Origin of the sequence: Pseudomonas lalucatii (assembly GCF_018398425.1) — a bacterium.
GTDB classification, from domain to species: domain Bacteria; phylum Pseudomonadota; class Gammaproteobacteria; order Pseudomonadales; family Pseudomonadaceae; genus Aquipseudomonas; species Aquipseudomonas lalucatii.
This window is the reverse complement of the sequence record NZ_JADPMV010000002.1, coordinates 1276338-1328249: the sequence shown is the minus strand read 5'-3', so window position 1 is coordinate 1328249 and position 51912 is coordinate 1276338. Positions and strand designations below refer to the sequence as shown.

67 protein-coding genes, 1 pseudogene and 2 riboswitches (1 of these 70 cut by a window edge) are annotated in these 51912 nt (G+C 66.4%); of the genes and pseudogenes, 52 read left to right on the top strand and 16 right to left on the bottom strand.

All coding sequences use genetic code 11. The annotated features are described in order from the left end of the window. The 28 genes from rplD to katG form a co-directional block, all read left to right on the top strand. On the top strand, positions 1–191 hold the final stretch of the coding sequence (gene rplD, locus I0D00_RS19755; RefSeq protein WP_213641496.1) for a 50S ribosomal protein L4. 412 nt of this gene lie to the left of the window's left edge; only the last 191 of its 603 coding nucleotides appear in the window; its start codon lies off the left edge, out of view; the stop codon is at positions 189–191. Next, a complete protein-coding gene (gene rplW / locus I0D00_RS19750; RefSeq protein WP_069901955.1) occupies positions 188–487 on the top strand; it encodes a 50S ribosomal protein L23 in 300 nt (99 codons plus the stop codon). The genes rplD and rplW overlap by 4 nt, the downstream gene beginning before the upstream one ends. Before the next feature lie 14 nt (positions 488–501). Continuing rightward, positions 502–1326 (top strand): 50S ribosomal protein L2, encoded by an 825-nt coding sequence (gene rplB / locus I0D00_RS19745; RefSeq protein ID WP_213641495.1) that lies wholly within the window; start codon positions 502–504, stop codon positions 1324–1326. A 16-nt stretch (positions 1327–1342) separates the two neighbouring features. Then, complete coding sequence (gene rpsS / locus I0D00_RS19740; protein ID WP_010486981.1) at positions 1343–1618, top strand: 30S ribosomal protein S19; 276 nt, start codon at positions 1343–1345, stop codon at positions 1616–1618. 13 nt (positions 1619–1631) lie between these two features. Next, on the top strand, positions 1632–1964 hold the full coding sequence (rplV, locus tag I0D00_RS19735; RefSeq protein WP_003103908.1) for a 50S ribosomal protein L22: 333 nt from the start codon (positions 1632–1634) through the stop codon (positions 1962–1964). Positions 1965–1977: 13 nt separating this feature from the next. Beyond that, positions 1978–2664 carry a 30S ribosomal protein S3 gene (gene rpsC / locus I0D00_RS19730; RefSeq protein ID WP_010486985.1) on the top strand — a complete coding sequence of 229 codons (687 nt, stop codon included), beginning with the start codon at positions 1978–1980 and terminating at the stop codon, positions 2662–2664. A gap of 12 nt (positions 2665–2676) precedes the next feature. Next, positions 2677–3090: a 50S ribosomal protein L16 gene (gene rplP / locus I0D00_RS19725; RefSeq protein WP_003243901.1), complete on the top strand. Its 414-nt coding sequence runs from the start codon at positions 2677–2679 to the stop codon at positions 3088–3090. Continuing rightward, entirely contained in the window at positions 3090–3281 is a 192-nt protein-coding gene (gene rpmC / locus I0D00_RS19720; protein ID WP_002555481.1) for a 50S ribosomal protein L29, read from the top strand. Before rplP ends, rpmC begins: the two co-directional genes overlap by 1 nt. A gap of 2 nt (positions 3282–3283) precedes the next feature. Then, positions 3284–3550, top strand: coding sequence for a 30S ribosomal protein S17 (rpsQ, locus tag I0D00_RS19715; RefSeq protein ID WP_031303185.1), 267 nt, complete (start codon positions 3284–3286; stop codon positions 3548–3550). 23 nt (positions 3551–3573) lie between these two features. After that, on the top strand, positions 3574–3942 hold the full coding sequence (rplN, locus tag I0D00_RS19710) for a 50S ribosomal protein L14 (RefSeq protein ID WP_003243907.1): 369 nt from the start codon (positions 3574–3576) through the stop codon (positions 3940–3942). A gap of 11 nt (positions 3943–3953) precedes the next feature. Further along, the gene (gene rplX, locus I0D00_RS19705; RefSeq protein ID WP_009397501.1) at positions 3954–4268 is read left to right on the top strand and encodes a 50S ribosomal protein L24; all 315 of its coding nucleotides are present in this window, start codon (positions 3954–3956) and stop codon (positions 4266–4268) included. A gap of 20 nt (positions 4269–4288) precedes the next feature. Then, positions 4289–4828: a 50S ribosomal protein L5 gene (rplE, locus tag I0D00_RS19700; RefSeq protein ID WP_013789764.1), complete on the top strand. Its 540-nt coding sequence runs from the start codon at positions 4289–4291 to the stop codon at positions 4826–4828. A gap of 13 nt (positions 4829–4841) precedes the next feature. Further along, positions 4842–5147, top strand: a complete 306-nt coding sequence (gene rpsN / locus I0D00_RS19695; protein WP_213641494.1) for a 30S ribosomal protein S14 — start codon at positions 4842–4844, stop codon at positions 5145–5147. Positions 5148–5330: 183 nt separating this feature from the next. Then, on the top strand, positions 5331–5723 hold the full coding sequence (gene rpsH / locus I0D00_RS19690; RefSeq protein WP_160347652.1) for a 30S ribosomal protein S8: 393 nt from the start codon (positions 5331–5333) through the stop codon (positions 5721–5723). A 12-nt stretch (positions 5724–5735) separates the two neighbouring features. Beyond that, complete coding sequence (gene rplF, locus I0D00_RS19685; protein WP_213641493.1) at positions 5736–6269, top strand: 50S ribosomal protein L6; 534 nt, start codon at positions 5736–5738, stop codon at positions 6267–6269. Between the two features lie 9 nt (positions 6270–6278). Beyond that, entirely contained in the window at positions 6279–6629 is a 351-nt protein-coding gene (rplR, locus tag I0D00_RS19680) for a 50S ribosomal protein L18 (protein ID WP_213641492.1), read from the top strand. A gap of 3 nt (positions 6630–6632) precedes the next feature. Next, positions 6633–7133, top strand: a complete 501-nt coding sequence (rpsE, locus tag I0D00_RS19675; protein WP_213641491.1) for a 30S ribosomal protein S5 — start codon at positions 6633–6635, stop codon at positions 7131–7133. 2 nt (positions 7134–7135) lie between these two features. Beyond that, on the top strand, positions 7136–7315 hold the full coding sequence (gene rpmD / locus I0D00_RS19670; RefSeq protein ID WP_213641490.1) for a 50S ribosomal protein L30: 180 nt from the start codon (positions 7136–7138) through the stop codon (positions 7313–7315). 3 nt (positions 7316–7318) lie between these two features. Then, complete coding sequence (gene rplO / locus I0D00_RS19665; protein WP_213641489.1) at positions 7319–7753, top strand: 50S ribosomal protein L15; 435 nt, start codon at positions 7319–7321, stop codon at positions 7751–7753. Beyond that, on the top strand, positions 7754–9082 hold the full coding sequence (gene secY / locus I0D00_RS19660) for a preprotein translocase subunit SecY (RefSeq protein ID WP_213641488.1): 1329 nt from the start codon (positions 7754–7756) through the stop codon (positions 9080–9082). It abuts the gene before it with no gap. Positions 9083–9110: 28 nt separating this feature from the next. Further along, positions 9111–9227, top strand: a complete 117-nt coding sequence (gene rpmJ / locus I0D00_RS19655; RefSeq protein ID WP_002555468.1) for a 50S ribosomal protein L36 — start codon at positions 9111–9113, stop codon at positions 9225–9227. Between the two features lie 133 nt (positions 9228–9360). After that, the gene (rpsM, locus tag I0D00_RS19650) at positions 9361–9717 is read left to right on the top strand and encodes a 30S ribosomal protein S13 (RefSeq protein ID WP_213641487.1); all 357 of its coding nucleotides are present in this window, start codon (positions 9361–9363) and stop codon (positions 9715–9717) included. Positions 9718–9747: 30 nt separating this feature from the next. Then, complete coding sequence (gene rpsK, locus I0D00_RS19645; RefSeq protein WP_013789773.1) at positions 9748–10137, top strand: 30S ribosomal protein S11; 390 nt, start codon at positions 9748–9750, stop codon at positions 10135–10137. A gap of 17 nt (positions 10138–10154) precedes the next feature. Next, a complete protein-coding gene (gene rpsD, locus I0D00_RS19640; RefSeq protein WP_213641486.1) occupies positions 10155–10775 on the top strand; it encodes a 30S ribosomal protein S4 in 621 nt (206 codons plus the stop codon). Positions 10776–10797: 22 nt separating this feature from the next. Further along, positions 10798–11799 (top strand): DNA-directed RNA polymerase subunit alpha, encoded by a 1002-nt coding sequence (locus I0D00_RS19635; RefSeq protein WP_213641485.1) that lies wholly within the window; start codon positions 10798–10800, stop codon positions 11797–11799. A gap of 42 nt (positions 11800–11841) precedes the next feature. After that, positions 11842–12228, top strand: coding sequence for a 50S ribosomal protein L17 (rplQ, locus tag I0D00_RS19630; RefSeq protein WP_213641484.1), 387 nt, complete (start codon positions 11842–11844; stop codon positions 12226–12228). A 210-nt stretch (positions 12229–12438) separates the two neighbouring features. Further along, entirely contained in the window at positions 12439–13755 is a 1317-nt protein-coding gene (locus tag I0D00_RS19625) for a Na+/H+ antiporter NhaC family protein (protein WP_246533314.1), read from the top strand. Positions 13756–14080: 325 nt separating this feature from the next. Then, a complete protein-coding gene (katG, locus tag I0D00_RS19620; protein WP_213641482.1) occupies positions 14081–16231 on the top strand; it encodes a catalase/peroxidase HPI in 2151 nt (716 codons plus the stop codon). A 70-nt stretch (positions 16232–16301) separates the two neighbouring features. Here katG and uvrA read toward each other — a convergent pair whose 3' ends face one another. After that, positions 16302–19157: an excinuclease ABC subunit UvrA gene (gene uvrA, locus I0D00_RS19615; protein ID WP_213641481.1), complete on the bottom strand. Its 2856-nt coding sequence runs from the start codon at positions 19155–19157 to the stop codon at positions 16302–16304. A 134-nt stretch (positions 19158–19291) separates the two neighbouring features. Between uvrA and I0D00_RS19610 the strand changes: the two genes are divergently transcribed. The 4 genes from I0D00_RS19610 to I0D00_RS19595 are packed head-to-tail and all read left to right on the top strand — an operon-like array spanning position 19292 to position 23027. Further along, positions 19292–20680, top strand: a complete 1389-nt coding sequence (locus I0D00_RS19610) for an MFS transporter (protein ID WP_213641480.1) — start codon at positions 19292–19294, stop codon at positions 20678–20680. A gap of 17 nt (positions 20681–20697) precedes the next feature. Beyond that, positions 20698–21189 carry a single-stranded DNA-binding protein gene (locus I0D00_RS19605; protein ID WP_213641479.1) on the top strand — a complete coding sequence of 164 codons (492 nt, stop codon included), beginning with the start codon at positions 20698–20700 and terminating at the stop codon, positions 21187–21189. A 22-nt stretch (positions 21190–21211) separates the two neighbouring features. Continuing rightward, positions 21212–22102, top strand: coding sequence for a sugar nucleotide-binding protein (locus I0D00_RS19600; RefSeq protein ID WP_213641478.1), 891 nt, complete (start codon positions 21212–21214; stop codon positions 22100–22102). Continuing rightward, positions 22095–23027 carry an NAD-dependent epimerase/dehydratase family protein gene (locus tag I0D00_RS19595; protein ID WP_213641477.1) on the top strand — a complete coding sequence of 311 codons (933 nt, stop codon included), beginning with the start codon at positions 22095–22097 and terminating at the stop codon, positions 23025–23027. Before I0D00_RS19600 ends, I0D00_RS19595 begins: the two co-directional genes overlap by 8 nt. Before the next feature lie 55 nt (positions 23028–23082). On the opposite strand, the gene I0D00_RS19590 is transcribed toward I0D00_RS19595, so the two are convergent. Beyond that, on the bottom strand, positions 23083–23769 hold the full coding sequence (locus I0D00_RS19590) for an OmpW/AlkL family protein (protein WP_213641476.1): 687 nt from the start codon (positions 23767–23769) through the stop codon (positions 23083–23085). Between the two features lie 190 nt (positions 23770–23959). On the opposite strand from I0D00_RS19590, the gene I0D00_RS19585 reads away from it, so the two are divergent. From I0D00_RS19585 to I0D00_RS19560, 6 genes and pseudogenes are all read left to right on the top strand, one after another. Beyond that, positions 23960–24730 (top strand): DUF3450 domain-containing protein, encoded by a 771-nt coding sequence (locus tag I0D00_RS19585; RefSeq protein ID WP_213641475.1) that lies wholly within the window; start codon positions 23960–23962, stop codon positions 24728–24730. Continuing rightward, positions 24727–26076: a MotA/TolQ/ExbB proton channel family protein gene (locus I0D00_RS19580; protein ID WP_213641474.1), complete on the top strand. Its 1350-nt coding sequence runs from the start codon at positions 24727–24729 to the stop codon at positions 26074–26076. The genes I0D00_RS19585 and I0D00_RS19580 overlap by 4 nt, the downstream gene beginning before the upstream one ends. Beyond that, complete coding sequence (locus tag I0D00_RS19575; RefSeq protein WP_338050453.1) at positions 26069–26617, top strand: MotA/TolQ/ExbB proton channel family protein; 549 nt, start codon at positions 26069–26071, stop codon at positions 26615–26617. Before I0D00_RS19580 ends, I0D00_RS19575 begins: the two co-directional genes overlap by 8 nt. 11 nt (positions 26618–26628) lie before the next feature. Then, positions 26629–27039: an ExbD/TolR family protein gene (locus I0D00_RS19570; RefSeq protein ID WP_213641473.1), complete on the top strand. Its 411-nt coding sequence runs from the start codon at positions 26629–26631 to the stop codon at positions 27037–27039. Further along, positions 27039–27723: pseudogene (locus I0D00_RS19565) on the top strand (energy transducer TonB). The gene I0D00_RS19570 and the pseudogene I0D00_RS19565 overlap by 1 nt, the downstream one beginning before the upstream one ends. 1 nt (position 27724) lies before the next feature. After that, complete coding sequence (locus I0D00_RS19560) at positions 27725–28822, top strand: tetratricopeptide repeat protein (protein WP_213641472.1); 1098 nt, start codon at positions 27725–27727, stop codon at positions 28820–28822. 50 nt (positions 28823–28872) lie between these two features. Here I0D00_RS19560 and I0D00_RS19555 read toward each other — a convergent pair whose 3' ends face one another. Genes I0D00_RS19555 through I0D00_RS19540 form a run of 4 tightly spaced genes read right to left on the bottom strand, consistent with a single transcriptional unit; the run spans position 28873 to position 32023 of the window. Next, positions 28873–29394, bottom strand: a complete 522-nt coding sequence (locus tag I0D00_RS19555; protein WP_213641471.1) for a DUF3299 domain-containing protein — start codon at positions 29392–29394, stop codon at positions 28873–28875. A 29-nt stretch (positions 29395–29423) separates the two neighbouring features. Then, entirely contained in the window at positions 29424–30689 is a 1266-nt protein-coding gene (locus I0D00_RS19550; protein WP_213641470.1) for an ABC transporter permease, read from the bottom strand. Between the two features lie 2 nt (positions 30690–30691). Next, a complete protein-coding gene (locus I0D00_RS19545) occupies positions 30692–31402 on the bottom strand; it encodes an ABC transporter ATP-binding protein (RefSeq protein ID WP_213641469.1) in 711 nt (236 codons plus the stop codon). A gap of 45 nt (positions 31403–31447) precedes the next feature. Beyond that, positions 31448–32023: a DUF2796 domain-containing protein gene (locus tag I0D00_RS19540; RefSeq protein WP_213641468.1), complete on the bottom strand. Its 576-nt coding sequence runs from the start codon at positions 32021–32023 to the stop codon at positions 31448–31450. 125 nt (positions 32024–32148) lie between these two features. Here I0D00_RS19540 and I0D00_RS19535 point away from each other — a divergent pair, with 125 nt between their 5' ends. After that, the gene (locus I0D00_RS19535) at positions 32149–32499 is read left to right on the top strand and encodes a hypothetical protein (RefSeq protein ID WP_213641467.1); all 351 of its coding nucleotides are present in this window, start codon (positions 32149–32151) and stop codon (positions 32497–32499) included. Here the strand turns inward: I0D00_RS19535 and I0D00_RS19530 are convergent. The 4 genes from I0D00_RS19530 to I0D00_RS19515 all read right to left on the bottom strand — a co-directional run bounded on the left by I0D00_RS19530 (position 32496) and on the right by I0D00_RS19515 (position 34813). Then, positions 32496–32933, bottom strand: coding sequence for an acyl-CoA thioesterase (locus I0D00_RS19530; protein WP_213641466.1), 438 nt, complete (start codon positions 32931–32933; stop codon positions 32496–32498). The two genes, I0D00_RS19535 and I0D00_RS19530, sit on opposite strands and share 4 nt — an antisense overlap. Position 32934: 1 nt before the next feature. Then, complete coding sequence (gene trxA / locus I0D00_RS19525) at positions 32935–33807, bottom strand: thioredoxin (RefSeq protein WP_213641465.1); 873 nt, start codon at positions 33805–33807, stop codon at positions 32935–32937. A 77-nt stretch (positions 33808–33884) separates the two neighbouring features. Continuing rightward, positions 33885–34541: a class I SAM-dependent methyltransferase gene (locus tag I0D00_RS19520; protein WP_213641464.1), complete on the bottom strand. Its 657-nt coding sequence runs from the start codon at positions 34539–34541 to the stop codon at positions 33885–33887. Further along, a complete protein-coding gene (locus I0D00_RS19515) occupies positions 34538–34813 on the bottom strand; it encodes a hypothetical protein (RefSeq protein ID WP_246533313.1) in 276 nt (91 codons plus the stop codon). The genes I0D00_RS19520 and I0D00_RS19515 overlap by 4 nt, the downstream gene beginning before the upstream one ends. A 260-nt stretch (positions 34814–35073) precedes the next feature. Between I0D00_RS19515 and nrdR the strand changes: the two genes are divergently transcribed. From nrdR to I0D00_RS19450, 13 genes are all read left to right on the top strand, one after another. Beyond that, the gene (gene nrdR / locus I0D00_RS19510) at positions 35074–35538 is read left to right on the top strand and encodes a transcriptional regulator NrdR (RefSeq protein ID WP_213641463.1); all 465 of its coding nucleotides are present in this window, start codon (positions 35074–35076) and stop codon (positions 35536–35538) included. After that, positions 35538–36656, top strand: coding sequence for a bifunctional diaminohydroxyphosphoribosylaminopyrimidine deaminase/5-amino-6-(5-phosphoribosylamino)uracil reductase RibD (gene ribD, locus I0D00_RS19505; RefSeq protein ID WP_213641462.1), 1119 nt, complete (start codon positions 35538–35540; stop codon positions 36654–36656). The genes nrdR and ribD overlap by 1 nt, the downstream gene beginning before the upstream one ends. Positions 36657–36742: 86 nt before the next feature. Further along, a riboswitch (FMN riboswitch) is annotated at positions 36743–36908 on the top strand. Positions 36909–37073: 165 nt separating this feature from the next. Further along, positions 37074–37736: a riboflavin synthase gene (locus I0D00_RS19500; protein WP_213641461.1), complete on the top strand. Its 663-nt coding sequence runs from the start codon at positions 37074–37076 to the stop codon at positions 37734–37736. Between the two features lie 12 nt (positions 37737–37748). Beyond that, positions 37749–38843 (top strand): bifunctional 3,4-dihydroxy-2-butanone-4-phosphate synthase/GTP cyclohydrolase II, encoded by a 1095-nt coding sequence (ribBA, locus tag I0D00_RS19495; protein WP_213641460.1) that lies wholly within the window; start codon positions 37749–37751, stop codon positions 38841–38843. Between the two features lie 51 nt (positions 38844–38894). Then, positions 38895–39371, top strand: coding sequence for a 6,7-dimethyl-8-ribityllumazine synthase (ribH, locus tag I0D00_RS19490; RefSeq protein ID WP_213641459.1), 477 nt, complete (start codon positions 38895–38897; stop codon positions 39369–39371). Further along, complete coding sequence (gene nusB / locus I0D00_RS19485; RefSeq protein ID WP_213641458.1) at positions 39368–39859, top strand: transcription antitermination factor NusB; 492 nt, start codon at positions 39368–39370, stop codon at positions 39857–39859. The genes ribH and nusB overlap by 4 nt, the downstream gene beginning before the upstream one ends. A 16-nt stretch (positions 39860–39875) precedes the next feature. Further along, positions 39876–40844 carry a thiamine-phosphate kinase gene (thiL, locus tag I0D00_RS19480; protein ID WP_246533312.1) on the top strand — a complete coding sequence of 323 codons (969 nt, stop codon included), beginning with the start codon at positions 39876–39878 and terminating at the stop codon, positions 40842–40844. Further along, positions 40837–41349 (top strand): phosphatidylglycerophosphatase A family protein, encoded by a 513-nt coding sequence (locus I0D00_RS19475; protein WP_338050451.1) that lies wholly within the window; start codon positions 40837–40839, stop codon positions 41347–41349. Before thiL ends, I0D00_RS19475 begins: the two co-directional genes overlap by 8 nt. 18 nt (positions 41350–41367) lie before the next feature. Further along, positions 41368–42096 carry a substrate-binding periplasmic protein gene (locus I0D00_RS19470; protein WP_213641456.1) on the top strand — a complete coding sequence of 243 codons (729 nt, stop codon included), beginning with the start codon at positions 41368–41370 and terminating at the stop codon, positions 42094–42096. Between the two features lie 8 nt (positions 42097–42104). Continuing rightward, the gene (locus I0D00_RS19465; RefSeq protein WP_213641455.1) at positions 42105–42761 is read left to right on the top strand and encodes a retropepsin-like aspartic protease family protein; all 657 of its coding nucleotides are present in this window, start codon (positions 42105–42107) and stop codon (positions 42759–42761) included. A gap of 108 nt (positions 42762–42869) precedes the next feature. Continuing rightward, on the top strand, positions 42870–43490 hold the full coding sequence (ribA, locus tag I0D00_RS19460) for a GTP cyclohydrolase II (RefSeq protein ID WP_213641454.1): 621 nt from the start codon (positions 42870–42872) through the stop codon (positions 43488–43490). Further along, the gene (locus I0D00_RS19455) at positions 43487–43903 is read left to right on the top strand and encodes an MFS transporter (RefSeq protein ID WP_213641453.1); all 417 of its coding nucleotides are present in this window, start codon (positions 43487–43489) and stop codon (positions 43901–43903) included. The genes ribA and I0D00_RS19455 overlap by 4 nt, the downstream gene beginning before the upstream one ends. Further along, positions 43903–44700, top strand: a complete 798-nt coding sequence (locus tag I0D00_RS19450; protein ID WP_213641452.1) for a cobalamin-binding protein — start codon at positions 43903–43905, stop codon at positions 44698–44700. The genes I0D00_RS19455 and I0D00_RS19450 overlap by 1 nt, the downstream gene beginning before the upstream one ends. 56 nt (positions 44701–44756) lie before the next feature. Here I0D00_RS19450 and I0D00_RS19445 read toward each other — a convergent pair whose 3' ends face one another. The 6 genes from I0D00_RS19445 to ppa form a co-directional block, all read right to left on the bottom strand. Beyond that, positions 44757–46682 (bottom strand): TonB-dependent receptor, encoded by a 1926-nt coding sequence (locus I0D00_RS19445; RefSeq protein WP_213641451.1) that lies wholly within the window; start codon positions 46680–46682, stop codon positions 44757–44759. 100 nt (positions 46683–46782) lie between these two features. Next, positions 46783–47001: riboswitch (cobalamin riboswitch) on the bottom strand. 72 nt (positions 47002–47073) lie between these two features. Next, positions 47074–48969: a 1-deoxy-D-xylulose-5-phosphate synthase gene (dxs, locus tag I0D00_RS19440; protein ID WP_213641450.1), complete on the bottom strand. Its 1896-nt coding sequence runs from the start codon at positions 48967–48969 to the stop codon at positions 47074–47076. Positions 48970–49120: 151 nt separating this feature from the next. After that, a complete protein-coding gene (gene ispA / locus I0D00_RS19435; protein WP_213641449.1) occupies positions 49121–50008 on the bottom strand; it encodes a (2E,6E)-farnesyl diphosphate synthase in 888 nt (295 codons plus the stop codon). Continuing rightward, positions 50005–50247: an exodeoxyribonuclease VII small subunit gene (locus tag I0D00_RS19430; protein WP_213641448.1), complete on the bottom strand. Its 243-nt coding sequence runs from the start codon at positions 50245–50247 to the stop codon at positions 50005–50007. Before I0D00_RS19430 ends, ispA begins: the two co-directional genes overlap by 4 nt. A gap of 118 nt (positions 50248–50365) precedes the next feature. Beyond that, on the bottom strand, positions 50366–51136 hold the full coding sequence (locus tag I0D00_RS19425) for a sulfite exporter TauE/SafE family protein (protein ID WP_213641447.1): 771 nt from the start codon (positions 51134–51136) through the stop codon (positions 50366–50368). A gap of 183 nt (positions 51137–51319) precedes the next feature. Beyond that, entirely contained in the window at positions 51320–51847 is a 528-nt protein-coding gene (ppa, locus tag I0D00_RS19420) for an inorganic diphosphatase (RefSeq protein WP_213641446.1), read from the bottom strand. Between the last annotated feature and the right edge of the window lie 65 nt (positions 51848–51912).

Below are 51912 nucleotides of genomic sequence, written 5' to 3'. Positions count from 1 at the left end.
ACGGCATGGGTCTGAACGACGTTCTGATCGTGTCCGATGCTGTTGACCAGAATCTGTACCTGGCCGCGCGCAACCTGCCACACGTCGATGTTCGCGACGTGCAGGGTTCCGATCCGGTCAGTCTGATCGCGTATGAAAAGGTGCTGGTCACCGTTTCTGCCGTGAAGAAATTCGAGGAGCTGCTGGGATGAACCAGGAACGCGTATTCAAAGTGCTGCTTGGCCCGCACATCTCCGAGAAGGCCACACTTCTGGCTGACAAGAAAAGCCAGTTCGTTTTCAAGGTTGCAACCGATGCAACCAAGCTGGAAATCAAGAAGGCCGTCGAAAGCCTGTTCAGCGTGAAGGTTGAGCGCGTGACTACTCAGAACGTTCTGGGTAAGAGCAAGCGCACCGCTCGCGGTCTGGGCAAGCGTAACGACTGGAAGAAGGCGATCATCTCCCTTCAGCCGGGCCAAGATCTCGATTTCGCCAGCAGTGCTGAGTAAGGAAGGGGTGCATCATGGCAATCGTTAAATGCAAACCGACTTCCGCTGGCCGCCGTTTTGTGGTCAAGGTGGTCAATCAGGAGCTGCACAAAGGCGCTCCTTACGCTCCGCTGCTCGAGAAGAAGTCGAAGTCTGGCGGTCGTAACAACAATGGCCGTATTACCACCCGTCATATCGGTGGTGGTCACAAGCAGCATTACCGTCTGGTCGACTTCCGTCGCAACGACAAAGATGGCATCCCAGCCACTGTCGAGCGCATCGAATACGATCCGAACCGTACTGCTCACATCGCTCTGCTGAAGTACGCCGACGGCGAGCGTCGCTACATCATCGCCCCCAAGGGCGTGAGTGCTGGCGATCAGCTGGTGTCTGGCTCGATGGCGCCGATCAAGGCCGGTAACAGCCTGCAGCTGCGCAACATTCCGGTGGGTTCGACCGTTCACGGTATCGAGCTGAAGCCGGGCAAGGGCGCCCAGATCGCACGTTCCGCTGGTGCTTCGGCTCAGCTGATCGCCCGCGAAGGCGTCTATGTGACTCTGCGTCTGCGCTCCGGCGAAATGCGCAAAGTGCTGGCCGAGTGCCGTGCGACCCTGGGCGAAGTCTCGAATACCGAGCACAGCCTGCGTTCGCTGGGTAAGGCCGGTGCCAAGCGCTGGCGTGGCGTTCGCCCGACCGTTCGTGGTGTTGCCATGAACCCGGTCGACCACCCACACGGTGGTGGTGAAGGTCGTACCTCTGGTGGTCGTCATCCGGTGTCTCCATGGGGCTTCCCGACTAAGGGCGCGAAGACTCGTGGTAACAAGCGCACCGATAACATGATCGTCCGTCGTCGCAAGTAAATAGAGGGATACGACAGTGCCACGTTCTCTGAAAAAAGGTCCTTTTATTGATCTTCACCTACTGAAGAAGATCGAAGTGGCGGTGGAGAAGAACGATCGCAAGCCGGTGAAAACCTGGTCGCGCCGTTCGATGATCCTGCCGCAGATGGTCGGTCTGACCATCGCTGTACATAACGGTCGTCAGCATGTCCCGGTCCTGGTGAACGAAGACATGGTCGGTCACAAACTGGGCGAGTTCGCCGGTACCCGCACCTATCGCGGGCACGTGGCTGACAAGAAAGCCAAGCGTTAAGGGGTAAGGAAAGATGGAAGTAGCCGCTAAGTTGTCGGGCGCTCGAATCTCCGCCCAGAAAGCCCGCTTGGTCGCCGACCAGATCCGCGGGAAGAAGGTGGGCGAAGCGCTCAACCTGTTGGCTTTCAGCAGTAAGAAAGCCGCGGAAATCATGAAGAAGGTGCTGGAGTCGGCCGTAGCCAACGCCGAGCACAACGAAGGCGCAGACGTTGATGACCTGAAGGTCAGCACCGTGTTCGTCAACGAAGGGCGTTCGCTGAAGCGCATCATGCCGCGTGCCAAGGGCCGCGCTGATCGCATCGTCAAGCGGTCTTGCCATATCACTGTCAAGGTTGCGGACAAGTAACGGAGTCGATCAGATGGGTCAGAAAGTACATCCCATTGGCATTCGCCTGGGAATCGTCAAGGAGCACACCTCCGTCTGGTACGCAGACGGTCGGACTTATGCGGACTACCTGTTCGCTGATCTGAAGGTGCGTGAGTATCTCCAAGACAAACTAAAAAGCGCGTCCGTAAGCCGTATCGACATCGCTCGCCCGGCTCAAACCGCACGCATCACCATCCACACCGCCCGTCCCGGTATCGTGATCGGCAAGAAAGGTGAAGATGTTGAGAAGCTGCGTCAGGACCTGACCAAGCAAATGGGTGTGCCGGTGCACATCAATATCGAAGAGATCCGCAAGCCGGAGCTCGACGGTATGCTGGTTGCGCAGAGCGTAGCTCAGCAGCTGGAGCGTCGCGTGATGTTCCGTCGCGCCATGAAGCGCGCTGTACAGAACGCCATGCGCATTGGTGCCAAGGGCATCAAGATCCAAGTGAGCGGTCGTCTCGGCGGTGCTGAAATCGCCCGTACCGAATGGTATCGCGAAGGTCGTGTGCCGCTGCACACCCTGCGTGCCGATATCGACTATGCCACGTACGAAGCGCACACCACCTACGGTGTGATCGGTGTCAAGGTTTGGATCTTCAAGGGCGAAGTGATTGGTGGTCGCCATGAAGAGCTGAAGCCGCAGGCACCCGCTCCTCGTAAAAAAGCTGCCAAGTAAGGGGTACGCCAAATGTTGCAACCAAAGCGTACGAAGTTCCGCAAGCAGATGACCGGCCACAACCGTGGCCTGGCTCAGCGCGGTAGCAAGGTCAGCTTCGGCGAATTCGCGCTGAAGTCTGTCGCCCGCGGTCGTCTCACCGCCCGCCAGATCGAGTCCGCTCGTCGTGCTCTGACCCGTCACGTTAAGCGTGGCGGCAAGATCTGGATTCGCGTGTTCCCCGACAAGCCGGTTACCAAGAAGCCTCTCGAAGTGCGGATGGGTAAAGGTAAGGGTGGCGTTGAATATTGGGTAGCCCAGATCCAGCCAGGCAAGGTCCTGTACGAGATCGAAGGCGTTTCCGAAGAGCTGGCGCGTGAGGCTTTCGCCCTGGCTGCTGCAAAGCTGCCGCTCGCCACCACCTTTGTTAAGCGGACGGTGATGTGATGAAAGCGAATGAACTTCGTGAAAAATCAGCACAGCAGCTGAACGAGCAACTGCTCGGCCTGCTGCGCGACCAGTTCAATCTGCGTATGCAGAAAGCAACTGGCCAGTTGGGGCAGTCTCACCTGCTCTCGCAAGTTAAGCGCGACATCGCTCGTGTGAAAACTGTGCTCAACCAGCAGGCAGGTAAGTGATCATGGCTGAAGCCGAAAAAACAGTCCGTACGCTGACCGGCCGTGTTGTCAGCGACAAGATGGACAAGACCATCACCGTATTGATCGAGCGTCGCGTCAAGCACCCGATCTACGGCAAATACGTCAAGCGTTCGACCAAGCTGCACGCGCACGACGAGAACAACCAGTGCCACATCGGCGACAAGGTTTCCATTCGCGAAACCCGTCCGCTGGCCAAGACCAAGTCTTGGGCCCTGGTTGAAGTCCTCGAACGCGCAGTCGAAGTCTAAGGGCTAGGGGTCGGAGAAATTTTATGATTCAGACTCAATCCATGCTCGATGTGGCTGACAACAGTGGTGCACGTCGCGTCATGTGCATCAAGGTGCTGGGCGGCTCCCATCGTCGCTACGCCGGTATCGGCGACATCATCAAGGTCACCGTCAAGGAAGCAATTCCGCGCGGCAAAGTGAAGAAAGGTCAGGTCATGACCGCGGTTGTGGTTCGCACCCGTCACGGCGTGCGCCGTGCCGACGGTTCGATCATCCGCTTCGACGGCAATGCTGCTGTTCTGCTGAACAACAAGCAAGAGCCGATCGGTACCCGTATCTTCGGGCCCGTGACCCGTGAACTGCGTTCCGAGAAGTTCATGAAGATCGTCTCGCTCGCCCCTGAAGTGCTGTAAGGAGATCCGACATGCAAAAGATTCGTCGTGACGACGAGATCATCGTGATCGCCGGCAAGGACAAGGGTAAGCGCGGTAAGGTGCTGAAGGTGCTCGCGGACGACCGTCTGGTCGTTGGCGGGATCAACCTGGTCAAGCGCCATACCAAGCCGAACCCGATGTCGGGCGTTCAAGGCGGTATCGTCGAGAAGGAAGCGCCGCTGCACGCTTCTAACGTGGCCATTTTCAACGGTGAAACCAACAAGGCTGACCGCGTTGGTTTCAAGGTTGAGGACGGTAAGAAAATTCGTGTCTTCAAGTCGACCCAAAAAGCGGTTGATGCTTGAACACTGCTAGGTAGAAGACCATGGCACGACTAAAAGAGATTTATCGGAAAGAAATCGCGCCGAAGCTTAAGGAAGAACTTAAGCTCGCCAACGTGATGGAAGTTCCGCGCATCACCAAGATCACCCTGAACATGGGCCTGGGCGAAGCGATCGGTGACAAGAAAGTCATCGAGAACGCCGTTGCCGACCTGGAAAAGATCACCGGTCAGAAAGTCGTAGTGACTCATGCCCGTAAGTCGATTGCAGGCTTCAAGGTTCGTGAAGGTTGGCCGATCGGCGTCAAGGTAACCCTGCGTCGCGAGCGTATGTACGAGTTCCTCGATCGTCTGCTGTCCATCTCCCTGCCGCGCGTGCGTGACTTCCGCGGCCTGAATGCCAAGTCCTTCGACGGTCGTGGCAACTACAGCATGGGCGTCAAAGAGCAGATCATCTTCCCGGAAATCGATTACGACAAAATCGATGCGCTGCGCGGTCTGGACATCACCCTGACCACCACCGCCCGTACGGATGATGAGGGTCGTGCCCTGTTGCGCGCCTTCAAATTCCCGTTCCGCAACTGACTGGAGTTGGATCATGGCCAAATCGAGCATGAAAAACCGTGAGCTGAAGCGTCAGCAAACGGTAGCCAAGTACGCGAAGAAGCGTGCCGAGCTGAAGGCTATCATCGTCAGCCCGAACAGCAGTCCGGAAGCGCGTTGGGAAGCCCAGGTAGCCCTGCAGAAGCAGCCGCGTGACGCCAGCGCCTCGCGCCTGCGCAATCGCTGCCGCGTTACCGGTCGTCCGCACGGCGTTTATCGCAAGTTCGGTCTGTCCCGCATCAAGCTGCGCGAAGCGGCAATGCGTGGCGATGTGCCGGGTCTGGTGAAAGCCAGCTGGTAACAAGCGAAGCCGGCCTTGTGCCGGCTTTGTCTTTGTGTGAATCGAGCCCCTTTGGGGCTTGATTCATTTTTGAGCAGTCTCTAGAATGTTCGGCTCGCCTGAGCCTGGGCCGCATTTTGTCCGGAGCATTCGGTGACTCTTAGCCGTAAGGCTAATTCTTTTTGTATCAGGAGCGTCTAGCCCATGAGTATGCAGGACCCGTTAGCGGACATGCTAACTCGTATCCGTAATGCCCAGATGGCTGAAAAGTCCGTCGTAAGCATGCCGTCTTCCACGCTGAAGGTGGCTGTAGCCAAGGTTCTCAAGGACGAAGGTTATATTGCGGGTTATCAGATCAGCGGCGAAAGCAAGCCGCAGCTGTCCATCGAGCTGAAGTACTTCGAAGGCCGTCCGGTCATCGAGGAAGTGAAGCGCGTGAGCCGTCCAGGCCTTCGCCAGTACAAGTCCGTCGATGATCTGCCAAAGGTTCGTGGCGGTCTCGGCGTATCCATCGTCTCCACCAACAAGGGTGTGATGACGGATCGCGCTGCGCGCGCTGCCGGTGTCGGCGGCGAAGTGCTTTGCACTGTGTTCTAAGGGGGGATAGCCATGTCTCGCGTTGCTAAAAACCCCGTCAAGCTGCCGTCCGGAGTCGAGATCAATCTCGCCGGTCAGCAGCTTTCGGTAAAGGGTGCCAAGGGTACTCTGGAACTGAAGGTTCATTCGTCTGTTGAAGTGGTTCAGGAAGCCGACGAGCTGCGTTTCGCCGCTCGCAACGGCGACCAGCAGACTCGTGCGATGGCCGGTGCTACTCGTGCCCTGGTCAACAACATGGTGATCGGTGTCAGTGCCGGCTTCGAGCGTAAGCTCCAGCTGGTTGGCGTTGGTTACAAGGCGCAAGCCAAAGGTCAGGTGCTGTCCCTGGCGCTGGGCTTCTCGCACCCGATCGACTACCAGCTGCCGGAAGGCGTGACCGCCGAAACCCCGAGCCAGACCGATATCCTGATCAAGGGTGTGGACAAACAACTGGTTGGTCAGGTTGCTGCGGAGATTCGTGACTTCCGTCGTCCTGAACCTTACAAGGGTAAAGGTGTTCGTTACGCCGACGAAGTCGTCCGTCGTAAAGAAGCCAAGAAGAAGTAGGGCTAGCAAATGACCGCCAAGAAAGAAACAAGACTGCGTCGCGCGCGCAAAGCACGTCTGAAAATGCACGAACTCGAAGTCGTGCGTCTCTGCGTGTACCGCTCCTCGCAGCACATTTACGCCCAGGTCATTTCGGCCGACGGCAGCAAGGTTCTGGCCAGCGCCTCGACCTTGGACAAAGCACTGCGTGATGGCGCCACTGGCAACGTCGACGCGGCCACGAAAGTTGGTCAGCTGGTTGCTGAGCGTGCGAAAGCCGCTGGTGTGACTCAGGTTGCATTCGACCGTTCTGGCTTCAAGTACCACGGTCGCGTCAAGGCGCTGGCCGATGCTGCTCGTGAAGGCGGGCTGGAGTTCTAAGTTATGGCAAATAACGACCAAAAGCGCGACGAAGGCTATATCGAGAAGCTGGTACAGGTTAACCGCGTTGCCAAGACCGTTAAGGGTGGCCGTATCTTCACTTTCACCGCGCTGACCGTGGTGGGTGATGGTAAGGGCCGCGTCGGTTTCGGCCGCGGCAAGTCCCGTGAAGTGCCGGCCGCCATCCAGAAGGCGATGGAAGCTGCGCGTCGCAACATGATCCAGGTTGACCTGAACGGCACCACCCTGCAGTACGCGATGAAGGCCGCCCACGGCGCCTCCAAGGTGTACATGCAGCCGGCATCCGAAGGTACCGGTATCATCGCCGGCGGCGCCATGCGTGCCGTGCTGGAAGTGGCCGGTGTGCAGAACGTTCTGGCCAAGTGCTACGGCTCGACCAACCAAGTGAACGTGGTGCATGCCACCTTCAAGGGTCTGAAGGCTATGCAGTCTCCAGGGTCTGTTGCGGCCAAGCGTGGCAAGAGCGTCGAGGAGATTCTCTAACCATGGCTAATACCGTGAAAGTCACGCTGGTCAAAAGCGTGAACGGCCGTCTGGCCAACCACAAAGCTTGCGTCAAGGGCCTGGGCCTGCGCCGCATCAATCACACCGTTGAGGTTCTGGATACTCCGGAAAATCGCGGCATGATTAACAAGGCTTACTATCTGCTGCGCGTGGAGGGTTAATCCATGTACCTGAACGATTTGAGTCCTGCGCCGGGTTCCCGTCGCGAGAAGCACCGTCCGGGCCGTGGTATCGGTAGCGGCTTGGGCAAGACCGGTGGCCGCGGCCACAAGGGTCAGACCTCGCGCTCCGGCGGCACCATTGCTCCGGGCTTCGAAGGCGGCCAGCAGCCTCTGCACCGTCGTCTGCCCAAGTTCGGCTTCGTCTCTCTGAAGGCTATGGATCGCGCCGAAGTGCGTACCTCCGAGCTGAACAAGGTCGAAGGCGATGTCGTTACCCTGCAGGCGCTGAAGGATGCCAACCTGATTAACCAAAACGTGCAGCGTGTGAAAGTCATGCTGTCCGGTGAGGTTACTCGCGCGGTCATCCTTAAAGGTATCGCCGCCACCAAAGGTGCGCGCGCGGCTATCGAAGCAGCTGGCGGTAAGTTCGAGGACTAAATGGCTAAGCAAGGTGCTCTCTCAGCGCTCAGCAATGGCGGGTTATCCGAGCTCTGGGCTCGACTGCGCTTCCTGTTCATGGCGATCATCGTCTACCGGATCGGCGCACACATCCCAGTTCCGGGGATAAACCCTGACCGTCTGGCGGACCTGTTTCGACAGAATGAGGGGACCATTCTTAGCTTGTTCAACATGTTTTCCGGCGGCGCGCTGGAGCGGATGAGCATCTTTGCATTGGGGATCATGCCGTACATCTCGGCCTCGATCATCATGCAGCTGATGAGCGCCGTCAGCCCGCAGCTGGAGCAGTTGAAGAAGGAAGGTGAGGCTGGTCGTCGCAAGATCAGTCAATACACCCGCTACGGCACTCTCGTCCTGGCGTTCGTTCAGGCCATCGGCATGTCCGTCGGTCTGGCGAGTCAGGGCGTGGCGTTCTCGGTCGATTTCGGCTTCCACTTCGTTGCGGTCACCACCTTCGTGGCGGGCGCGATGTTCATGATGTGGCTGGGCGAGCAGATCACCGAGCGCGGTGTTGGCAACGGAATCTCGATGCTGATCTTTGCAGGCATCGTGGCCGGTTTGCCGGCGGCGATCGGGCAGTCCTTCGAGTCTGCGCGTCAGGGCGATATCAATATTTTCGCGCTGATCGCCATCGGCTTGTTGGCAGTAGCGATCATCGGTTTCGTGGTGTTCATTGAGCGTGGCCAGCGTCGCATTGCGGTGCATTACGCCAAGCGTCAACAGGGTCGCAAGGTGTTTGCCGCGCAGACCAGCCACCTGCCGTTGAAGGTGAACATGGCAGGGGTGATCCCGGCTATTTTTGCCAGCAGCCTTCTGTTGTTCCCGGCCTCGCTGGGTTCCTGGTTTGGCCAGTCCGAAGGTATGGGCTGGCTGCAGGATATTTCGCAGGCTATCGCTCCTGGTCAGCCGTTGAACATTTTGCTGTTTAGTGCAGGGATCGTTTTCTTCTGCTTCTTCTACACGGCGCTGATGTTCAATCCGAAAGACGTAGCGGAAAACCTGAAGAAGTCCGGTGCCTTTATTCCGGGCATCCGTCCGGGCGAGCAGTCCGCGCGCTATATCGATGGCGTGTTGACCCGCTTGACCATGTTCGGTGCTCTGTACATGACGGCCGTATGCTTGTTGCCCCAGTTCCTGGTGGTGGCGGCCAACGTACCGTTCTACCTTGGCGGGACCTCGTTGCTGATCGTGGTGGTGGTTGTGATGGACTTCATGTCGCAAGTACAATCGCACCTCGTTTCGCACCAGTACGAATCCCTGATGAAGAAAGCCAACCTGAAGGGCTACGGCAGCGGCATGCTCCGCTGAAGTGTCCATAAGGTTCGAGGAGTTGGTGATGAAAGTTCGTGCATCGGTGAAAAAGCTGTGCCGTAACTGCAAAATTATTCGTCGCGAAGGTGTCGTGCGAGTGATTTGCAGCGCGGAGCCGCGTCACAAGCAGCGCCAAGGCTGAGTGTGAGTGAAGCGTGATAAGCCCGGCAGCTAGTGCGCTGCCGGGTTGATTATTTGTTTCTACAGCGTTAATATCTCGCGCCCTATTTCTTGGCTTCCGGGGCGTAGGTAGCTGTCAATTGGAGTTCCACTGAATGGCCCGTATTGCAGGCGTTAACATTCCGGATAACAAGCACACTGTTATCTCGCTGACCTACATCTTCGGTGTCGGTCGCACCACCGCACAGAAAATCTGTGCTGCTGCCGGGGTCAATCCCGCGGTAAAGATCAAAGATCTCTCTGACGAGCAGATCGAGCAGCTGCGTGGCGAAGTCGCCAAGGTGAACACCGAGGGTGACCTGCGCCGCGAAGTGAACATGAAGATCAAGCGCTTGATGGATCTGGGCTGCTACCGCGGCCTGCGCCATCGTCGTGGTCTGCCGGTCCGTGGCCAGCGCACCAAGACCAACGCCCGCACCCGCAAGGGCCCGCGCAAGCCGATCCGCAAGTAATCGCATTCGCGAATCGACAGGAATTTAGTCATGGCAAAACCTGCTGCTCGTACTCGTAAGAAAGTCAAAAAGACGGTGGTTGATGGCATCGCCCACATCCACGCGTCTTTCAACAACACCATCGTGACCATCACCGACCGTCAGGGCAACGCCCTGTCCTGGGCCACCTCCGGTGGTTCGGGCTTCCGCGGCTCGCGCAAGAGCACCCCGTTCGCTGCCCAGGTGGCTGCCGAGCGCGCTGGTCAAGCCGCGCTGGAATACGGCCTGAAGAACCTCGACGTGAACGTCAAGGGTCCCGGTCCGGGTCGTGAGTCCGCTGTCCGTGCATTGAACGGCTGCGGTTACAAGATCGCCAGCATCACCGATGTGACGCCCATCCCGCATAACGGGTGCCGTCCTTCGAAGAAGCGTCGCGTGTAATCAGGAGACAGTGAGAAATGGCTCGTTACATTGGTCCCAAATGCAAACTGTCTCGTCGTGAAGGCACCGATCTGTTCCTGAAGAGCGGCGTTCGCGCTCTGGAATCGAAGTGCAACATCGAAGCAGCCCCGGGTATTCACGGCCAGCGCCGTAGCCGTCAGTCCGACTACGGCACCCAGCTGCGCGAAAAGCAGAAAGTCCGTCGTATCTACGGCGTGCTGGAGCGTCAGTTCAGCGGTTACTACAAGCAAGCTGCCAGCCAGAAGGGCGCCACCGGCGAGAACCTGCTGCAGCTGCTGGAGTGCCGTCTGGATAACGTGGTTTACCGTATGGGCTTTGGTGCTACCCGCGCCGAATCCCGTCAGCTGGTTTCGCACAAAGCGATCAGCGTCAACGGTCAGACCGTAAACGTCCCGTCCTACCAGGTTAAAGCTGGCGACGTCGTTGCTGTTCGCGAGAAGTCGAAGAATCAGCTGCGCATTGTTCAGGCTCTTGAGCTGTGCGCCCAGCGTGGCCGCGTTGAATGGGTAGAAGTGGACACTGAGAAGAAGTCCGGCGTATTCAAAAGCGTCCCGGCTCGCAGTGACCTCTCCGCCGACATCAACGAAAGCCTGATTGTCGAGCTCTACTCCAAGTAAGGGCTAGAAAATAGGTGCATCCATGCAGATTTCGGTAAATGAGTTCCTGACCCCCCGTCACATTGATGTGCAGGTGGTCAGTCCGACCCGCGCCAAGATCACCCTCGAGCCTCTCGAGCGTGGTTTCGGCCATACCCTGGGCAACGCGCTGCGCCGCATCCTGTTGTCCTCCATGCCTGGCTGTGCAGTAGTCGAGGCCGAGATTGACGGTGTGCTCCACGAGTACAGCGCCATCGAAGGTGTGCAGGAAGATGTCATCGAGATCCTGCTCAACCTGAAAGGTCTGGCTGTCAAGCTGCACGGTCGCGACGAAGTGACGCTGACTCTGGCGAAGAAGGGCTCGGGTGTAGTTACCGCTGCCGATATTCAGCTGGATCACGATGTCGAAATCGTCAACGGCGACCACGTAATCGCCAACCTGGCCGCCAATGGCGCGTTGAACATGAAACTCACCGTGGCCCGTGGCCGCGGCTATGAGCCGGCGGACGCGCGCCAGAGCGACGAAGACGAGAGCCGCAGCATCGGTCGCTTGCAGCTCGACGCTTCGTTCAGCCCGGTGCGCCGTGTGTCCTACGTGGTGGAAAACGCTCGTGTCGAGCAGCGTACCAACCTGGACAAACTGGTCATCGACCTGGAAACCAACGGTACCCTGGACCCGGAAGAGGCTATCCGTCGTGCCGCGACCATCCTGCAGCAGCAGCTGGCCGCGTTCGTCGACCTCAAGGGTGACAGTGAGCCAGTGGTGGTCGAGCAGGAAGACGAGATCGATCCGATCCTGCTGCGCCCGGTAGACGACCTGGAACTGACCGTTCGTTCGGCCAACTGCCTCAAGGCAGAAAACATCTACTACATCGGCGATCTGATTCAGCGCACCGAAGTAGAGCTGTTGAAAACCCCGAACCTGGGCAAGAAGTCCCTGACCGAGATCAAGGATGTTCTGGCTTCTCGCGGTCTGTCCCTCGGTATGCGCCTCGACAACTGGCCGCCGGCAAGTCTGAAGAAAGACGATAAGGCGACTGCCTGATCGTCATCATCACCGAACGTGAGTTTGGTAAGGAATTGAATCATGCGTCATCGTAAAAGTGGCCGTCACCTCAGCCGTACCAGCGCCCACCGCCAGGCCATGTTCCAGAACATGGCGGTTTCGCTGTTCGAGCACGAGCTGATCAAAACTACTCTGCCGAAAGCCAAGGAACTGCGTCGCGTCGCCGAGCCGCTGATCACCCTGGCTAAAGTAGACAGCGTTGCCAACCGTCGTCTGGCCTTCGACCGTACCCGTTCGAAAGCCATCGTCGGCAAGCTGTTCAACGACCTGGGCAAGCGCTACGCCACCCGTCAGGGCGGTTACCTGCGTATCCTCAAGTGCGGTTTCCGCGCTGGCGACAACGCTCCGATGGCTTACGTTGAGCTGGTCGACCGTCCGGTCGGCGGCGCAGTGGAAGCTGCCGAGTAAGTTGCAGGTGGTAAGAAGAACCGGGCCCAGGCCCGGTTTTTTGTTTTTGTGGTGAATAATATTCCGCACGTCGTGTTTGATATTGTGTGCATGCGCCGGCTCGGGTAAGGTTCGTCTGTCTTCGAACCCGCCGTAACCCGGCTCCAATAAGAACAATTGCACATCATGTCCGAACCTACCGCTCTGAGTTTGCTCCCTCCCGCTGTCGTATTGATTCTGGCTATCTGGCTGCGCCGGCCCATCCTGGCGCTGGTGCTCGGCGCGATCGCCGGCCTGCTGCTGCTCGGCCCCCAGGCGGCGCTGGGCGGTTTCGCCGAGATATCCCTGAGGGTGATGCAGGACGAAACCATCGGCTGGCTGATCCTGGTCTGTGGCAGCTTCGGTGCGCTGATCGCCCTGCTGGTGCGTACGGGCGGTGCGCTGGCCTTCGGGCGGGCTGCGCTGAAGCTGGCCAAGGGGCGTCGCTCCTCGTTGCTGATGACCTGCGTGCTGGGCCTGGTGATCTTCGTCGACGACTACCTCAATGCCCTCACCGTGGGCGAGACCATGAAGCGGGTCACCGACCGCTTCAAGGTTTCCCGCGAAATGCTCGCCTATGTGGTCGATTCCACCGCGGCGCCGGTCTGTGTGCTGGTGCCGCTGTCGACCTGGGCGGTGTTCTTCGGCGGCCTGCTGGAAAGCAACGGGATCGCCGCAGCCGGACAGGGCATCGGCGTCTACATGCAAGCCATCCCATACATGTTCTATGCCTGGCTGTCGGTCATGCTGGTGGTGCTGGTGGCGGCCGGGCTGTTCCCGGCCATCGGCCCGATGCGCAAGGCCGAGATGCTGGCGCGCCACGGTTCGGCCGGCGCCATGCACGTCGCCGAGCTGAGCGTCGAGGCCGTGGAGCAGGAACTGGCCGAGGCCGACAAGAACTCTGGCCGGCTGCACAACTTCATCGTACCGCTGCTGCTGCTGGTCGGCTTCACCGTCTACTTCGATATCGACGTGTGGATGGGCATGCTGGCGACCCTGGCGCTGATGGTGCCCTTCTACCTGGTGCAGGGGCTGATGCCGCTGGACGAGATGCTCGAGCAAATGATGGAGGGCTTCAAGACCATGCTGCCGGCCATTGGCACGGTCATCGCGGCCTTCATCTTCAAGGATGTATGCGACCAGTTGCTGCTGCCGCAGTACGTGGTCGAGTCGCTTAAACCCTATATGACGGCGCAGCTGCTGCCGGCACTGGTATTCGTGGCCATGGCCCTGCTGGCGTTTGCCACCGGGTCGTCGTGGGGCATCTTCGCGGTGACGATTCCAATCGTCATGCCGCTGGCCTATGCCCTGGATGCCAATATTCCGCTGGTGATCGGCGCTCTGCTCTCGGCTTCGGCGTTCGGCAGCCAGGCCTGCTTCTACAGTGACTCCACGGTGCTGGCGGCGCAGGGCTCGGGCTGCAACCTGATCAGCCATGCACTGACCCAATTGCCCTATACCCTGATCGCGGCGGCCCTGGCCTTCGTCGGCTTCCTGCTGATCGCCTGAGCGTGCTGAGATGAAATAACGGGCCACAAGGCCCGTTTCTGATGGCTATGTCCCTGTAGCCTGGTGCCCGGCAGCGTCCCGCTGCTGCCGGCGCGCAGTGCGTCGATGCCCCCCGGGCAGGTGGGGCCGCTGGCAGCTATCCGAGGTGTAGTGCGTGCCCGGGTTTTGGGGGCACCAGCGGATTCTGTTCGACTTCTCTAGCAAAGAAAAAATCTATCAGGTGGTTATTTTTCATAAATTGGTTCTTCACAAGAAGCGGGTCTAATCTTCTTTCATCGTCGGTTGCAGTTAAGTGAACCGACCCGATGAGGAGGAGGAGAGAACCATGTCCAGCCCAGGTAAATGCCCGTTCAACCATGTCGCGGGTGGCGGTACCACAAACAAGGATTGGTGGCCTAACCAGCTGCGTATAGACCTGCTCAACCAACACTCTGAGAAATCCAATCCGCTCGGCGAAAAGTTCAACTACGCCGAGGCGTTCAAGACGCTCGACTACAAGGCGCTCAAGGCGGACCTGGCCAGGCTGATGACCGATAGCCAGGATTGGTGGCCGGCCGACTTCGGTCACTACGGCCCGCAGATGATTCGCATGGCCTGGCACGCCACCGGCACCTATCGCACCACCGACGGCCGCGGCGGCGGCGGTCGTGGGCAGCAGCGTTTCGCGCCGCTGAACTCCTGGCCGGACAACGTCAATATCGACAAGACCCGCCGCCTGCTGTGGCCGATCAAGCAGAAGTACGGCCAGAGCATCTCCTGGGCCGACCTGCTGGTGCTGGCGGGCAATGTCGCGTTGGAGTCCATGGGCTTTCGCACCTTCGGCTTTGGTGGCGGCCGTGAAGACGTGTGGGAGCCGGACCTGGATGTGAACTGGGGCGCGGAGATCGGCTGGCTGGACGTGGACCCGCAGCGCGTTACCGGCGACCGCGAGCTGTCGGCGCCGTTCGGTGCCACCCATATGGGCCTGATCTACGTGAACCCGGAAGGGCCTAACGCCAGCGGCGACTATATGCTCGCGGCCAAGGACATCCGCGCCACCTTCGGACGCATGGCCATGGACGACGAGGAAACCGTCGCCCTGATCGCCGGCGGCCACACCTTCGGTAAGGCCCACGGTGCCGCGCCGGAGTCGCATAAGGGGCCGGAGCCAGAAGCTGCGCCGATCGAGGCGCAGGGCCTGGGCTGGATGAGCAACTTCGGGAGCGGCCATGGCAAGGACACCATCTCCAGTGGCATCGAGGTAACCTGGACCAAGACCCCGGCGCAGTGGAGCAACAACTTCTTCGAGAACCTGTTCCAGTACGAGTGGGAGCTGACCACCTCGCCGGCCGGGGCCAAGCAGTGGGTCGCCAAGGATGCGCCTGAGATCATCCCGGACGCCCATGTGCCGGGCAAGTTCCACAAACCCACCATGCTCACCACCGACCTGACCCTGCGTTTCGATCCGGAGTTCGGCAAGATCTCCAAGCGCTTTTTGGACGATCCCCAGGCCTTTGCCGACGCATTCGCGCGCGCCTGGTACAAGCTGACCCACCGCGACATGGGGCCGAAGGCGCGCTATCTTGGCCCGGAAGTGCCGAAAGAGGACCTGATCTGGCAGGACCCGCTGCCGGCGGCGACGCATAACCCCAGTGCCGCCGATATCGCCGACCTCAAGGCCAAGATCGCCGCCTCCGGCTTGTCGGTGGGTGACCTGGTGTCGGTCGCCTGGGCTTCGGCTTCGACCTTCCGCGGCGGCGACAAGCGCGGCGGGGCCAATGGTGCACGGCTGGCCCTGGCACCGCAGAAGGACTGGGAGGTCAACCGGCGTGCTATCAAGGCACTGCCCAAGCTGGTAGAGATCCAGAAGGCTTCGGGCAAGGCATCGCTGGCGGACGTCATCGTGCTGGCCGGCAATGTGGGGGTGGAGCAGGCGGCCAAGGCCGCCGGGGTGAGCGTGGATGTGCCTTTCGCCCCGGGCCGTGTCGATGCCCGTCAGGATCAGACCGACATCGAGTCCTTCGATGTGCTCGAGCCCTTCGCCGATGGCTTCCGCAACTACAGCAAGGGCCAGCTGGGCGTGCCGAGCGAGGCCATGCTGGTCGACAAGGCGCAGCTGCTGACCCTGACTGCGCCCGAGTTGACGGCGCTGGTCGGTGGCTTGCGGGTTCTGGGAGCCAACCATGATGGCGGCCAGCAGGGTGTCTTCACCGACAAGGTCGGCGTTCTGAGCAACGACTTCTTCGTCAACCTGCTGGACATGGGCATCGAGTGGAAGGCTGTCGATGGCAGTGCCGAGGTGTTCGAAGGCAAGGAGCGTAGCAGTGGCAAGGTGAAGTACAGCGGCAGCCGCTGCGATCTGGTCTTCGGTTCCAACTCGGTGCTGCGTGCCTATGCCGAGGTCTACGCCAGTGCCGATGGCAAGGAGAAGCTGGCCAAGGACTTCGTCGCGGCCTGGACCAAGGTGATGAACCTGGATCGCTTCGATCTGGCGTAACGGCGAACCGCCTCTGCGGACGCAAAAGCCCCGGTCTTCCGGGGCTTTTGCGTAATTGGTGGCGGCCGGCTCAGGCCTCGGCGACGGCCGCTGGGGTGCGGTCGCGCTGCAGCAGCGGGCGGAGGAAGTGGCCGGTGTGCGACTGGGCCATCTCGGCGACCTCTTCCGGGGTGCCGGTGGCGATGATCATGCCGCCCTTGGAGCCGCCCTCGGGGCCGAGGTCCACCAGCCAGTCGGCGGTCTTGATCACGTCCAGATTGTGCTCGATCACCACCACGGTGTTGCCGTGGTCGCGCAGGCGGTGAAGCACGTCGAGCAGCTGCTGGATGTCGGCGAAGTGCAGGCCGGTGGTCGGCTCGTCGAGGATGTACAGGGTCTTGCCGGTGTCGCGCTTGGACAGCTCGCGACTCAGCTTGACCCGCTGCGCCTCGCCGCCGGACAGGGTGGTCGCGCTCTGCCCCAGCTTGATGTAGGACAGGCCGACGTCCATCAGCGTCTGCAGCTTGCGGGCAATCGCCGGCACCGCGTCGAAGAAACCGCGGGCCTCCTCGATGGTCATGTCGAGCACCTCGGTGATGCTCTTGCCCTTGTACTTCACCTCCAGGGTCTCGCGGTTGTAGCGCTTGCCCTTGCACACGTCGCAGGGCACGTAGATGTCCGGCAGGAAGTGCATCTCCACCTTGATCACCCCGTCGCCCTGGCAGGCCTCGCAGCGCCCGCCCTTGACGTTGAAGCTGAAGCGCCCCGGCCCGTAGCCGCGCGAGCGCGACTCCGGCACCCCGGCGAACAGCTCGCGGATCGGGGTGAACAGGCCGGTGTAGGTGGCCGGGTTGGAGCGCGGGGTGCGGCCGATCGGGCTCTGGTCGATGTCGACCACCTTGTCCAGGTGCTGCAGGCCGTCGAAGCTGTCGTGGGCGGCGGCTTCCAGGGTGGTGGCGCCGTTCAGGGCGGTGGCCGCCAGGGGGAACAGGGTGTTGTTGATCAGGGTCGACTTGCCCGAGCCGGACACCCCGGTGACGCAGGTGAGCAGGCCCAGCGGAATCTCCAGGTCGACATTGCGCAGGTTGTTGCCGCGGGCGCCCTTGAGCCTGAGCAGCTTCTGGCGGTCGGCCGGGGTGCGGGTCGCCGGGTAGCGGATGCGTTCGCGGCCGGACAGGTACTTGCCGGTCAGCGAGTCCGGGTGGCTCATCACCTGGTCCGGGGTGCCCTCGGCGACTATCTGGCCGCCGTGCACGCCGGCGCCGGGGCCGATGTCCACCACATAGTCGGCCAGGCGGATGGCGTCCTCGTCGTGCTCGACGACGATCACCGTGTTGCCCAGGTTGCGCAGGTGGGTGAGGGTGCCGAGCAGGCGCTCGTTGTCGCGCTGGTGCAGGCCGATGGAGGGCTCGTCGAGGATGTACATGACGCCGACCAGGCCGGCGCCGATCTGGCTGGCCAGGCGGATGCGCTGGGCCTCGCCGCCGGACAGGGTGTCGGCGCTGCGGTCCAGGGTCAGGTAGTCGAGGCCGACGTTGACCAGGAACTGCAGGCGCTCGCGGATCTCCTTGAGGATCTTCTCGGCGATCTCGCCGCGCCGGCCGGAGAGGTGCAGCTCGCCGAAGTAGTCGCAGGCCTCGCCCACCGGCAGGCCGGTGACCGCCGGCAGGGTGCGCTCGCCGATCCATACGTGGCGCGCCTCGCGGCGCAGGCGGGTGCCGCGGCAGTCCGGGCAGGGCTGGGTGCTGAGGAACTTGGCCAGCTCCTCGCGCACGCTGGCCGACTCGGTCTCGCGGTAGCGGCGCTCCAGGTTCGGCACTATGCCCTCGAAGGGATGGGCGCGCTTGACGATGTCGCCGCGGTCGTTGAGGTACTTGAAGTCGACGCTCTGCGCGCCGCTGCCGAACAGGATGACCTTCTGCTGCTCGGCGGCCAGTTCGTCGAAGGGGATCTCCAGGCTGAAGCCGAAATGCGCGGCCAGCGAGCCGAGCATCTGGAAGTAGTAGACGTTGCGCCTGTCCCAGCCGCGGATCGCCCCCTCGGCCAGGGTCAGCTCGCCGTTGATCAGGCGCTTGGCGTCGAAGAACTGCTTGACCCCCAGGCCGTCGCAGGTGGGGCAGGCGCCGGCCGGGTTGTTGAAGGAAAACAGCTTGGGCTCCAGCTCGCTGATCGAGTGGCCGCAGTGCGGGCAGGCGAAGCGCGCGGAGAAGATGATCTCCTCGCCTTCCTCGTCGTCCATGGGCGCCACCAGGGCGATGCCGTCGGCCAGGTTCAGCGCGGTCTCGAAGGATTCGGCCAGGCGCTGCTGCAGGTCCTCGCGGACCTTGAAGCGGTCCACCACCACGTCTATCGAGTGCTTCTTCTGCTTGTCCAGCTTGGGCAGTTCGTCCAGCTCGTAGAGTTTGCCGTTGACCCGGGCGCGGACGAAGCCCTGGGCGCGCAGTTCGTCGAACACCGACAGGTGCTCGCCCTTGCGCTCGCGGATGACCGGGGCCAGCAGCATCAGCTTGCGCCCCTCGGGCAGGGCCAGCACCTGGTCGACCATCTGGCTGACGGTCTGCGCCTCCAGCGGCACGTCGTGGTCCGGGCAGCGCGGGATGCCGACGCGGGCGTAGAGCAGGCGCAGGTAGTCGTAGATCTCGGTGATGGTGCCGACGGTGGAGCGCGGGTTGTGCGAGGTGGACTTCTGCTCGATGGAGATGGCCGGCGACAGGCCCTCGATGGTGTCGACGTCGGGCTTCTCCATCATCGACAGGAACTGCCGGGCATAGGCCGACAGGGACTCGACGTAGCGGCGCTGGCCCTCGGCGTACAGCGTGTCGAAGGCCAGGGAGGATTTGCCGGAGCCGGACAGGCCGGTGATCACGATCAGCTTGTCGCGCGGCAGGGTCAGGTCGATGTTTTTCAGGTTATGGGTGCGTGCCCCACGGATCAGAATCTTGTCCACGAACAGCGGCCTCGCATGGCGGGCGGAAACCCGCGAGTATAGGGCTTGGCGTCGCCCTGCGGCAAAGTGCGTGCCTGTGCCGCGGGCGGGATGGCTGCTAGAATCGCCGCCTCGTTTCGGTAGGGCTTGGGTAAATGCACGATTCGCACAGCGAGCGTATGAGCGCCGGGGAGACCCGCGCGGCCGGTGGCCTGGCGCTGGTGTTCGCCTTCCGCATGCTTGGCATGTTCATGGTGCTGCCGGTGCTGGCGACCTACGGCATGGAGCTGGCCGGTAGCACGCCGGCGCTGATCGGCCTGGCCATCGGCGCCTACGGCCTGACCCAGGCGCTGCTGCAGATACCCTTCGGCATGCTCAGCGACCGTATCGGCCGGCGTCCGGTGATCTACGTCGGCCTGCTGATCTTCGCCGCCGGCAGCGTGCTGGCGGCCAATGCCGACTCCATCTGGGGGGTGATCGCCGGGCGCGTGCTGCAGGGCGCCGGGGCCATCTCGGCGGCGGTGATGGCGCTGCTCTCGGACCTGACCCGCGAGCAGCACCGGACCAAGGCCATGGCGCTGATCGGCATGAGCATCGGCCTGTCCTTCGCCGTGGCCATGGTGGTGGGGCCGCTGCTGACCCGCGCCTTCGGCCTGTCCGGGCTGTTCTGGGCCACCGCGGCCATGGCCCTGCTGGGCATGCTGATAGTCGCCGGCCTGGTGCCGCGCACCGCCGGGCCGCTGCAGCACCGCGAGTCGGGCGTGGCCCGGCAGGCGTTGTGGCCGACCCTCAAGCACGCCGAGCTGCTGCGCCTGGACTTCGGCATCCTGGCCCTGCACGCCATCCTCATGGCCAGCTTCGTCGCCCTGCCGCTGGCCCTGGTGGAGCAGGGTGGGCTGGCCAAGGAGGAACACTGGTGGGTGTACCTGGTCGCGCTGCTGATCGGCTTCTTCGGCATGCTGCCCTTCATCATCTACGGCGAGAAGAAGCGCCGGATGAAGCGGGTGCTGCTCGGCGCGGTGGCGGTGCTGCTGCTCTGCGAACTGCACTTCTGGGCTTTCGGCGACAGCTTGCGCGCGCTGGTGCTGGGCACGGTGCTGTTCTTCACCGCCTTCAACCTGCTGGAGGCCTCGCTGCCCTCGCTGATCAGCAAGGTCGCCCCGGCCGGCGGCAAGGGCACGGCCATGGGCGTGTACTCCACCAGCCAGTTCCTCGGCGCGGCCCTGGGCGGCATCCTCGGCGGCTGGCTGTATCAGCACTACAGCCTGTCGGGCGTGTTCCTCGGCTGCGCCCTGCTGGCCCTGCTTTGGCTGGTCTTTGCTGTTACTATGCGCGAACCGCCTTATGTCACCAGCCTGCGCCTGCCGCTTTCAGCCGCGGCCTTGCAAGAAGCGGGGCTGGCCGAGCGATTACTGGCCGTGCCCGGAGTGGCGGATGCCGTGGTGGTGCGTGATGAAGCCGCGCTCTACATCAAAGTGGATACCCAACAATTGGATCGCACGTCCCTGGAGCGCCTGATCGAGCCGGCGCCGGCGACGTGCTGAAAGCCTAGGAGAACGTTATGGCCCGTGGGGTTAACAAAGTCATTCTGGTCGGCACCTGTGGACAGGACCCGGAGACCCGCTACCTGCCCAGCGGCAATGCGGTGACCAACCTGAGCCTGGCCACCAGCGAGCAGTGGACCGACAAGCAGACCGGACAGAAGGTCGAGAAGACCGAGTGGCACCGCGTGGCGCTGTTCGGCAAGGTCGCCGAGATCGCCGGCGAATACCTGCGCAAGGGCTCCCAGGTGTATATCGAGGGCAAGCTGCAGACTCGCGAGTGGGAGAAGGACGGCGTCAAGCGCTACACCACCGAGGTCATCGTCGACATGCAGGGCACCATGCAGCTGCTTGGCGGCCGTCCGAGCGGCGACAGTGGCGACAACGCTCCGCGCCAGCAGCGTCCGGCGCCGCAGCGTGCACCGCAACAGCAGGCCGCGCGTCCGGCGCCGCAGCAACCGGCCCAGCCGGCCGCGGACTTCGACAGCTTCGACGACGACATCCCGTTCTGATCGCCTGAGTTCAGCCTTTATCATGCGAATGCGCCTGATGCTGCTGGGGGGCGGCAACGCGCTGGGGCAGGCCCTGATCCGTCTCGGCGCCGAGGAGGATATCGGTTTCCTCGCCCCGCGCCCGCCGGAGGGCGGCTGGGATGCCGCCAGCCTGACCCAGTTGCTGGACGACACCCGCCCCGATGCCCTGGTCAACCTGGCCTACTACTTCGACTGGTTTCAGGCCGAGGCCAGGGCCGTCGACGCGGCGCGCCTGGGAGCCCAGGAGCGCGCGGTCGAGCGCCTCGCCGAACTCTGCCGGCATCACGACATCCGCCTGCTGCAGCCCTCCAGCTACCGGGTGTTCGATGGCTCGCGGGTGACCGCCTACAGCGAGAAGGAAGAGCCGCAGCCCCTGGGCGGCCGTGCTCAGGCCCTGTGGCGCCTGGAGCAGAGCGTGCGCGCGGCCTGTCCGCGGCACGTGCTGCTGCGCTTCGGCTGGCTGCTGGACGACAGTCCCGAGGGGCTGTTGGCGCGCTTCCTGGCCCGCGCCGAGAAGGGCGCGGCCCTGGCCCTGGCCGACGACAGGCGCGGCAACCCGACACCGGTGGACGACGCCGCGCGGGTGATCCTCGCCGTGCTCAAACAGCTCGATTGCCAGTCGCCGCTGTGGGGCACCTACCACTACGGCGGCCATGAGGCGACCACCGCCCTGGCCCTCGGGCAGGCGGTGCTGAGCGAGGCGCGCAACTACCGGCATGACCTGGTGGAGGAGATCACCGCCCAGGCCCATGCCGCCCGCCCCGACGCGGCCGAAGAGCCGCAGCATGCGGTGCTCGCCTGCAAGAAAATCCTCAATACCTTCGGCATCAAGCCGCGTGCCTGGCGCGCCGGGTTGCCGAGCCTGCTGGATCGCTACTACCGCCATGTCTGACGCCCCCGTCCTGGTCACCGGCGGCGCCGGCTTCATCGGCTCGCATCTGGTCGATGCCCTGCTCGCTCGGGGCTGCGCCGTGCGGGTGCTGGACGACCTGTCGATGGGCAAGCGCAGCAACCTGCCGCTGGATGAGCCGCGCCTGCAGCTGATCGAGGGCGATGTGGCCGATGCCGCCCGGGTCGATGAGGCCATGGCCGGCTGCCGCGCGGTGGCCCACCTGGCGGCCGTCGCCTCGGTACAGGCCTCGGTGGACGATCCGGTGCGTACCCACCGGAGCAACTTCGTCGGCACCCTGAATGTCTGCGAGGCCATGCGGGTGCAGGGCGTCAAGCGGGTGCTGTTCGCCTCCAGTGCGGCGGTCTACGGCAACAACGGCGAAGGTCAGGCGATCGACGAGGACACCCCGAAGGCGCCGCTGACGCCCTATGCGGCGGACAAGCTGGCCAGCGAGCACTACCTGGACTTCTACCGGCGCCAGCATGGCCTGGAGCCGGCGATCTTCCGCTTCTTCAATATCTTCGGGCCGCGCCAGGACCCGTCCTCGCCCTATTCCGGGGTGATCAGCATCTTCACCCGGCGCGCCCAGCAGGGCCTGCCGATCACCGTGTTCGGCGACGGCGAGCAGACCCGCGACTTCTTCTACATCGCCGACCTGGTCGAGGTGCTGCTGCAGGCGTTGCTCGCCCCCGCCGCGGTGCCGGGGGCGGTGAACGTCGGCTGGAACCAGGCCGTCAGCCTCAACCAGCTGCTGGCCGAGATCGCCGGCCTGTTCGGTGGCCTGCCGCCGGTCAGCCATCAGGCGCCGCGGCCGGGCGACATCCGCCACTCGCGGGCGGACAACCGGCGCCTGCAGGCCGGCTACCGGCTGCCCGCGCCCACACCGCTACGCCTGGGCCTGCAGCGCCTGCTGGGGCTCGCCTGAGGCGAGCGCCGAATAGAAAGGCCGGCGCACTGCCGGCTTTTTCGTGGGGCGGGGCTCAGAATCTGTAGCCCAGGCCGACCATATAGACCCAGGGATCGACCTCCACATCCACCTTGACCTTCTGCCCGGCAAAGGCGGTGGTGCCCGTGGTGTCGATGTCGATATAGCGCACCTGGCCGTTGATCAGCAGGTTCTCGCCGAGCATGTAGTCCATGCCCAGCTGGGCGGCCAGGCCCCAGGAGTCCTCCATGTCCAGGCCACGGAAGCCCTTGCTCTCGGCTGCGCCGCTCAGCTTGTCGTCGAAGAACCAGGTGTAGTTGATGCCCGCGCCCACATAGGGCTGGAAGCGCGAGGCGCTGTCCAGCGGGTAGTACAGCAGGCTCAGGGTCGGCGGCAGCTGCTTGAGCTCGCCCAGCTTGCCATTCAGGCCGGCGAAGGGGCCCGGCATGCCTTTCACGCCGACATCATGGGTGAAGGGCGTCGCCGCCAGCAGTTCGATGCCGACATGGGCGCCGAGCATATAGGCGAAGTTCAGGCCCAGCTGGGTATCGCTGTTGAGCGAGGCCTTGGTGCCGAGCACGTCGCTGTGCAGCGCGCCGACCCAGATGGCACCGCTCTTTTCCTGCGGATCGACGGTGATGGCGCCGGCACGGAGCAGAAAGTCGCCCGCCTGGTAGGCCTGGGCCAGGGGGGCGGCCACTGCCATGGCCAGTAGGGAGAGGGTGAGCAGGGACTTGCGCATGGGGGGCTCCGGTCGAGTCGTAGAAGGCTGTTGGTTGCGGATGATGTTAGGGAGCTAAGAAAATGCCCTCTTGACCCAGCTCAATAAAAGCCGCCGCCGTTCTGCGGCCTTTTGTCCGTTGCTTTCGTCTCGGTCGCAGATGATAATGTTTCTCTTTTTGATCTGAGCCCTTTGGACGAGGACTGTCCCCATGCCCCCTCACTCCCTCCGCGCGCTGGCCGGCGCCCTGTTGCTCGGCAGCACGCCGCTGCTGGCGGCGCCGTTGGACGCCGCCCTGGACGAAAGCCAGCGCCTGGCCGCCGAGGCCAAGGCCTCGCAGGCACGCATCGAACAGCTGGATGACGCCAGCCGGGCGATGCTCGGCGAATACCGCAACGCCCTGCAGCAGGCCGAGGCCCTGAAGGGCTACAACGCCCAGCTGCGCGAGCTGGTGGCGGCTCAGCGCAAGGAGCTGGCGGGCTACCAGCGGCAGCTGGACGGCATCGAGCGCACCCAGGAGGCGGTCACGCCGCAGATGCGCCGGATGGTCGAGGTGCTCGGCCAGTTCGTCGCCGCCGACCTGCCGTTCCTGCCCGAGGAACGCAGCGATCGCCTGGCCCAGTTGCAGGAGCTGCTGCCGCGGGCCGACGTCAGCCTGGCGGAGAAGTACCGGCGCATCCTCGAGGCCTACCAGGTCGAGAGCGACTACGGCCGCACCCTGGAGGCCTGGCGCGGCCAGCTGGCGGGCGAGGACGGCGGCCGCAGCGTCGAGTTCCTCCGGCTCGGCCGCACCATGCTCTACTACCAGACCCTCGACGGTCACGAGAGCGGTTGGTGGAGCCCGCAGAGCGGCAGCTGGCAGACCCTCGCCGGCGATGCCCGGCGGCCGCTGCGCCAGGCCATCGCCATTGCCCGCCAGGAGCAGGCACCGGCGCTGCTCGAACTGCCGGTGCGCACCCTGAACCAGGAGGCCGCCCGATGAGCCGCCGTTATCTCGCCGTCGTGCTCCTCGGTCTGTTGCCGGCGCTGGCCGGCGCCGCCGCGCCGCTCAATCCCGATCAACTGCTGCAGCGTATCCGCAGCGACCGCGCCGCCGAAGTCGCGGCCATGGCCGCGCGCGAGCAGGCCTTCGTCGCCGAGCGGGGCGAGCGGGCCAGGCTGCTGGCCGCGGCCAAGGCCGCCCTGCAGGTGCAGGAGGCCGAGGCCGCGCGGCTGAAGGCCGAGTTCGACCGCCTGGAGACCGAGCTGGCGGCGCAGGAGCAGCTGCTGGCCCAGCGTGCCGGCCACCTCGGCGAGCTGTTCGCGGTGGTCCGCCAGAGCGCCGGCGATGTCGCCGGCCAGTGGCAGGACAGCCTGCTCAACGCCCAGTACCCCGAGCGTCTGCAACGCCTCGCCGCCCTGGCCGAGAGCCGCAGCCTGCCGTCGGCCGAAGACCTCGACGGCTACTGGATGCTGCTGCTCGAAGACCTGGCAGCCAGCGGCCGCATCGAGCGCCTCGAGTTGCCGGTGGTGGCCGCCGACGGCGTGCGCCGCGCGCAGCCGGTGCTGCGGGTCGGCAGCTTCGCCGCCTTCGGCGAGGAGGCCTTCCTGCATTACGACGCGGCTGCCGGCGAGCTGCTGGCGCCACCGCGCCAGCCCGCCGGCCTGGGTCTGGTGGCGGACTACCTGGAAGGCGGTGCGAGCCTGGCGCGCCTGCCGATCGACCCCAGTCGCGGCAATCTGCTGGTGCAGTTGCAGCGTCAGCCGAACCTGTGGGATCGCGTGCAGCAGGGTGGCCTGGTCGGGGGCCTGATCCTGGCCCTGGGCGGCCTGGGCCTGGTCTTGGCGATCTGGCGCCTGGTCTTCCTGGCCGGCGTCGGCCGTGGCGTCAGCGCGCAGATCCGCGAGCTGGGTACGCCGCGCGCCGACAACCCCCTGGGCCGGGTGATCGGCGTGCTCGGGCCCAAGCCGCAGCTGGCCGACCTGGAGACCCTGGAGCTGAAGCTGGACGAGGCGATCCTGCAGGAGACGCCGCCGCTGGAGAAGGGCCAGGGCCTGCTCAAGCTGCTGGCCGCGGTGGCGCCGTTGCTCGGCCTGCTCGGCACCGTGACCGGCATGATCGTCACCTTCCAGGCCATCACCCAGAGTGGCGGCGGCGACTCGCGGCTGATGGCCGACGGCATCTCCCAGGCCCTGGTGACCACGGTGCTGGGCCTGGTGGTGGCGATCCCGTTGCTGTTCCTGCACAGCCTGTTGGCCAGCCGCAGCAAGGGCCTGATCCAGCTGCTCGAGCAGCAGAGTGCCGGGCTGATCGCCCTGCACCTGTCCGGGGCGCCGCGCCGTGACTGACGGCTTCGGCCTGTGGCTGCGGCTGCTCGACGGCGGCCATGCGCTGTTCGACCTGATGGCCGCCGGCGGCGTGGTGATGTGGGGCCTGGCCGGGCTCTGCGTGCTGTTCTGGACCCTGGTGTTCGAGCGCTTCTGGTTCATGCGCCGGGTCTTCCCGCGCTGGGTTCGCGAGCGCCGCCGGGCCTGGCAGCAGCTGCCGGCCTCCTCGGCCAGCAGCTGGCCGCGGGCGGTGCGCAGCGCCTGGCTGGCCCAGGCCCGGCAGCAGCTGGCCGGGCCCCTGCGCCTGGGCAAGACCCTGGTGGCGTTGTACCCGCTGCTCGGCCTGCTCGGCACCGTCAGCGGCATGGTCGCGGTGTTCGACGTGCTGGCCGTCAACGGCACCGGCAACCCCCGCGCCATGGCCGCGGGGGTATGGCAGGCGACCCTGCCGACTCTGGCCGGGATGGTCCTGGCCATCAGCGGATTGTTCAGCCTGGCGCGTCTGGAACGCGACGCCCGCCGGGCCCTCGAGCGGCTGGCCGACCAGCTGCGTCACGACTGAGAGCTGCAACCATGAGAATGCGTCGCCATCACCAGCAAGACGAGGACACCGGCATCGACCTGACGCCGATGCTCGACGTGGTCTTCATCATGCTGATCTTCTTCATCGTCACCAGCTCCTTCATCAAGGAGTCGGGGGTCGAGGTGCAGCGTCCCCAGGCGCAGACCGCCAACCCCCAGGACAAGGGCAATATCCTCATCGCCATCACCGCCGACGGCCAGGTGTGGCTGGACAAGCAGGTGGTCGACGTGCGCAGCGTGCGCGCCCATGTCGAGCGCCTGCGCGTCGACCAGCCGGACGGCGCGGTGGTGGTGCAGGCCGACCAGGACGCGCGCACCGGCCTGGTGGTGCAGGTGATGGACCAGGCGCGCCTGGCCGGGGTGCAGGACGTGGCCCTGGCCGCCAGCACGGGAGCGCTCTGATGCGCCTGGCGCTGTCGTTCCTGGGCGCCTGCCTGATGGCCCTGGCGTTGTTCGCGCTGATGCTCTACATGGTGGCGCCGCCGCGCAGTCTGCCCAGCGACGAGCCCCTGGTGGTGGCCAACTTCGTGCGTCTGGACGGCGAGTCGAGCCAGGCCGCGAGCCGTTCGCGCCAGCAGGCGCCGCAGCCGCCCCAGGCGCAGACGCCGCAGCCGCCTCAACCGCCCGCCCCCGCGAGCATCGCGCCGAGCGCCAGCCTGCCGAGCCTGGACCTGCCGTTGCCCAGCCTGAGCAGCGCGGTCAGCCTGGCCAGCGCCCCGGCGCCGAGCCTGGCCGGCTTGCGTGCCGGCGCCGCAGCGCCCAGCACGGCGGCGCCGAGCGCGGCCGCCCGGCCGCCCCGGCGGCCCGGAAAGCGAGGTGATGCCGCTCAACGACGTCAGCCCCGAATACCCGCGCTACGCCCTGCAGCGCGGCATCCAGGGCCACGTCAAGCTGGCCTTCACCATCAACCGTGCCGGCGCGGTGGAGAACCTGCGGGTGCTGGAAGCCAGCCCGGCCAACGTCTTCGAACGCGAGGCCCGCCGCGCCGCGGTGCGCTGGCGCTTCGCCCCGCGCACGGAAAACGGCCTGGCGGTGGCCCGCGAGGCGGTCAAGACCCTGTATTTCCGCCTGGAAGGAGGGCGCTGAGATGTCCCGTCTATTGCTGTCGCTGTTGCTCTGCGCGGTCGGTATCGCGCAGGCCGCCACCCAGAGCGTGGAGCCCGGGGTGTTTCGCGCCCTGAATGCGGCCCAGCTGGCCCAGCAGCAGGGCGACTACGCCGCCGCCCGGCGCGCCCTGGACGGCGCCAAGGCCCGGCCCGGCAGCCTGGAGCAGGCCCTGCTGTGGCGCAGCCGCGGCTACCTGGCCTGGGCCCAGGGGCAGAACGTCCAGGCTATCGACTGGCTGGACCGGGCCCTGGCCAGCGGCACGCTGGACGCCGAGTCGCAGGCCAACGAGCGCCTCAACCTGGCCCGGCTCAACCTGATCGAGCGCCGCTATGCCCGGGTCGTCGAGCTGCTCGCGCCGGGGCAGGCCGACGCCGGCGAGGACGCGCTGCAGTTGCTGGCGCAGGCCTACCAGGGCCAGGGGCAGGCGGCCAAGGCCCTGCCCCTGGCCGAGCGCTACGTGCGGGCCAACCCGCGAGCGGCCGACAGCTGGCTGCAGTTCCTGGTGGCGGTCAATGCCGAACTCGAGCGCTACCCGGCCGCCGAGCGCTGGCAGCGCCACCTGCTGGCGCGCAAGCCCGACGACAGCCGGCAATGGCGGCAACTGGCGGCCCTGCAGCAGATGGCTGGCGGCTACGCCAAGGCATTGGCCACCCTGCGCGCCGCGCAGGCCAAGGGCCTGCGCTTCAGTGCGGCGGAACTGGACAACCTGGTGGCCCTGGCCGGCGCCGCCGGGCAGCCCTGGCAGGGCGCCAAGCTGCTGTCCGGGATGCTCGAAAGCGGCCTGCTCGGCAACAGTGACCAGCGCCAGGAACGCCTCGGCCTGTTCTGGTGGCAGGCCCGTGAGCGCGCCCGCGCCGCCCAGGTGCTGCGGCCGTTGGCCGAGCGCTCAGGCCGCGGCGAGCTCTGGCTGCAGGTCGCCCAGCTGGAGCTGGAGCAGGGGCACTGGCAGGCCGGGCTGGCGGCACTGAGCCGTGCCGAGCGTGCGGGCAGCCCGGGCAGCAAGGTGCGCGCCTGGCGTCAGTGGGCCGAGAGCGAGCTGCGCTTCGAGCGGGACAATCGCCTGGCCAGCCGCGGCTGACAGGCCGGGATGCAACCGAAAACCAGGCCCTGGAGCCTGGTTTTTTCGGTTCAGCTGTCGGGCATCTCGTAGGGGTAGATCTTGTCGGCGGCCATCTGGTAGCCGGCCTCGGCCAGCTCGCTGCTGGTCTGCTCGACTTTCAGCGGCCCCTCGATCCAGAACGGCTGGTACAGCGCATCCAGCAGCACGCCCAGTTCGGCGGTGACATGCACGATCTGGTTGGACGGCGGTGGCGGTACATGGATGCAGGCGCCGAAGTAGGGCACCAGGAGGAACTCGGTGACCCGGCCTTCGTCGGTCACATCCAGCGGCACTATGTAGCCCGGCAGTTTCACCGTCTGGCCGTCCAGCTCCTCGACCACAGGCGCGGCCGGCGATTGCTGCATCGCCGCCGGGCCGGACTCGGACAGGGCGTCGGCCAGTTGCGAGAGGTCATGCATGGGGGCGGGTTCGGCGACTTGCGGCGGCGCATCGGCCGGCACCATCTCCGACCAGACCAGCTCGCGCACCTCGGCGGCCGATACAGGCGCGGCCAGGACGACAAGCACGGCAGCGAGCAGGGGGCGGAGCATGGTGTTACCTCGTAAGCGTTATCGCGGCGTTATAAACGAATCGACAAGCCATCGGCCAGCGATTGCCGATAGCCTCGCCAGGCGGGTACGCAACCCATCAGCAGAGCGGCCGCCAGGATAGCGCCGAGCAACGTCCACTCATAGGGCGTTGGCGGATTAAGCGGCAGATAAAGGCCATAGTTGGCCTGCACATGGCTTTGCGCCGCGGCGATGCCGGCGTACAGCAGTAACAAGCCGAGGAACACCCCGGCCAGCGCCAGGGCGAAGGCCTCCAGCACCAGCAGGCCGGCGATATGCCAGGGGCGCGCGCCGACCGAACGCAGGATCGCCATCTCGCGGCGGCGCTCGTTGAGGCTGGTGAGGATCGCCGTGAGCATGCCGATCAAGCCGGTCAGCACGACGAACAGCGAGACCACGAACAGCGCTTTCTCCGCCGTGCCCATCAGGCTCCACAGCTCCTGCAGGGCGACGCCGGGCAGGATCGCCAGCAGCGGCTCGCCACGGAATTGGTTGATCTCCCGCTGCAGGCTGAAGGTGGCGATCTTGCTGTTCAGACCCAGTAGAAAGGCGGTGATCTGCTTGGGCTGCAAATCCATATTTCTGGCTTGCTCGGCGTTGACCACACCCGCGCCGCGCGCCGGCATGCCGTTCTGCCAGTCGATATGCAGCGCTTCCATCCCGCCCAGGGAAATATGCAGGGTGCGATCCACCGGGGTGCCGGTGCGTTGCAGAATGCCGACCACGGTAAAGGGTTTGTCGTCGTGCTTGACCAGGCTGATGGTCGCCACGCCGTGGGCCAGCACCAGCTTTTCGCCGAGGGAATATTTCAGCGCCTGGGCCACTTCCGCGCCCAGCACCACTTCGAAGGGATCCTCGGCAAAGGCGCGGCCCTGCTCGATTTTCAAGGCTTGGCTGCGGGCATAGCGGTAGTGTTCGAAATACGCCGGGCTGGTGCCCATCACCCGGTAGCCGCGGTGCGAGTCGCCGAGGGAAATCGGGATCGCCCATTTGACCTGGCGGTGCTCGGCGAAGCGCTCGAAGCTGTCCCAGCGGATATTGTTGGTGGCATTGCCGATGCGGAACACCGAATACAGCAGCAGGTTCACGCTGCCCGAGCGCGCCCCGACTATCAGGTCGGTGCCGCTGATGGTGCTGGCGAAGCTGGCGCGGGCCTCGGTGCGCACCCGCTCGACGGCGAGCAGCAGGCAGACCGACAAGGCGATGGCGAACATCGTCAGTAGCGCGGTGAAGCGGCGGTTGCCTAGGCTGGCCAGGGCGAGGCGAAGCAGATACATCCTTAAATCCCTGGCAAGCGGCTGGCGCGGTTGAGTTCCGCCAGCGACAGGCTGCGGTCGAACAGGCGCGCCAGGCTCTGATCATGGCTGACGAACAGCAGGCTGGAGCCGGCGGCGCGGCATTCGGCGAACAGCAGTTCGAGAAAGGCTTCGCGGGCGTCGAAGTCCAGGGCCGAGGTCGGCTCGTCGGCGATCACCAGCTCCGGCTGGCCGATCAGCGCGCGGGCGGCGGCCACCCGTTGCTGTTGGCCGATCGACAGCTCATCGGCGCGGCGCTCCAGCAGGCCGGCGTCCTGCAGGCCGAGGTGGGCGAGCAGGGCGGCCGCTGCATTGTCGACGCTGCCATGGCGCTGGATCGCCCGCCCGGCGCGCAGCTTGGAGAAATGGCAGGGCAGCTCGACGTTCTCGCGCACCGAGAGAAACGGCAGCAAATTGAACTGCTGAAAGATGTAGCCGGTGTGATCGACACGAAAACGGTCGCGAGCACCAGCGGACAAGCTGCTCAGGTCCTGACCGAGCAGCTGGATGCTGCCGCGGTTGGGCTTCTGCACGCCGCCCAGCAGGCCGAGCAGGGTGGTCTTGCCGCTGCCGCTCGGGCCCTTGAGAAACAGGCTTTCGCCGCGCTCCAAGGTGAAGCCGGGGATATCCAGCAGTTCGGCCTGGCCGGGCCAGGCGAAGCCGAGGTTGGACAGGTTGATCAGGGCATTGCTCATAAAGTAAGCGGCTGGGCTGCCCCAGCCGCTCTGCACTCCGAAAACTTAGAAGTCGAGGCCGGGCTTGGCAGGTGTCAGCTCCACGCCTTGCTGGCCATTCGGGCCGATCAGTTGTACCTGAATTTTCGTGGTGGCGGGGAAGCGCTTGAACAGTTCGGCCAGGTTCAGCTGCTTGAGTTCGTCGGGCTTTTTGCAGTCGAGCTGGTAATGCGCATGGATTTCGCTGTGTTCGCCGTGAGTTTCGTCGCCCTGATGTCCTTCGTGCTCATGTTCGTCATCTTCGAACAGCGGGCTCTCCAGTGCCGTCTCGCGCAGGCTGCAATCGCCTGCATTCAGGCCGAACAGGGCCTGCGGATTTTGTAACTGACTGCGCGCGGCGGCGACCTTGGCCTTATCGGCGGCGCTCTCGGCGGCATGTTCGAAGCCCACCAGGTTCATCGCCGGGCTTTCCAGCTCCAGCTCCAGCGCTTGGCCGTCGAGCACCACGTTGAGGCTGGCGGCGCCGTGCTGGTGGGCGTCCAGGCTGTCGAGCGCATGGTCGTGGTCGTGGTCATGATCGCTGGCCTGGGCGGCGGCCAGTGGCAATAGGGCGAAAGGCAGGGCGAGCAAGAGGCGGTGCATGGAGGTCTCCGATCCTGGAAGTATAGATGGTTATGTTATAACAACTGCACCCTGGGCTGGCCAGCCCCTTGGCCATCGGCGGCCGTCATGGGAGCATGGCCGCATCGATTGGGAGGGATGGGCGAATGGTGCGTATACGCGGACGGATCGGCGACTGGCCGGTGGACCTGAGCCTGGAACTGGATGCCGAGGATTGGGCGCAGCTGGCCGAGCGGCTGCCTGCGGCGCTCGCCGAGCCGGCTGCCGCGCCAGCGCCGGCACCGGCTGCCGGGGCCAGCGACGCCTTGTGGCAGACCGCCCTGCAGCTGGTGCGCGACGCCGGGCAGGTGGAGGGGCCGCAGCTGCTGGGCGAGCTGGCCACCCTTGCCGGCGGCGAGGCCGCCGGCAAGCGCCTGCTGGTGCGCCTGCGCCATTGTTCGCAGGTGAGCGTGGAGGCCGGTGTCGACGCGCCGGTCTATCGCTGGCTGGGCGCCTAGCCGGCCTGGTCGATGCGTACGCCCGGGGCCCCGCGCAGCAGCAGGGCGCGCAAGTCGTCGGGGACCCCAACCTTGCGAAACTCCCGGCTGTCGACCATGACGTAGGTGACTTCGGCCCGTGCCAGCGGGCGCTGATCCTCGTGGTGCAGCATGTCCACCTGCAGGCTGTAGGAGCTGTTGCCGACCCTCAGGGTCTGCACGCGCAGCTCGAGTACGTCGTCGAAGCGCGCCGGAGCGCTCCAGTCGATGCACTGGCGCACCACCTGGGTGTCCAGGCCGCGCTCCAGCAGCGCCTTGTAGCCGCCGAGCAGGGCGCGGAAGAACTCCGTGACGGCCAGGTCGACGTAGTCGGCATAGCGGGCGTTGAACACCACCTGCTGGGCGTCGCACTCGCCGTAGCGCACCCGCAGGAGCAGCTGAAAGGCCGGCGCCACCTCAGTAGATCGCCTGGTACAGCTTGCGCCGGTAGGCGGTCACCAGCGGGTGGTCGTTACCCAGCAGATCGAATACCTGCAGCAGGCTCTTGTGCGCCACGCCGTCGGCGTAGCCGCGGTTGCGCACGAACAGCTTGAGCAGGGCGTCCAGCGCCGCCTCGTACTGCTGGCGGGCCAGCTGCTGGATGGCCAGCTGGTAGGCCGCCTCGTCGTCTTCGCCGTTCTGCGCCAGGCGGCTCTTCAGGCTGGCGACCTCCGGCAGGTCGGCGGCCTGGCGCAGGAAGGTCAGCTGCGCGCGGGCGCCGGCCAGGGCCTGCTTGTGCGCGTCGCCCTTGACCGCGTCGAGCACGGTCTCGGCCTCGCCCAGCTCGCCGCGTTCGGCCAGGCAGCGGGCATAGAGGATCAGCGCGGCGGCGTTTTCATTGTCCTCGCCGAGCAACTGCTGGAGCCGGGCCTCCGCCTCGCCGATGCGGCCGTCGGCGAACAGCGCCTGGGCATCTTGCAGCAGGTCGGCCTGGGGGGGCGGCGGCTCGGCAACATGGGGCTGGAGCATGTCGCGGATCGCCGACTCCGGCTGGGCGCCGGCGAAGCCGTCGACCGGCTGGCCGTCCTTGAACAGCACCACGGTGGGCAGGCTGCGGATGCCGAAGCGGGCGACGATGTCCTGCTCGGCGTCGCAGTCCACCTTGGCCAGCAGCAGTTCGCCCTGGTAGCTCTCGGCGATCTGCGCCAGCAGCGGCATCAGTGCCTTGCACGGTGCGCACCACTCGGCCCAGAAGTCCACCAGTACCGGCTTGTGAAAGGAGTTCTGGATCACCAGCTGTTCGAAGTTGGCGGCGCCGGATACGTCGAAGATATAGGGGGTGTCGCTCATGGTCGGTCTCGGGCAGGGGGCAGGGTGGGTAGGACTATAGATGCGGCCGCGGGGGCGTGGATACAAGGGCGCGGGCCTCAATCGCGGCGCGCGTGATACAGGCTGACGTGGCGAAACTCCGCCGGCTCGGCCAGATCCGGCCAGGTGCAGGCCTCCAGGACGGCGAGGCGGCGATACAGCGGATGCTGGAAGTCGCGCACCCGCGAATCGGCCACCAGGGCCTGGCGGCCGCGGCCGAGGAACTGGTCGAGCAGCGGCAGGTTGGCGCGGTCGTAGAGCACGTCGGCGACCAGGATCAGGTCGAAACGGTCGGCCTCGGCGAAGAAGTCCGCCGAGTAGCCCAGTTCGACGCCGTTCAGCTCGGCGTTGGCCCGGCAGGCGGCGAGGGCCAGCGGGTCTAGGTCGCAGGCCACCACCTCGCGGGCGCCGGTTTTGGCCGCGGCGATCGCCGCCACCCCGGAGCCGGCGCCGAAATCCAGCACGCGCTTGTCGCGCACCCAGTGCGGATGCGCGGCCAGCCAGCGTGCCAGGACCAGGCCGCTGGCCCAGCAGAAGCTCCAGTAGGGCGGCTCCTCGAGGATGCGCCGGGTCTCCGCGGGGCTGAAGGCGCGGTCCATGTTGGCCGCATCGATCAGCCACAGGCGCAGGTCGGTGCCGGGCAGCGCGGTGGCGTCGAGGCGGGCGTCGCCGAGCAGCTCGCCCAGCGCGCCCTGCAGCTCGTGTGGCGGGGTCATGGCGCGGGTACCAGGCGCAAGGTGCCGACCTCCTGGCTGTCGGCATGGCGAATGGGCACGGGCGGCAGGCGCAGGATCAGGTGACCGGAGCGATGGGCGCGGCCGCGCAGTTCGACGCGCAGGGCGCGGCTGAAGGACTGCGGGTTGAAGGTCAGGCGAAAGGGCAGGGCATCGCCGTTGCCGCTCAGCTGGATATTGCCCAGCAGGCCCTGGGGCAGGCCGCGCTGGTCCAGGGTCAGCAGGGCCAGCTCGACCTCGGCGCCATTGGGCACGCCGAGCAGCTGGCCGCTGAGTTCGCGCAGGTGCGCGGGCAGCGTCTCGGCAGGCGCCGCCCCAGGCCGAGCCGGCGCAGGCCGCCAGCAGCAGGACCAGGGCCAGGGCGGCGAGGGGGCTCGGAGGCATGGGCGGGTCCGTCGGTATGGGTGTCAGGAAGCTTAGTCGCAGGCGCGCCTGTATACCGCAAAGCGCGCGGCTTGTCTTGCCTGCGGGATGCGCTACCATGGCGCCTTCCCGTTCAAGGCGACTGCCCGCTATGCACTGTCCGTTCTGCGGTGCCCACGACACCAAGGTCATCGACTCGCGCCTGGTCGCCGAGGGCGAACAGGTGCGCCGCCGGCGTGAATGCCTGGCCTGCGAGGAGCGCTTCACCACCTTCGAGACCGCCGAGCTGGTGATGCCGCGGCTGATCAAGCAGGACGGCAGCCGCCAGCCCTTCGACGAGGAAAAACTGCGTGCCGGCATGCAGCGCGCCCTGGAGAAGCGCCCGGTGAGCATCGAGCGCCTGGAGGGCGCCATCGCCCACATCAAGCACAAGCTGCGCGCCACCGGCGAGCGCGAGATCAAGTCGCTGGTGCTCGGCGAACTGGTGATGGGCGAGCTGCAGAAGCTCGACGAGGTCGCCTACATCCGTTTCGCCTCGGTGTACCGGCGCTTCCAGGACCTCAACGAATTCCGCGAGGAGATCGACCGGCTGTCCCGCGAGCCGTCGCAAGGCTGATGCTGAACTCCGATCAGGGCTTCATGGCCCGCGCCCTCGAGCTGGCCCGCAAGGGCCTCTACTCCACCCATCCCAATCCGCGCGTCGGCTGCGTCATAGTCGCCGCCGGGCGCATCGTCGGCGAAGGCTGGCATGCCCGGGCCGGCGAGCCCCATGCCGAGGTGCACGCGCTGCGCCAGGCCGGCGAGCGGGCCCGCGGCGCCACCGCTTATGTCACCCTGGAGCCCTGCAGCCATCATGGGCGTACGCCGCCCTGTGCCGATGCCCTGGTGGCCGCCGGCGTGGCGCGAGTGGTCGCGGCCATGCAGGACCCCAACCCCCAGGTGGCCGGCAATGGCCTGGCGCGTCTGCAGCAGGCCGGCATCGAGGTGCTCTGCGGCGTGCTCGAAGGCGATGCGCGGGTTCTCAACGGCGGTTTCATCAAGCGCATGGAGCAGGGCCTGCCGCTGGTGCGGGTCAAACTGGCCATGAGCCTGGACGGCCGCACCGCCATGGCCAGCGGCGAGAGCCAGTGGATCACCGGGCCGGCGGCGCGGGCCGCGGTGCAGCGCCTGCGCGCCCGCTCCAGCGTGGTGCTGAGCGGCGCCGATACGGTGCTGGCCGACGGCGCGCGGATGACCGTGCGCCCCGACGAACTGGGCCTGGGCGCCGAGCTGAGCGCCCTGGCCGCCGCCCGTCCGCCGCTGCGGGTGCTGGTCGATGGACGCCTGCGGGTGCCGCTGGACGTGCCCTTCTTCCAGGCCGGGCCGGCGCTGGTGGCCACCTGCGCGGCCGCCGCGGCGCGCGAGCGGTTCCTCGAGGAAGGCCACGAGCTGCTGGCCGTGCCGGGCAGCAACGGCCATGTCGACCTGCGGCGGCTGCTGCTCGCACTGGCCGCCCGCGGCGCCAACGAGGTGCTGGTCGAGGCCGGGCCGCGCCTGGCCGGGGCCTTCGCCCGCCAGGGCCTGGTCGACGAGTACCGGCTGTTCGTCGCGCCCAAGCTGCTCGGCTCCAGCGCCCGGCCGCTGCTCGAGCTGCCGCTGACGCGCATGGCCGAGGCGCCGGAGCTCAGGATCCTCGACATCCGCGCGGTGGGCGAGGACTGGCAGATCATCGCCGTGCCCAAGGGCCAGGGCTGATCGGCCAGTCGCCGGCACGCAGGCGCGTGCGCCCATGCAGGTCGCGGTCAATTGTGGTACAACGCGTCTCGGCCACCTGGTGGCCGCAACGTTCTCAGGGCGGGGTGCGATTCCCCACCGGCGGTAATGGCGCGCAAGGCGCCTAGCCCGCGAGCGCTTGCCGAGGGTCCTGCTGCGGGGCGTCGGCGAGGTCAGCAGACCCGGTGCGATTCCGGGGCCGACGGTCACAGTCCGGATAAAGAGAGAGCGGGATTGTCTGAAAGGGCGCCGTAGCGGCGCCTGCAAGATCCCTTTCGATCAGTCACGCCCTGTTTTTGATAAACAGGAGTTCGTCCAGATGTCACAGACTTATTACTCGGTTCCGGTGCGCGGCGCGTTCCACTCGCCTCGCGTCGTTTCCGGGTCCGTGGAGGCGCAATGTTCACCGGCATAATCGAAGCTATCGGCAGCATCCGGGCGCTGAGCCCCAAGGGCGGCGACGTGCGCGTCTACGTCGAGACCGGCAAGCTCGACCTGGCCGACGTCAAACTCGGCGACAGCATCGCGGTCAACGGCGTGTGCCTGACCGCGGTGGAGCTGCCCGGCGACGGCTTCTGGGCCGACGTCAGCCGCGAGACCCTGGCACGCACCGCCTTCATCGACCTCAAGCCCGGCAGCCGGGTCAACCTGGAGAAGGCCCTGACCCCGAGCAGCCGCCTCGGTGGCCATCTGGTCAGCGGCCATGTCGACGGCGTCGGCGAGGTGCTGTCGCGGGAGGACAATGCCCGTGCCGTGCAATTCAGGATCCGCGCGCCGCGCGAGCTGGCCAGGTACATCGCCCACAAGGGCTCGATCACCGTCGACGGCACCAGTCTCACGGTCAACGCGGTCAGCGGCGCCGAGTTCGAGCTGACCATAGTGCCGCACACCCTGGCCGAGACCATCATGGTCGACTACCGTCCGGGGCGTCAGGTCAACCTCGAGGTGGACCTGCTGGCGCGTTACCTGGAGCGCCTGCTGCTCGGCGACAAGGCCGCCGAGCCCAAGGCCGCCGGCCTGACCGAAAGCTTTCTGGCCGAACACGGCTACCTGAAGAATTAAGGAATCGCCAGCATGGCACTCAACAGCATCGAAGAACTGATCGAAGACATCCGCGCCGGCAAGATGGTCATCCTCATGGATGACGAGGACCGCGAGAACGAGGGCGACCTGATCATCGCCTCGGAGGCGGTCACCGCCGAGCACATCAACTTCATGGCGCGCTTCGCCCGCGGCCTGATCTGCATGCCGATGACCCGCGAGCGCTGCGAGCGGCTCAGCCTGCCGTTGATGGCGCCGCGCAACGGCTCCGGTTTCGGCACCAAGTTCACCGTCTCCATCGAGGCCGCCGAGGGCGTCACCACCGGCATCTCCGCCGCCGACCGCGCGCGCACCGTGCAGGCCGCGGCGGCGAAGAGCGCCAAGGCCGACGACATCGTCAGCCCCGGCCATATCTTCCCGCTGATGGCCCAGCCGGGCGGCGTGCTGGCCCGTGCCGGGCATACCGAGGCGGCCTGCGACCTGGCGCGCATGGGCGGCTTCGAGCCGAGCGGGGTGATCTGCGAGATCATGAACGACGACGGCACCATGGCCCGCCGGCCCGAGCTGGAGGAGTTCGCCGCCGAGCACGGCATCAAGATCGGCACCATCGCCGACCTGATCCACTACCGGCTGATCCACGAGCGCACCGTCGAGCGCATCGGCGAGCAGGAGCTGGACACCGAGCTGGGCCAGTTCAACCTGGTGACCTACCGCGATGCGGTGGAGGGCGACGTGCACATGGCCCTGACCCTGGGCAGCATCAGCCCGGAACAGCCGACCCTGGTGCGGGTGCACAACATGGACCCGCTGCGCGACCTGTTCATGGTCAAGCAGGAGGGGCGCTGGAGCCTGCGCGCCGCCATGGTCGAGGTGGCCAAGGCCGGCAGCGGCGTGGTGCTGCTGCTGGGCAACCCGCTGACCGGGCCGGACCTGCTGGCGCACCTGGAGCGCCAGCAGGGCCACGAGCACAAGGCGGCCAATCCGACCACCTACAGCACCGTCGGCGCCGGCTCGCAGATCCTCCGCGATCTGGGGGTGCGCAAGATGCGCCTGATGAGTTCGCCGATGAAGTTCAACGCAATATCCGGTTTCGACCTGGAAGTTGTAGAATACCTGCCCTCTGAATAACCCCATGGGGCGCAGGCTCGCGCCCCGGCTCTTTCCCAGACGAGATCCGCTATGACCCTGAAGACCATCGAAGGTACTTTCATCGCCCCCAAGGGCCGTTTCGCCCTGGTGGTCGGCCGCTTCAACAGCTTCGTCGTCGAAAGCCTGGTAAGCGGTGCCGTTGATGCCCTGGTGCGCCACGGTGTGAGCGAAAGCGACATCACCATCATCCGCGCCCCGGGCGCCTTCGAGATTCCTCTGGTGGCGCAGAAGGTCGCGCAGCGCAGCGAGTTCGACGCCATCATCGCCCTCGGCGCGGTGATCCGCGGCGGCACCCCGCACTTCGAATACGTCGCCGGCGAGTGCACCAAGGGCCTGGCCCAGGTGTCCATGGAGTTCGGCGTGCCGGTGGCCTTCGGCGTGCTGACCGTGGACTCCATCGAGCAGGCCATCGAGCGCTCCGGCACCAAGGCCGGCAACAAGGGCGCCGAAGCCGCGCTGTCCGCCCTGGAAATGGTCAGCCTGCTGGCGCAGTTGGAGGCCAAGTGAGCCAGCACGACAGCCAAGGGCAGAAGCCGCAGGCGGCGAAGAAGGGCCCTAGCGCCAAGACCCTGGCGCGCCGCGAGGCGCGCACCCTGGCCATGCAGGCCCTGTACTCCTGGCATATCGCCGGCCAGGCGCTGAACGAGATCGAAGCGCAGTTTCGCGTCGACAACGACTTCAGCGCCGTCGACGGCGCCTATTTCCATGAGATCCTGCACGGCGTGGCGCGGCAGAAGACCGAGATCGACGGCGCCTTCGCGCCCCTGCTCGATCGGCCGATGGACGAGATCGACCCGGTCGAGCTGTCGATCCTGCGCCTGTCCACCTACGAGCTGAAGAACCGCATCGATATCCCCTATCGGGTGGTGATCAACGAGGGCATCGAGCTGGCCAAGGTGTTCGGCGCCACCGACGGCCACAAGTTCGTCAATGGCGTGCTGGACAAGCTGGCGCCGCGCCTGCGCGCCGACGAAGTCCGCGCCCACAAGCGCTGAGCCCGGCGCGTCTGCCTTGGGTGAGTTCGAGCTGATCCGCCATTACTTCGCCGCCGCGTCCTGTGCGCGGGCCGGCGAAGGCGTGGTCCTGGGCATCGGCGACGATTGCGCCCTGCTGGAGCTGGCGGCCGGCGAACAGCTGGCGGTGTCCACCGACACCCTGGTCGAGGGCGTGCATTTTCCCGCGGCGGCCGAGCCGTTCTCGCTCGGCCAGCGTGCCCTCGGCGTGTCGCTCAGCGACCTGGCCGCCATGGGCGCGGCGCCCATCGGCTTCACCCTGGCCCTGACCCTGCCCCGTGCCGAGCCGGCCTGGCTCGAGGCCTTCGCCCGCGGGCTCGACCAGATGGCGCGGCAGTGCAGTGCGCGCTTGATCGGCGGCGATACCACGCGCGGTCCGCTGAGTCTGACCCTGACCGTGTGCGGCCGGGTGCCGGCCGGGCAGGCGCTGACCCGCGCCGGTGCCCAGGCCGGCGACCTGCTCTGCGTCGGCGGCTGCCTGGGCGAGGGCGCCGGTGCCCTGGAGCTGGTGCTCGGGCGGCGCCAGGCCAAGGCGCAGGTCGCCGAGGCGCTGCTGCCGCGCTACTGGGCGCCGCAACCGCAGCTGGCCCTGGGCCAGGCCCTGCGCGGCAAGGCCACGGCGGCGCTGGATATTTCCGATGGCCTGCTGGCCGACTGCGGGCATATCGCCACGGCATCCGGGGTGGCGCTGCTGGTCGAGCAGGCGCGCCTGCCCCTCTCGGCGGCCCTGCTGGACTTGCTCGGGGAAGAGGGCGCACGTCGCTGCGCCCTCGGCGGTGGCGACGACTACCTGCTGGCCTTCACCCTGCCGGCCGAGCACCTGCACGGCCTGCAGGCGGCGGGCTGGCCGCTGCAGGTGATCGGCCGGGTCGAAGCCGGCGCAGGCGTGCGCCTGCTGGATGCGCAGGGGCGTGCCCTCGCGCCGCCGGCACGGGGCTATCAGCATTTCGGAGCCGCCGGTGTCTGAGACCTCGCGAGTGCCGCCCTCGGTCTGGCGCAATCCCTGGCATTTCCTGGCCTTCGGCTTCGGCTCCGGCACCTTGCCCAAGGCGCCGGGCACCTGGGGGTCGCTGGTGGCCCTGCCGTTCATCCCACTGTGGCAGCTGCTGCCGGACTGGGGCTACTGGCTGATGCTCGGCCTGAGCATGCTGTTCGGCTTCTGGCTGTGCGGCAAGGTTGCCGACGACCTGCGCGTGCACGACCACGAGGGCATCGTCTGGGACGAGATGGTCGGCATGTGGATCACCCTGTGGCTGGTGCCCGAGGGCTGGGCCTGGCTGCTGCTAGGCTTCTTGATGTTCCGCCTGTTCGATATCCTCAAGCCCTGGCCGATCCGCTGGATCGACAGGCACGTGCACGGCGGCGTCGGCATCATGCTCGACGACGTGCTGGCCGGGGTGTTCGCCTGGCTGGCGATGCAGCTGGTGGTATGGGGCTGGGCCAACGGCCTGGCGGCGGGGCTGGGCTTCTAGCGAGACCGGAGGGCGGACATGCGCGGCTTCTGGCTGGCGATATTGATGGCGCTGTCGACCTGGGCCGGTGCCCAGGCGGAGGCGCCGCCGCCGACGCAAATCCGCCTGGCCAGCGAGGTCTGGGCAGAGGATACCGAGGCCGACGGCAGCGGCCTGGCCTGGGACATCCTGCGTCAGGTCTTCGAGCCCGCCGGCGTCGAGTTGCAGATCCAGAGCGTGCCCTATACCCGCTCCATCGGCCTGGTGCAGCGCGGCCAGGCCGATGCCTGGGTCGGCTCGTACAAGGATGAGATCGACCGCGGAGTGATCTACCCGCGCTGGCACTACGATGCCGACCGGGTCAGTGCGCTGGGCCTGGCCGAGCGCCCGACGCCGACCCTGGCCACTATAGGCGCGGCGCGCCTGGTGTGGATGCGCGGTTACGCCTTCCAGCGTTACCTGCCAGATTTGAAGCATTACCGGGAAATCCAGCGCGATAGCGATATCCTGCAGATGCTGCAGTATCGCCGCGCCGATTTTTTCCTCGAGGCCCATGACGAGCTCGAGGACCTGCTCGAGCGCGCCGCCGAGCCGGCACGCTTTCGCCTGACGCCGTTGACCCGCCTGCCGCTGTACCTGGGCTTCGCCGACACGCCCCGGGGGCGCGCCCTGGCCGCGCTGTTCGACAGGCGCATGGACGAGCTGGTCAGGCGTGGCAGCCTGCGGCCGGTGTTCAAGCGCTGGCAACAACCCTATCCCTTCGACTAAGGAGATCGATGCGCGTGAAACAGGGACTGAAATGGCTTGCCGCCGGCGTGCTGCTGGCCGCCGCCGGGAGCCTCTGGGCCGCGCCCCAGGTGCAGGTGGTCGGCCTGTTTCCCGGGGCCGCGGTGCTCAATGTCGACGGCCAGCGCAAGCTGGTGAAGGTCGGCCAGACCGGGCCGGGCGGGGTGCAGGTGATCAGCGCCGACAGCCGCGGCGCGGTGCTGCGGATCGAGGGCGTCGAGCGCAGCTATGGCCTGAGTCGCGAGTACAGCAACGGCTTCGCCGAGCCGAGCAAGCGCCAGCTGAGCATCGCCAAGGGCGTCGGCGGACACTACTGGGTCGCCGGCTCGGTGAGCGGCCATCCGGTGCAGTTCCTGGTCGATACCGGCGCCACCTCGGTGGCCTTGAACGAAGGGCATGCCCGGCGCCTGGGCATCGACTACCGCGTCGTCGGCCGGCCGTTGCAGGTCAGCACGGCCAGCGGCACGGCGCGCGGCTGGCGGGTCAGCCTCGACAGCGTCAAGGTCGGCAGCCTGGAGGTGCTGGGCGTCGAGGCCGTGGTGCTGGAGGGCGGTGCCCCGACCGAGGCGCTGCTCGGCATGAGTTTTCTCAGTCGGGTCGGCTGGAAGGTCGAGCAGGATGTGCTGATGCTCGAGTCCAAGCATTGAGCCGAGCCGATCCTTATCATCGGTAATTCAGGCTGACCCGCCGGCAGGGGCTGCTGTTACAATGCCGCTCTTGCCACTTTCCCGCCCTTATCTGCTTAGGAGCATCCGGTGCCTGTCGTGTTCGTCGCCGCCTCCCAACTGCCTACGCCGTTTGGCGTGTTCACCATGCACGGCTTTCTCGAGGAGGCCACCGGCAAGGAACATGTCGCGCTGACCTTCGGCGATGTCGCCGGCGGCGAGCCGGTGCTGGGACGCCTGCATTCCGAATGCCTGACCGGCGATGCGCTGTTCAGCCTGCGTTGCGACTGCGGCTTCCAGCTCGAGGCGGCCTTGCGCGCCATCGCCGCCGAGGGGCGCGGCGTGCTGCTCTACCTGCGCCAGGAAGGACGCGGCATCGGCTTGCTCAACAAGATCCGCGCCTACGAGCTGCAGGATGGCGGCGCCGACACCGTGGAGGCCAACGAGCGCCTGGGCTTCGGCGCCGACCAGCGCGACTACGCGATCTGCCGGCCGATGCTCGAGCACCTGGGCATTCGCCAGCTCAAGCTGATGACCAACAACCCGCGCAAGGTCAAGGCGCTGGGCGACATGGGCGTGGCGGTGGCCGCCCGCGTGCCGTTGCAGATCGACCACAACCCGCACAACAAGAAGTACCTGGCGACCAAGGCCGGCAAGCTCGGCCATCTGCTCGGCAGCCTGCACCAGGGCGAGGTCGAGGAGCCCCGGTGAGCCGCAGCGAGACCCGCCGTCGCCTGGCCCTGGCTTGGTGGGGCCGGCTGCTGTTGACGCTGGCGCCGCTGTTCGGTGTCAACCTGCTGTTCGGCGCCGAGCGCCAGCCCGGGCCCTTGGCCATGCCGCTGTTCATCGCCGGGCTGCTGGCGATGTTCGCCAGCCTGCCGCAGTTCGGCGCCTACAAGCGCGCCCTGATGGCCACCGAGAAGGCCCTCGACACCCCGCAGGAAGCGGCCGCCTGGCAGGCGCTGGGGCAGTGCCGGAGCCGGGCCATGTGGGTGGCCGCGCTGCCGGCCTGGGTCGCCGTCGGCGCCCTGTTCGCCGGCCTGGAAGGCATACCGCTGCTGCTCCTGGCGCTCTCCAGCCTGGTGCTGCTGTACCTCTACCGCATTCCCCGCCAGCTCGGCTGATGAGCCGTCTGGCGCTGTGCCTGCTGGTGCTGCTGGCCCGGCCGGCCTGGGCGGTGGAGCGGGTGGTCAGCCTGGCGCCGTCCTTGAGCGAGATCGTCCTGGAACTGGGCGCCGCCGAGCTGCTGGTCGGCGTGCTGGATGGCGGCGAGCGGCCGGTCGCGCTGGCGCACCTGCCGTCGGTAGGGCGCTACGGCCAGCTGGAGATGGAGAGCCTGCTCAAGCTGCAGCCCGACCTGGTGCTGCTCTGGCCCGACAGCATAAGCCCGGCCCAGCGCCAGCAGCTGGTGGCCTTCGGCATCCCCCTGCTGGTCACCGAACCGCGCGACCTGAGCCACCTGGCCGAGCAGTTCGCCGAGATCGGCGCGCGCCTCGGGCGGGGCGAGCAGGGCCAGCTGTTGCGCCGACGTTTCAACGAGCGCCTCGCCGAACTCCGTACCCGCTACCGGCGCGAGCGGCCGCTGCGGGTGTTCTACCAGATCTGGGACAAGCCGCTGTACACCATAGGCGGTCGCCAGATCATCAGCGACGCCCTGCGTCTGTGCGGCGCCGAAAACGTCTTCGCCGACCTCGCCCTGCCGGCGCCGCAGGTCGGCATCGAGGCGGTGCTGCAGCGCGACCCCGAGGTGATACTGGCGGGCTCCGGCGCCCAGCTGGATGGCTGGCGCCGCTGGCCGGGCCTGGCCGCGGTGCGGCGCAATCAGCTCTGGCCGGTGCCGGACAAGGGCCTGGAGCGGCCCAGCTTCCAGATGCTGGCGGCCACCGAGAAGCTCTGCCAGCAGCTGGCCGAGGCGAAATAGAGCGCTAAAAGCACAAGGCCCCGCGATCGCGGGGCCTTGTCGTTGATGGGGGCTGCTTAGAAGCGGTAGCCGACGCTCAGTTGCACCTCCTCTTCCGGCGCTGGATAGAGGGCCTTGTTGCCGGCGATAAAGGCATTGTGGCCGGCATGGCTGTCGTAGCGCTTGCCTGTCAGGTTGTTGATCCGCAGCTTGCTGCTGAACTGCCGGTAGTCGTAGCTCAAACCGAGATTTAACAGGGTGTAGCCACCTTCTCGCGGCAGGGCGTGGGCGTCGTCGCTGGCGAGGTAGCGTGGGCCGGTGTAGTTGGCCTCGACGTAGCCGGTCAGTCCCTTCAGCAGCAGGTAGTGCAGGCTCAGGCTGGCCGTGTGCCGGGCCACCCAGGGCACGTCGTGGCCCTTGAAGCTGCCCCCTCGGTAGCGCGCGTCGGTGAAGCTGTACTGGCCATTGAGGCTCAGGCGATCGTTGAGTTGGCGCCGCCCCTCGAGCAGCAGGCCGTCGCGCCGGGTGTCGTCCAGGTTGACGTTGGCGCCTGGGCCGAAGGGGCCGGGCGCGGCGCTGTCGAAGGCGATTTCGTTCTCGAGGTCCAGGCGATAGAGGCTCAGCTGATAGCGCTGGATGGCATCCTGCCATTCGACCCCGCCTTCCCATGAGACCCCTGTCTGGGGTTCGAGGAAGCGCGTGCCGGGGGAGGTGAAGCCGTTGTCGTCGACGTTGGCGAAGCGCAGTACGTCCTCGCGCTTGAGAAACAGCCGGGTATGGCTATCGGCTTGCCAGCTCAGGCCCAGGCTGGTGCTGTCCTCATGGTCGGTGTGGCGCAGGCCGAGGCCCTGATTGCGATCCTCCGCCTCGCTGGCGCGGTAGCCAAGGGTCAGGGTCAGCTCGTGGCCCAAGGGTTGGCTGAGCTGGCTGTACCAGTCGCGCAGGGTCTGGCGGAAGCGGGTGGTGCCGAAGGCCGAGGCCAGCTCATAGTCACTGGTGATGTGGTCGTGGCCGAGCAGCCATTCGCTACGCCCCAGCGAGCTGTCCCAGTGGGCGGTCAGGCGCGGGCTCAGCGTTTCGACGCGGGTGCCTTGGGTGAAGGCGCCGGAGAGGAAGCCCACGGCATCGCTGTCGCGGTAGCTGTAGTCGAAGTCCGCCGTCCAGGTGTCGGAGAGCGCCTGGCGGGCGGCGAAGCGGCCTACCTGGGTCTTGCTGTCGCTGAAATCCCGCGGCTTGAAGCTGGCCTTGCGGTCGGCGCGGCGCTGGCTCTCGCTCAATGCGCCGGGCAGGCGCAATTCGTCATCGATGGTCTGGTATTCGGCCAGCAGCCAGCCACCCTCATGGTCGTGGCGCAGTCGGGCGAAGGCGTTGCTGTAACTGGCGTGGTTGTTGTCGCGGTAGCCGTCGGCATGCCGCGCCTCGCCGTTGGCGTAGAGCGAAAAGCCGCCGCCCAGTTGGCGGAAGGCATGGCCGCGATAGGCTTCCAGGTCGTGGCTGCCGCGGCTGGTTTCCACATAGGCTTCGTCCTGTAGCGGGGTGCGGGTGATGATGTTGACCACCCCGCCCACGGCCTGGTCGCCGTAGAGCACGGTGCCGGCGCCGCGGATGATCTCGATACGCTCGATATTGGCCAGGGGCACGCTGTTGAGGTCGGCTGCCTGCTGACTGGGGTTGTTCAGGCGGCGGCCATCGACCAGCACCAGGGTATTGTTCGCCGCATTCTCGCCGAAACCGCGCAGGCTGAGGGCGACCCGGTTGCCATCGCCGAGGGTGTCGCGAATCTGCAGGCCGGCCTGGGTGCGCAGCACCTCCACCAGGCTGCTGGCGGCGCTGGCCTCGATCTGCCGGCGGGTAACCACGGCGACGCTGGCCGGCGCCGGCTGCTGCAGCGGTGTGCCGCGGGTCACCACCAGGGGCTGGGCCTGATAGGGTTCGGTGGGTTCGGCAGCCAGCGCGAGGCCGGGCGCCAGGGTCATGGCCAGGGTGAGTGGGGACAGTTTCATCGATAGATCCTCAAAAGTGAGACAGCTTTCGAGGAGGGCAGGGACAAGCGCGGGCAGGCGGGCAGCCGTCAGCGCTTGACGGTGATGCCCTCCGCAACACCAGTCAGATTGCGCCGAGGCAGGTCTCCGGGCTGTCGACTGCGGTTTCCCACCTTCCCGGGCGAGCCCAGTGGTGTGTCGGGAAAACCTGTGCTCGCGTATGAGCACCGTCGATTACCGTTGCGGGGGCAGCGCAGGCCTTGCGCTCGTCCGTGGGCGAGCGCGCACCTGCTTCCCTTTTCACGCGGCGTTGGCCGCGACCTCGGACAAGCAGAACGCCGCGCGGCCGTAGCCTGCGCGGCGGGTATAACCATTCGTTCGGCAGGCTGGGCCGCGGCCCGGCCTGCGCGGTTCAGGCCTGCAGCAGTGCCAGGCGCAGCCGTACCGCGGCTTCGATGCCGGCGGCGTCCAGGCCGCACTCGGCGAGCATCTGCGCCGGTTTGGCGTGCTCGACATAGTAGTCCGGCAGGCCCAGGTGCAGCACCGGCTTGAGCTGGTTCTCGCGGGCCAGCAGCTCGCTGACCGCGCTGCCGGCGCCGCCCATGATGCTGTTCTCCTCGACGGTCACCAGCAGTTCGTGACTGCCGGCCAACTGGCGTACCAGGGCCTCGTCCAGGGGTTTGACGAAGCGCATGTCCACCACCGTGGCGTCGAGGGCCTCGCCGACCTTCAGCGCCTCGGCCAGCTGCACGCCGAACACCAGCAGGGCGACCTTGCCGCCCTGGCGGCGGACTACGCCCTTGCCGATCTCCAGCGGCTCCAGGCCCTGCTCGATAACGGCATTGGGGCCGCTGCCCCGTGGGTAGCGCACCGCCGCCGGGCCCAGATACTGGTAGCCGGTGCTGAGCATGCGGCGCAGTTCGTTCTCGTCGCTGGGGGTCATCACCAGCATGCCGGGGACACAGCGCAGGTAGGACAGGTCGAAGCTGCCGGCGTGGGTCGGGCCGTCCTCGCCGACCAGGCCGGCGCGGTCGATGGCGAACAGCACGTCGAGGTGCTGCACCGCCACGTCGTGGATCAGCTGGTCGTAGGCGCGCTGGAGGAAGGTCGAGTAGATCGCCACTACCGGCTTGGCGCCGTCGCAGGCCATGCCGGCGGCCAGGGTCACCGCGTGCTGCTCGGCGATGGCCACGTCGAAGTAGCGTTCGGGGTAGCGTTCGCTGAAGGCCACCAGGTCCGAGCCTTCCTTCATCGCCGGAGTGATGCCGACCAGGCGCTTGTCCTGGGCGGCCATGTCGCACAGCCACTGGCCGAACACGCTGGAGTACTTCGGTCCGCCCGCTTTCTTCGGCGTGGCCTTGGCGTCCACCGGCTCCAGCTTGGTGATGGCGTGGTAGCCGATCGGGTCGACCTCGGCGGGGGCGAAGCCCTTGCCCTTCTTGGTGATCACGTGGAGGAACTGCGGGCCCTCCAGGTCGCGCATATTGCGCAATGTCGCCAGCAGGGTCGGCAGGTCGTGGCCGTCGATCGGGCCTATGTAGTTCCAGCCCAGTTCCTCGAACAGGGTGCCGGGCACCAGCATGCCCTTGGCGTGCTCCTCGGTCTTGCGGGCGATCTCCCAGGCCCCGGGCAGGCGCGACAGCACCTTCTTGCTGCCCTCGCGCATGCTGGCGTAGGTGCGGCTGGAGAGCAGCTTGGCCAGGTAGTTGGACAGGCCGCCGACGTTGCGCGAGATCGACATGTCGTTGTCGTTGAGCACCACCAGCATGTTGGCGCCTACATCGGAGGCGTGGTTCAGCGCCTCGAAGGCCATGCCGGCGGTCAGCGCGCCATCGCCGATCACCGCCACCGCTTTGCGCGTGCTGCCCTGCAGGCGCGCGGCGATGGCCATGCCCAGGGCCGCGCTGATCGAGGTGCTGGAGTGGCCGACGCCGAAGGTGTCGTATTCGCTCTCGCTGCGTCGCGGGAAGGCGGCGATGCCGTCCTTCTGGCGCAGGCTGCTCATCTGCTCGCGGCGGCCGGTGAGGATCTTGTGCGGGTAGGCCTGGTGGCCGACGTCCCACACCAGGCGGTCGTCCGGGGTGTCGAAGACGTAGTGCAGGGCGATGGTCAGCTCGATCACCCCGAGACCGGCGCCGAAGTGCCCGCCGGTCTGGCCGACCGTGTACAGCAGGTACTGGCGCAGCTCGTCGGCCAGGGCCTCCAGTTCGGCCTCGCCCAGGCGGCGCAGCTCGTCCGGCGTGTTCGCGCGGTCGAGCAGGGGCGTCAGCGGGCGCTCGCGGGGAATCTCATCGAAGGTCGTCGGCATCGGGCGAATCGTTATAGGCAAAAAGATGCGGCAGTTTACCCGAAAGCGATGCCAAGCTTTAAGCCATAAGTCCAAGGCGCCGGGCGGGGCGTTCTGCTCGGGCGGACCAGGCGGCGCCTGGACGCGGGCCGGGGCACGGCCGGTGCCCGCCTCAGTGGCGCCGTTCGACTATATAGCGGGCCAGCTCGCGCAGCGGTTCGGCGCGGCTGTCGAAGGGGCGCAGGGCGTGCAGGGCCTGATCGCGCAGTTCCAGGGCATAGGCCTTGGCCTGTTCCAGACCGAGCAGCGCCGGGTAGGTCGGCTTGTGATTGGCCTGGTCCTTGCCTTGGGTCTTGCCCAGGGTGGTGGTGTCGCTCTCCACGTCGAGGATGTCGTCCTGCACCTGGAAGGCCAGGCCGATGGCCTGGGCGTAGGCCTGCAGGGCCTGCAGGGCGCAGTCGTCGGCGTGGCCGCTGGCCAGGGCGCCGAGGCGCACGCTGGCTTCGATCAGGGCGCCGGTCTTGTGCCGGTGCATGGCCTCCAGGGCCGGCTGGTCGAGCCGCTGGCCGACCGCGCCGAGGTCGATGGCCTGGCCGCCGACCATGCCCGCCGGGCCGGCGGCATGGGCCAGGCAGGCGATCATCGCCAGGCGCAGCTCGGCGGCGAGCGGGTTGCAGCGCTCGTCGGCGAGCGCGGCAAAGGCCAGGCTCTGCAGGCCGTCACCGGCGAGGATGGCGCTGGCTTCGTCGAAGGCCTTGTGGGTGGTGGGCTGGCCGCGGCGCAGGTCGTCGTCGTCCATCGCCGGCAGGTCGTCGTGGACCAGGGAATAGGCATGGATCAGCTCCACCGCGCAGGCCGCGCCGTCGGCCTGCCGCGCCTCGCCGCCGAGGGCCTCGCAGGCGGCGTAGACCAGCAGCGGGCGTACCCGCTTGCCGCCGTTGACCACGCTGTAGCGCATCGCCTGGTAGAGGCGTTGCAGCGCCTCGCTGGGCGGCTGCAGCAGGTCGTTCAGCGCCGCATCGACGCGGCGTTGGCACAGCGCCTGGTAGTCCGCGATCATGCCGGGCGCTCCGCGTCGAAGGGCGCCTGCTCCAGTTCGCCGTCGCGCTCCAGGAGGATCTGCACCTTCTGCTCGGCCTGGGTCAGGGCGGCCTGGCAGTCGCGGGTCAGGCGGATGCCCTGCTCGAAGGCGGTCAGCGAGTCTTCCAGCGACAGCTCGCCGCTCTCCAGGCGCTCGACCAGGTTCTGCAGGTCGGTGAGGGACTGCTCGAAGTCGAGCGCGGCTTTTTTGCGGGCCATGGCGGACGGTCTCTGGCGGGGTTCTGGCAGGGGGATAATCGCCGCGACACTAGCAGAGCGGCGTCTCGTGGGCAAACGGCCGGGGGCGCGCCTGGCGGGGCGAAGCCCGGGGCAGCGGTCAGCTGGCGAGATAGGTGGCCCAGAAGTAGTAGGCGGTCATGCCGCTGCCGACGGCGATCACCAGGGCGCGCAGCAGGATGGGCGGCAGGCGCTGGCCGAGGGCCCCGCCGGCATAGCCGCCTAGGGTGGCGCCGCCGAGCAGGACGGCCAGCTCGGCCCAGCTGACCCGCCCGGCGACCACGAAGGTGACGGTGGCGATGCTGTAGATCACCGCCGAGATCAGGTTCTTCAGGGCATTGGCCCGGGCCAGGGGGTGGCCCTCGATGGCGAATGCCGCCAGCTGCAGGATGCCCATGCCGGCGCCGAAGTAGCCGCCGTAGATCGACACGCCGACATGGGCGCCGAGCGACAGCGGGCCGTGCGGTGGCTGCGCCCCGGGCGCGCGACGGGCGGCCAGGGCGCGACTGAGTCGCGGGCTGGCGGCGAACAGGGCGGTGGCCGCCAGCAGCAGCCAGGGGATCAGGTGGCGGAAGATCTCGTCGCCGCCGGCCAGCAGCAGCAGGCCGCCGCCCAGGCCGCCGAACAAGCCGGCCAGCAGCAGCGGCAGCAGGTAGCGGCTCAGCGGTCGCAGGCTGCCGCGGGCGGCCCAGGCCGCGGCCAGGCTGGCCGGCCACAGGGCCACGGCATTGGTGGCGTTGGCGGTGACCGGCGGCAGGCCGGCGGCGAGCAGGGCCGGGAAGGAGAAGAAGGTGCCGCCGCCGGCCAGGGCATTCATGCCGCCGGCGGCGAAGCCGGCAAGAATCAGCAGCAGGACATCGCTCGGGCTCATGGGGCTATCCCTGGCAAAAAGTGGAGCTTACCCAGCTCCGGGCCGCCGGCCAAGCCGTCGGGGACGGGTTGGCGGCCGTGCTCACCGGGGCGGTCCGCGGCGGCGCTCGCGAGGCTCGTGCGGTGCGAGTCGCAGGCAATAAAAAAGCCGGCTTGTGGCCGGCTTTTAGGGGGTGGTCAGGGCTTATTTTTGGTAAGCCGCGACTGCCTTGTTGATCAGCTCGCGGGCCTCTTCGGCGCCGGCCCAGCCTTCGACCTTGACCCACTTGCCCTTCTCCAGATCCTTGTAGTTCTCGAAGAAGTGCTTGATCTGCTCGATCAGCAGGGGCGGCAGGTCGGTGTATTCCTGAACGTCCTTGTACAGCACGGTCAGCTTGTCGTGGGGTACGGCGACCAGCTTGGCGTCGCCGCCGGCTTCGTCGCTCATGTGCAGCACGCCGACCGGGCGGGCGCGGATCACCGAGCCCGGCGCCACCGGGTAGGGGGTGACCACCAGCACGTCCAGCGGGTCGCCGTCGTCGGCCAGGGTGTGCGGGATGAAGCCGTAGTTGGCCGGGTAGAACATCGGGGTGGCCATGAAGCGGTCGACCATCAGACAGTCGGTCTCGTGATCGATCTCATATTTGATCGGCGCGTGGTTGGCCGGGATCTCGATGGCGACGTAGATGTCGTTCGGCAGGTCTTTGCCTGCTGGAATCTTGCTGTAGCTCATGGGGCGACTCCCGGGGATGGGCCAAAAAAGTGGCGCGATTATAGGCACATTCCCCGGCGCTTGCT

Excerpts from the sequence above, each read along its gene's own strand:
- rplW (WP_069901955.1), top strand. The coding sequence starts at position 188 with ATGAACCAGGAACGCGTATTCAAAGTGCTGCTTGGCCCGCACATCTCC.
- rplB (WP_213641495.1), top strand. The coding sequence starts at position 502 with ATGGCAATCGTTAAATGCAAACCGACTTCCGCTGGCCGCCGTTTTGTG.
- rplV (WP_003103908.1), top strand. The coding sequence starts at position 1,632 with ATGGAAGTAGCCGCTAAGTTGTCGGGCGCTCGAATCTCCGCCCAGAAA.
- rpsC (WP_010486985.1), top strand. The coding sequence starts at position 1,978 with ATGGGTCAGAAAGTACATCCCATTGGCATTCGCCTGGGAATCGTCAAG.
- rplP (WP_003243901.1), top strand. The coding sequence starts at position 2,677 with ATGTTGCAACCAAAGCGTACGAAGTTCCGCAAGCAGATGACCGGCCAC.
- rpmC (WP_002555481.1), top strand. The coding sequence starts at position 3,090 with ATGAAAGCGAATGAACTTCGTGAAAAATCAGCACAGCAGCTGAACGAG.
- rpsQ (WP_031303185.1), top strand. The coding sequence starts at position 3,284 with ATGGCTGAAGCCGAAAAAACAGTCCGTACGCTGACCGGCCGTGTTGTC.
- rplN (WP_003243907.1), top strand. The coding sequence starts at position 3,574 with ATGATTCAGACTCAATCCATGCTCGATGTGGCTGACAACAGTGGTGCA.
- rplX (WP_009397501.1), top strand. The coding sequence starts at position 3,954 with ATGCAAAAGATTCGTCGTGACGACGAGATCATCGTGATCGCCGGCAAG.
- rplE (WP_013789764.1), top strand. The coding sequence starts at position 4,289 with ATGGCACGACTAAAAGAGATTTATCGGAAAGAAATCGCGCCGAAGCTT.
- rpsN (WP_213641494.1), top strand. The coding sequence starts at position 4,842 with ATGGCCAAATCGAGCATGAAAAACCGTGAGCTGAAGCGTCAGCAAACG.
- rpsH (WP_160347652.1), top strand. The coding sequence starts at position 5,331 with ATGAGTATGCAGGACCCGTTAGCGGACATGCTAACTCGTATCCGTAAT.
- rplF (WP_213641493.1), top strand. The coding sequence starts at position 5,736 with ATGTCTCGCGTTGCTAAAAACCCCGTCAAGCTGCCGTCCGGAGTCGAG.
- rplR (WP_213641492.1), top strand. The coding sequence starts at position 6,279 with ATGACCGCCAAGAAAGAAACAAGACTGCGTCGCGCGCGCAAAGCACGT.
- rpsE (WP_213641491.1), top strand. The coding sequence starts at position 6,633 with ATGGCAAATAACGACCAAAAGCGCGACGAAGGCTATATCGAGAAGCTG.
- rpmD (WP_213641490.1), top strand. The coding sequence starts at position 7,136 with ATGGCTAATACCGTGAAAGTCACGCTGGTCAAAAGCGTGAACGGCCGT.
- rplO (WP_213641489.1), top strand. The coding sequence starts at position 7,319 with ATGTACCTGAACGATTTGAGTCCTGCGCCGGGTTCCCGTCGCGAGAAG.
- secY (WP_213641488.1), top strand. The coding sequence starts at position 7,754 with ATGGCTAAGCAAGGTGCTCTCTCAGCGCTCAGCAATGGCGGGTTATCC.
- rpmJ (WP_002555468.1), top strand. The coding sequence starts at position 9,111 with ATGAAAGTTCGTGCATCGGTGAAAAAGCTGTGCCGTAACTGCAAAATT.
- rpsM (WP_213641487.1), top strand. The coding sequence starts at position 9,361 with ATGGCCCGTATTGCAGGCGTTAACATTCCGGATAACAAGCACACTGTT.
- rpsK (WP_013789773.1), top strand. The coding sequence starts at position 9,748 with ATGGCAAAACCTGCTGCTCGTACTCGTAAGAAAGTCAAAAAGACGGTG.
- rpsD (WP_213641486.1), top strand. The coding sequence starts at position 10,155 with ATGGCTCGTTACATTGGTCCCAAATGCAAACTGTCTCGTCGTGAAGGC.
- I0D00_RS19635 (WP_213641485.1), top strand. The coding sequence starts at position 10,798 with ATGCAGATTTCGGTAAATGAGTTCCTGACCCCCCGTCACATTGATGTG.
- rplQ (WP_213641484.1), top strand. The coding sequence starts at position 11,842 with ATGCGTCATCGTAAAAGTGGCCGTCACCTCAGCCGTACCAGCGCCCAC.
- katG (WP_213641482.1), top strand. The coding sequence starts at position 14,081 with ATGTCCAGCCCAGGTAAATGCCCGTTCAACCATGTCGCGGGTGGCGGT.
- I0D00_RS19610 (WP_213641480.1), top strand. The coding sequence starts at position 19,292 with ATGCACGATTCGCACAGCGAGCGTATGAGCGCCGGGGAGACCCGCGCG.
- I0D00_RS19605 (WP_213641479.1), top strand. The coding sequence starts at position 20,698 with ATGGCCCGTGGGGTTAACAAAGTCATTCTGGTCGGCACCTGTGGACAG.
- I0D00_RS19600 (WP_213641478.1), top strand. The coding sequence starts at position 21,212 with ATGCGAATGCGCCTGATGCTGCTGGGGGGCGGCAACGCGCTGGGGCAG.
- I0D00_RS19595 (WP_213641477.1), top strand. The coding sequence starts at position 22,095 with ATGTCTGACGCCCCCGTCCTGGTCACCGGCGGCGCCGGCTTCATCGGC.
- I0D00_RS19590 (WP_213641476.1), bottom strand. The coding sequence starts at position 23,769 with ATGCGCAAGTCCCTGCTCACCCTCTCCCTACTGGCCATGGCAGTGGCC.
- I0D00_RS19585 (WP_213641475.1), top strand. The coding sequence starts at position 23,960 with ATGCCCCCTCACTCCCTCCGCGCGCTGGCCGGCGCCCTGTTGCTCGGC.
- I0D00_RS19580 (WP_213641474.1), top strand. The coding sequence starts at position 24,727 with ATGAGCCGCCGTTATCTCGCCGTCGTGCTCCTCGGTCTGTTGCCGGCG.
- I0D00_RS19570 (WP_213641473.1), top strand. The coding sequence starts at position 26,629 with ATGAGAATGCGTCGCCATCACCAGCAAGACGAGGACACCGGCATCGAC.
- I0D00_RS19560 (WP_213641472.1), top strand. The coding sequence starts at position 27,725 with ATGTCCCGTCTATTGCTGTCGCTGTTGCTCTGCGCGGTCGGTATCGCG.
- I0D00_RS19555 (WP_213641471.1), bottom strand. The coding sequence starts at position 29,394 with ATGCTCCGCCCCCTGCTCGCTGCCGTGCTTGTCGTCCTGGCCGCGCCT.
- I0D00_RS19550 (WP_213641470.1), bottom strand. The coding sequence starts at position 30,689 with ATGTATCTGCTTCGCCTCGCCCTGGCCAGCCTAGGCAACCGCCGCTTC.
- I0D00_RS19545 (WP_213641469.1), bottom strand. The coding sequence starts at position 31,402 with ATGAGCAATGCCCTGATCAACCTGTCCAACCTCGGCTTCGCCTGGCCC.
- I0D00_RS19540 (WP_213641468.1), bottom strand. The coding sequence starts at position 32,023 with ATGCACCGCCTCTTGCTCGCCCTGCCTTTCGCCCTATTGCCACTGGCC.
- I0D00_RS19535 (WP_213641467.1), top strand. The coding sequence starts at position 32,149 with ATGGTGCGTATACGCGGACGGATCGGCGACTGGCCGGTGGACCTGAGC.
- trxA (WP_213641465.1), bottom strand. The coding sequence starts at position 33,807 with ATGAGCGACACCCCCTATATCTTCGACGTATCCGGCGCCGCCAACTTC.
- I0D00_RS19520 (WP_213641464.1), bottom strand. The coding sequence starts at position 34,541 with ATGACCCCGCCACACGAGCTGCAGGGCGCGCTGGGCGAGCTGCTCGGC.
- nrdR (WP_213641463.1), top strand. The coding sequence starts at position 35,074 with ATGCACTGTCCGTTCTGCGGTGCCCACGACACCAAGGTCATCGACTCG.
- ribD (WP_213641462.1), top strand. The coding sequence starts at position 35,538 with ATGCTGAACTCCGATCAGGGCTTCATGGCCCGCGCCCTCGAGCTGGCC.
- I0D00_RS19500 (WP_213641461.1), top strand. The coding sequence starts at position 37,074 with ATGTTCACCGGCATAATCGAAGCTATCGGCAGCATCCGGGCGCTGAGC.
- ribBA (WP_213641460.1), top strand. The coding sequence starts at position 37,749 with ATGGCACTCAACAGCATCGAAGAACTGATCGAAGACATCCGCGCCGGC.
- ribH (WP_213641459.1), top strand. The coding sequence starts at position 38,895 with ATGACCCTGAAGACCATCGAAGGTACTTTCATCGCCCCCAAGGGCCGT.
- I0D00_RS19470 (WP_213641456.1), top strand. The coding sequence starts at position 41,368 with ATGCGCGGCTTCTGGCTGGCGATATTGATGGCGCTGTCGACCTGGGCC.
- I0D00_RS19465 (WP_213641455.1), top strand. The coding sequence starts at position 42,105 with ATGCGCGTGAAACAGGGACTGAAATGGCTTGCCGCCGGCGTGCTGCTG.
- I0D00_RS19450 (WP_213641452.1), top strand. The coding sequence starts at position 43,903 with ATGAGCCGTCTGGCGCTGTGCCTGCTGGTGCTGCTGGCCCGGCCGGCC.
- I0D00_RS19445 (WP_213641451.1), bottom strand. The coding sequence starts at position 46,682 with ATGAAACTGTCCCCACTCACCCTGGCCATGACCCTGGCGCCCGGCCTC.
- dxs (WP_213641450.1), bottom strand. The coding sequence starts at position 48,969 with ATGCCGACGACCTTCGATGAGATTCCCCGCGAGCGCCCGCTGACGCCC.
- ispA (WP_213641449.1), bottom strand. The coding sequence starts at position 50,008 with ATGATCGCGGACTACCAGGCGCTGTGCCAACGCCGCGTCGATGCGGCG.
- I0D00_RS19430 (WP_213641448.1), bottom strand. The coding sequence starts at position 50,247 with ATGGCCCGCAAAAAAGCCGCGCTCGACTTCGAGCAGTCCCTCACCGAC.
- I0D00_RS19425 (WP_213641447.1), bottom strand. The coding sequence starts at position 51,136 with ATGAGCCCGAGCGATGTCCTGCTGCTGATTCTTGCCGGCTTCGCCGCC.
- ppa (WP_213641446.1), bottom strand. The coding sequence starts at position 51,847 with ATGAGCTACAGCAAGATTCCAGCAGGCAAAGACCTGCCGAACGACATC.